A 56,000-nucleotide genomic window follows, 5' to 3' on the forward strand; every position below is an offset into this window, starting at 1 on the left:
TGCGGATGCCGGCGACGACGTCCTCGCCCTGGGCGTTCTGCAGGTAGTCGCCGTAGACGCCCTGCTGGCCGGTCGCGGGGTCGCGGGTGAAGGCGACGCCGGTGCCGGAGTCCGGGCCGAGGTTGCCGAAGACCATCGAGCAGACGTTCACGGCCGTGCCCAGGTCCTGAGGGATGCGCTCCTGACGGCGGTAGAGCTTGGCACGCTGGCCGTTCCACGAGTCGAAGACCGCCGTGACGGCGAGGTCCATCTGCTCGCGCGGGTCCTGCGGGAAGTCCCGCCCGGTCTCCTTCAGCACCAGGTGCTTGAACTTCTCGGCCAGGGTCTGCATGTCCGCCGTGTCCAGGTCGATGTCGCTGGTCACGCCCTTGAGGCTCTTGGCCTGCTCGACGGCCTCGGAGAAGACCTCGCCGTCCATGCCGAGGACGGTGTCGCCGAACATCTGGATGAGGCGGCGGTAGGAGTCCCAGGCGAAGCGTTCGTCGCCGGACTGCGCGGCGAGCCCCTGGACGGACTCGTCGGAGAGCCCGATGTTGAGGACGGTGTCCATCATCCCGGGCATGGAGAACTTCGCCCCCGACCGTACGGAGACCAGCAGCGGGTCGTCGGCCTGGCCGAGCCGCTTGCCCATCTTCCGCTCCAGCGCCTCGAGATGGGCGGTGACTTCGTCCCGGAGCTCGCCGGGCTCCTCACCGCTGTCGAGGTAGACCTTGCACGCCTCGGTGGTGATCGTGAACCCGGGCGGCACGGGAAGGCCGAGGTTGGTCATCTCCGCGAGATTGGCCCCCTTGCCACCGAGGAGGTCCTTGAGATCCTTGTTGCCCTCCGTGAAGTCGTAGACGAACTTCTGCGCTGCATCCTGATCCGGCACGGAACTCGACCCCTCGTGGACGGCTGGCCCTGATGGCGGGGAGCGTACCCAGATCGAAGGCACGGGCGTACGTTCAGCGGTACGCCAAAGGGCCGTAACCACCCGGACGGAGAGGATCGAAGGCGACGGCCGCCTCATACGGCCGTAAAGAGGGACTCCACAAGTCGAATTCACGACTCCGGTACGCGACGCCGTCTCAGCTTTCCCGTCACTCTGCGTCAGGAGAATCTTCGGGGAATGAATCTAGGCCGGGTAAAGTCGCGGTCCGCTCCTTGGAGGCCTGGACTGCGCAGTTGAGCGCTCATGTGAGCGCACCCCTGATCAAGGTGGCGAGAATCACGCCTGAGAGGGACTGCCGCATCTCACGATGCGGACGTGCCGATCGGGGTCGCGCTCGCTCCCGGCCTCGCTCAGGCGGCCGACAGCCGCGCCTCCTCCAGCAGCTCCTGGAGACGAAGCCCGCGCCGCGCGTCGAGGTCTCCGGAACGCCCGTCGCGTACGGCCTCGGCGAACTCGCGCCGCAGCACCGCCCAGCACTCGTCCATGTCCAACTCCGGGGTGTCGTAGACCAGTTCCTCCTCCTCGCAGTACAGCTCCACGCGGGTGCGCGCCCGTGGAAGCCGCACCGCGCCCACCGTCACCGGTGAGCACTTCGGGCTCGGCACGCGGGTGCGGCTGCTTTCGAGTTACGACCTGTGCGGGCCCGCCTTCGATCCGTACCTACTGGCGCGGACCGGCCTGGTTCAACGTCAACTGGCTGCTGGAACGGGGGCTGCGCGACTGCGGTGAGACGGAACTCGCCGACACGCTGCGTGCCGACGTGCTGGGTGCCGCCGCGGAGTCCCGCTTCGCCGAGTACCTCGACCCGTACACGGGCGCGGGCCGTGGAGCCCGCGACTTCGGCTGGACGGCGGCTCTCGCCCTCGACCTGCTGAAGGCACCGGATTCAGGCCAGGTGTCCGAACCGGGGGTTCAACCCGGCCGATTCACGTCAATGAGCCGGGCAGAGTCCGCAGCCGAGTCATCCGAGTCCGAGGAAGGACCCTGAGTCTGTGAATGCGACCGAGCCCCGTCTGCTCGTGCACGAAGGCACCTTCGCCGTGCTGGGCCCGTCCGGCGACATCGGCGGCCCGCCCGGCTGGGCACTGCCCAGCGCCCAGTCCGAAGGGACCGTTCCCGAGGGCCTGTTCGTACGCGACGCCCGCCACCTGAGCCGCTGGCAGCTCACCGTCGACGGCTCCTCCCCCTCGGGCTTCGCCCTGGGGAGACCCCGAGTCCTGGTGCCCGCGTCCGACAGCAACGGCACCGCCGTTCTCACGCCGCACGGCACCCGTGAGGAACCCCCCGCCTACACGGTCTTCCGGGAACAGGCCGTCGTCAGCGGCGAGTTCACGGAACGCATCCGGCTCACGAGCAATCTGGGCGAAGCCACGTCGGCGCGGCTGACCCTCACCGCCGACGCCGACTTCGCGGACCAGTTCGAGCTGCGCTCCGACCACCGCTGGTACGACAAGCCGCACACGGTACGCACCCACGAAGCGCACCCGGACGGCGTCGAGTTCGGATACCGGCGCGGCGAGTGGCACTCCCGTACCACCGTCACCGCCGACCCCTCACCCCTGACCGTCGAGGAAACCGGCAGCTCCGCACGGCAGTTGTGCTGGCAGCTGGAGCTGGCGCCGCACGGCACCGCGGAGTTGACGCTCAGCGTGACCGCCCACCCGCACGGCGCCACGGACCGCCGCGAAGCCGTCGGCACCCCGCACGGCGACCCGGCCGCCGTCGCCTCATGGCTCAAGGCACGTACGGACGAGTTCACTTCGACGGAACCCGTTCCCTCCCGGCTGACCGACTGGCCGGAGCTGGCCCGCGCCTGCGAGCAGGGTCTGGTCGACCTGGCCGGGCTGCGGGTGGCCGCGCGCGGCCCCGACGGCGAGGAACTGCTCATACCGGGCGCGGGAGTTCCCTGGTTCCTGACCCTCTTCGGCCGGGACTCGCTGCTCACCTCCCTCTTCGCGCTCCCCTACCGCCCGCAGCTCGCGGAGCCCACGCTGCTCGCGCTCGCCGCCACCCAGGCGCGCGAGGAGGAGCCCGAACGCCTCGCCCAGCCGGGGAAGATCGTGCACGAGGTGCGCCACGGCGAACTGGCCCACTTCGGTCAGGTCCCCTACGGGCGCTACTACGGCTCGGTCGACGCCACGCCGCTCTTCCTGATCCTCCTCGGCGCGTACAGCGAACTGACGCGGGAGGAGGACACAGGGAACGAGAAGGGGCAGCACGGGCGGCAGGACGCAGGGCAGGACACCGGCTCTCAACACCCGCCCCTCGCCCGCCGTTTGGAGACGCACGCGCGCGCCGCTGTGGACTGGATGTTCACCCACGGCGGCCTGGACGAGCACGGCTATCTCGCCTACCACGCGCACCAGGGCGGCCTCGCCAACCAGAACTGGAAGGACTCCCCGGGAGCCGTGTGCACCACGGACGGCACACGTCCCAGCGGGGCGGTCATGGTCGCCGAGGCCCAGGGCTACGCCTACGACGCGCTGCGCCGAACCGCGGAGCTGGCCCGTACGGTCTGGCAGGACGAGGCGTACGCGGAACGGCTGTCGAAGGCGGCCGCGGCTCTGCGGGAACGCTTCGGGTCGGACTTCTGGATGCCGGACGAGAACTTCCCGCTGCTCGCCCTCGACGACGAGGGCACACGCGCCGACGCCCTCGCCTCCAACGCGGGTCATCTGCTGTGGTCGGGAATCCTCGGCCAGGAGGCGGGCGAGCAGGTGGGCCGGCGGCTGATGGAGGAGGACTTCTTCTCCGGCTGGGGCGTGCGCACCCTGGCGGCCGGCCAGGCCCCGTACCATCCGCTCTCCTACCACCGGGGCAGCATCTGGCCGCAGGACAACGCCGTCATCGCTCTCGGGCTCGCCCGCTACGGCCTGCACGAGGAGGCCCGCACCCTCGCCGCCGGAATGGTCGAGGCCGCGGCCCGGCAGAACTACCGCCTGCCCGAGGTACTCGCCGGCTATGGCCGCACCGACCACCCTGATCCGGTCCCCTATCCGCATGCCTGTTCCCCGCAGGCGTGGGCGGCCGCCACACCGCTCGCGCTGCTCACAGCCGTGGGGGGCGCTCCGGGCACCTGACACCCCGGGCATCCCTCACCCACCGCCCCCGGGCCGCCGTCCCCCTGCGGCCGGGGGCGGTCCTCCGTCTGCGCACCGGCCCCCGCGTCGTCGGCGTATTCCGGACGGATCCGGGCACCGGAAAGGGACGAACAAGACAAACGAGCCAGCGGAGGTCCGTGTGAGCGAGCACACCTACCGGATGACCGAGATCGTCGGCACGTCCCACGAGGGCGTCGACACCGCGATCCGCAACGCGATCAGCCGCGCTTCGGAGACCCTGCGCCATCTGGACTGGTTCGAGGTCACACAGGTGCGCGGCCAGATCGAGAACGGGCAGATCGCGCATTACCAGGTCTGCATGAAGGTCGGCTTCCGGCTGGAGAGCGGCCAGTCCGCCGGAGACTGACCCACAGGCCCCGCGGTCCCGGTCCGGTCCCGGTTCCGGTCCGGTTCCCGTCCCGCGGCCCGCCGTCCCGGTCGACCTCACGCCGGTTGCGCGGGCACATCCACACGGACATCCCCGGCGAGGTGTACGTGCGCACCCTCGGAGCACTGCAGCGCGTGATCCACAACATGGGCGGCCACTTCAGGCGCCGCTGAACCCGGGACGCCGCCCACTGGAGGGCCCGGGCGGCGGCGTGCGGCGGGCACCGCCCGGTTCAGGACTTCGGCGACTCCGGCTTGATGACCGTCACGCCGGGGGTTGCGGGCACCGGGATGTCCATCTCGACCAGCGCGGCCGGGGCCTCGGAGAGGTCGATGGTGCGCCGCACCAGCAGCTCGGGATGGAGCACGTCCGATTCGACGAGTCCCAGCAGGGCCGGGTACTCGTGCGCCTGGAGGCCGTGGCTGCCGAGCAGCTCCAGCTCGTGGGCGACGATCCGGTCCATCGGGATCGCCGGGGAGCCGTCGTCGGGCGGCAACAGGCCGACCTGCACATGACGTCCCCGCCGCCGCAGACTCCGCACGGACGCGCGGCAGGTGCGCGGGTCGCCCAGGCAGTCGAGGGACAAGTGCGCGCCGCCCAGGGTGCGTTCGATGACGGCCGCTCCGGGATCGTCCACGTCGGAGACGTCCACGGTCGCCTCGGCGCCGAGGTCACGGGCGACCTTCAGCGCCGCCGCGGAGATGTCCACCGCCACGACCCGCGCGCCGTTCGCCACGGCGATCATCACCGCGGACAGCCCGACGCCACCACAGCCGTGCACGGCGACCCACTCGCCGGCGGTGACCCGGCCCTGCCGGACGACGGCCCGGTAGGCCGTGCCGAAGCGGCAGCCGAGGGCGGCCGCCGCGGGCGACTTGATCGAGTCGGGGATCGGCACGAGGTTGCCGTCGGCGTTGTCGATCGCGACGTACTGGGCGAAGGCTCCCCAGTGGCTGAACCCGGGCTGCGTCTGCTGCTCGCAGACCTGCTGGTTCCCCGTGACGCACTGCGCGCACGTGCCGCAGCCGCACACGAAGGGCACGGTCACGCGCCGTCCCACCCAGGGCAGCGCCGAACCGGAGCCCGCCGCGACGACCGTCCCCGCGAACTCGTGACCCCCCACGTGCGGCAGCTTCACATCGGGATCGTGGCCGCGCCACGCGTGCCAGTCGCTGCGGCACAGTCCCGTGGCGTCGACTTCGATCACCACACCGCCCGGGGCCGGCGCGGGGTCGGGTACCGAGCGGAGCGCCGGGTGCTGCCCGAACTCCTCGTAGACGATGGCCTTCACGAGCGGCAAGTCTCCCAGTCGTGCGGGCCGAACGGGACCCTGGTTAGCCGTTCCGGATAAAAGTCCGATTGGTCTTCACCAAGCCCTGTGACGAGGTGGTTCAGCCGCCCGACGTGTCCAATTCGGCGTCGGCGCCGACGCCTTCGGCGCAGTCGTACGGGTCGTCGAGCCAGCCGTCGGGCAGCACGACCTTGTTGCGCCCGTGGGTGCGGCCCCGCGGACCGTCGGCGTCGTGCGGCCACGGCTGGTCCGCGTCGAGGCCGTCGAGCAGCGCCGCCAGCTCCGCCGGCGAGGCGGCCACCGCCAGCCGCTGCCGGGCCTGCGAGCCGATCGAGAACCCCTTCGTGTACCAGGCCACGTGCTTGCGGAAATCGATCACGCCGCGCGCCTCGTCGCCCAGCCACTCCCCCAGCAGCGTCGCATGCCGCAGCATCACTCGCGCCACCTCGCCGAAGGACGGCCGCGCGTACGCCTCGGGGCCCTCGCCCGCGAACGCAGCGACGAGATCGCCGAACAGCCACGGCCGCCCCAGGCAGCCGCGTCCGACGACAACGCCGTCGCAGCCGGTCTCGCGCACCATCCGCGTCGCGTCGTCCGCGGACCAGATGTCTCCGTTGCCCAGCACGGGGATCTCGGGCACGGCCTCCTTGAGCCGGGCGATCGCGTCCCAGTCGGCGGTGCCGCCGTAGTGCTGGGCGGCGGTGCGGCCGTGCAGAGCGATCGCCGTCACCCCCTCGTCGACGGCGATACGCCCGGCGTCCAGGTACGTCAGGTGGTCGTCGTCGATGCCCTTGCGCATCTTCATCGTGACGGGGAGCGCGCCCGCGTTGCCGACGGCCTCGTGCAGGATCGCGCGCAGCAGCGGCCGCTTGTACGGAAGTGCCGAACCCCCGCCCTTCCGGGTCACCTTGGGCACCGGGCAGCCGAAGTTGAGGTCGATGTGGTCGGCGAGGTCCTCGTCCGCGATCATCCGGACCGCCTTGCCGACCGTCACCGGGTCCACCCCGTACAACTGGATCGAACGCGGCCTCTCGCTGTTGTCGAACCGCACGAGCTGCATGGTCTTCGCGTTGCGCTCGACGAGGGCCCGCGTCGTGATCATCTCACTGACGAAGAGCCCCCTGCTGCCGCTGCCGCGATCTCCCGGGGGACGGCCCTCGTGCTCCCGGCCGCCTTCGGCGAATTCCCGGCACAGCGTGCGGAACGGCGCGTTCGTGATCCCCGCCATCGGCGCCAGCACCACGGGCGGCTGGACGACGTGGGGACCGATGTGGAGCGGCGGCGTCATGACGTCGGCGTCCTCCGAGACGTACGTGCTTGCTGGGCCGGGGCGGCCGGGGGCCGGGTACCGCTCGCGTGTGCGGCGGCGAGGTGTCCGCGCGGGCGCGCGGCCTCCCATTCTCCCGCATCGCCGCACCGCCCGTACGCGGGGCGGCCGGGAGCCGGCCGGGAGCCGGCCGGGAGCCGGTCAGGGGCGGGCCGGGGACCTCCGGGTGCCATGAGCCGAAAAATGGACTGACAGATATTGAAATCTGTCAGTCCATTTGCCATTCTCGATACCGGCAGATCCGGCAGCACCCCAAGGAGCGCACCCATGCAGACCCGCACCCTCGGCACCAACGGCCCCCGTACCTCCGCCCTCGGCCTCGGCTGCATGGGCATGTCCGCCCTCTACGGCCACACCGACAGGGCCGAGTCCGTCGCGACCATCCACGCCGCTCTCGAAGCGGGCGTGACCCTGCTGGACACCGGCGACTTCTACGGAATGGGCCACAACGAACTGCTCATCGACGAAGCCCTCCGCACCGCGCCCAGCGCCCACCGCGAACAGGCCCTGACCAGCGTGAAGTTCGGCGCCCTGCGCACGGTGGAGGGCGGCTTCACCGGCTACGACGGGCGACCGGAAGCGGTCAAGAACTTCGCCGCCTATTCGCTCCAGCGCCTCGGCACGGACCACATCGACATCTACCGCATGGCACGCCTCGACCCCGCCGTCCCGGTCGAGGAGACCGTCGGCGCCGTCGCGGAGCTGGTGAAGGCGGGCCATGTGCGGCACATCGGGCTCTCCGAGGTCGGCGCCGACACCGTCCGCAGGGCCGCCTCGGTCGCCCCCATCAGCGACCTCCAGATCGAGTACTCGCTGATCTCGCGCGGCATCGAGGACGAGATCCTTCCCGTCTGCCGCGAGCTCGGCATCGGCGTCACCGCCTACGGTGTGCTCTCCCGGGGGCTCATCAGCGGCAACTGGTCACGCGAACGGGAGCTCGCCCCGGGGGACTTCCGCGGCATGAGCCCCCGCTTCTCCGGCGAGAACCTCGACCACAACCTCGCCCTCGTCGAGGCTCTGCGCCGCATCGCCGACGGCAAGGGGATCACCGTCGCCCAGACCGCGATCGCCTGGGTGCTCTCGCGCGGTGAGGACATCGTCCCGCTGATCGGCGCCCGCACCCGTGAACGCCTGGCGGAGTCGCTGGCGGCGGTCGAGGTTACTCTCGACCGGGACGATCTCGACGCCATCCAGCGGGCGGTGCCCGCCGGTGCCGCGGCCGGCGACCGGTACCCGGCGAACCAGATGGCGCACCTCGACAGCGAGAAACAGCGATGACCAGCGAGAAGCAGGGGGCAGCATGGCGTCGGAAGCGCTGACTCCGGAGCGCGTTCTCGAGGCCACCGAGGAGGTGCTGCGCCGTTACGGCCCCACCAAGGCCACGGTCGTCGACGTGGCCCGCGCCCTCGGAGTCAGCCACGGGAGCGTCTACCGGCACTTCCGCACCAAGGCCGCACTGCGGGAGGCCGTGACACAGCGCTGGCTGGATCGCACCAGTGAGCGGCTGGTCTCCCTCGTCACCGGGACCGGCCCGGCGGAGGAGCGCCTGGACCGCTGGCTGACCGGCCTCTTCGAGGCCAAGCGCCACAAGGCGGGCGACGACCCTGAGCTCTTCGCCACGTACTCGGTGCTCACCGGTGAGATGAGCACGGTCGTCGACCGGCACATCGACGACCTGGTCGGCCAGCTCACCCGCATCATCGAGGACGGCCGCGCGCAGGGCGTCTTCGCGGCGGAGCCGGCCGGGTCCGCCGCCGCGACCGCTCGCGCGGTCTTCCACGCGACGGGACGCTTCCACGACCCCGCGTACGCCCCGGAGTGGTCGCGCCCCGGCATCGACGAGGCCTTCGCGACGGTGCGCGCCCTGATCCTGCGCGGGCTGCGCGCCTGACCGCCCCCGTTGAGCACCGGCGGCCCGCACGGCACCCACACGATCGAGCTCGGCCCCGGCCGGGTCACCAAACGCTTCCGCCCCGGGGACCGCGAGGGAGGCCAACGGGAGTGGCGCGCGCTGCGGTTGCTGGCCGGACACGCACCCGGGCTCGCGCCCGCGCCCCTCGCGGCCGAACTCGGCACGGAGGAACCGGTGATCACAATGTCCCGCCTCCCGGGCGAGCCTGCGCGGTCGGCCGCACGGCGAGGCGGCGCTCGACGCCCTGGCGGAAGCCGTACGGACACTCCACTCCGCCCTGCCGCCCGCCGCCCTCACCGGCGTCCCTGCGAGGCCCGGCCTGGCGCGGGATCTGACCACGCACCTGCGCTCCTGGGCACCGCGGGTGCGAGCTCCGGCACGCGGCGAGGTGGACGCCGCGATGCGCCTCGGGCTGCGGTGGCTGGACCGGTCGCGCATTCCGGACGTCCCGCCCGACGTACAGGCGGTCTTCGGAGCGGGGGACGGCAACCTCGCCAACTACCTGTGGGACGGCACCCGCGTACGGATCGTCGACTTCGAGGACTCCGGTCGCAGCGACCGGGCTTTCGAACTCGCGGAGATCACCGAACACGTGGGCTCGTGGGTGGACGAACCCATGGACGTCAGCGCCTTCCTCGACCGGTTCGCACTGACGGCGCAGGAGTCCGCGCGGTTGCGGGACTGCCGCCGTCTCCTCGCCCTCGTATGGCTGTTCCTGCTCTCCTTCGACGCGGCGCGGGAGCGCCCCCGGAACCCTCCCGGCACGGCGGAGCGGCAGGCCCGGCGCCTGACGGCCTTTCTGGGCTGAGCGAACCGGCGCTGTCAGACGTGGCGAATACTCTCGGTGACGAATGGATCACTCGGCAGGAAAGGCGCATCATGACCGTCATGCTTGAGCGACCGACGTCATCGACGCCCATGGAGACCCCCGACGGCCCGCCCGGATTCGAGGCGATGTGCCGGACTCTGCTGAACATTGACGTGCCCGACGGCTACCGGGCAGAGATCATCGGGGGAAACATCGTCATGTCGCCGTGGTCGAAGGGCTGCTACTACCTGGTCATGGAATCGATCCGTGAGCAGTTCAAGCGGCATGTTCCCGAGGACGAGACCTGCGGAGACGCGCCATTTCTCTTCACCTTCGGGGGCAGGAGCGTGCGTTCGGGCCGGATCTCTACGTGGCGGCACGAGATGCCTTCAACACCACGAAGCGGTACATCGACGGTGAGGCGCTGACTCTGGTCGCCGAGCTCACGTCGCCGTCGACGCACGACGCCGACCGGGGCGACAAGGTTCGCGTCTACGGGCGGGCCGGTGTGCCCGTGTATCTGCTGCTGGACATGGAGGAGGAGTCGGCCACCGTCTTCTGGGCGCCCACGGAGAAGGGCTACACCTCGCACACGACGGTGCCGTTCGGGAAGTCGCTCCACATCCCCGCCCCGTTCGACTGCGAGTTGGACACCGCCGGTTTCGGCCCTCCCGCCGAGGAAGAGGCCGGGCAGCCGGAGGACGGCTGACAAACGACGAGGGCCGGTTCCGCACCCCGGCGGAACCGGCCCCCTGCACTGCGGTACGGCTCAGCATCCCAGCAGGCGGCCCGCCAGGTAGCTCTCGATCTGGTCCAGCGAGACGCGGTCCTGCTTCATGGTGTCGCGCTCGCGAACCGTGACGGCGTTGTCGTCGAGGGTGTCGAAGTCGACGGTGACGCAGAAGGGCGTGCCGATCTCGTCCTGGCGGCGGTAGCGGCGGCCGATGGCGCCCGCGTCGTCGAACTCGATGTTCCAGTTCTTGCGCAGCGCCTCGGCGAGGCCGCGCGCCTTCGGCGACAGCTTCTCGTTGCGCGAGAGCGGGAGCACGGCCACCTTGACGGGCGCGAGCCGCGGGTCGAGCCGCATCACGTTGCGCTTCTCCAGCTTGCCCTTGGCGTTGGGCGCCTCATCCTCGATGTAGGCGTCGAGCATGAACGCGAGCATCGCGCGGTTGACGCCGGCCGCAGGCTCGATGACGTACGGCACCCAGCGCTCGCCGGCCTCCTGGTCGAAGTAGGACAGGTCCTGCCCGGAAGCCTTGGAGTGCGCCGTGAGGTCGAAGTCGGTGCGGTTCGCGACGCCTTCGAGCTCGGAGAACTCGTTGCCGCCGAAGTTGAAGCGGTACTCGATGTCGGCGGTGCGCTTGGAGTAGTGGGAGAGCTTCTCCTTCGGGTGCTCGTACCAGCGCATGTTCTCTTCGCTCAGCCCGAGGCCCGTGTACCAGGACCAGCGCTGCTGCATCCAGTACTCGTGCCACTTCTCGTCCTCGCCCGGCTTGACGAAGAACTCCATCTCCATCTGCTCGAACTCGCGGGTGCGGAAGATGAAGTTGCCCGGCGTGATCTCGTTGCGGAACGACTTGCCGGTCTGCGCGATGCCGAACGGGGGCTTCTTGCGCGAAGTCTGCTGCACGGCCGCGAAGTTGGTGAAGATGCCCTGCGCAGTCTCGGGCCGCAGGTACGCGACGGAGCCGGCGTCCTGCGTCGGGCCGAGGTGCGTGGAGAGGAGCCCGGAGAACTGCTTGGGCTCGGTGAAGCCGCCCTTGTTGCCGCAGTGGGGGCAGTTGATGTCGGCGAGGCCCTGCGCCGGGAGCCGCCCGTGCTTCGCCTCGTACGCCTCCTCGAGGTGGTCCGCGCGGAAGCGCTTGTGGCAGGAGGTGCACTCGGTCAGCGGGTCGGTGAAGGTGGCGACGTGACCCGAGGCCTCCCACACCTGCGGCGCCAGGATCACGGACGAGTCGATGCCGACGATGTCGTCGCGCGAGGTGACCATGGCCCGCCACCACTGGCGCTTGATGTTCTCCTTCAGCTCCACACCGAGCGGACCGTAGTCCCAGGCGGCACGCTGGCCGCCGTAGATCTCACTGCACGGGTAGACGAAGCCACGGCGCTTGCTCAGGCTGACGATGGTGTCGATCTTGTCGGCGGCCACAGTGCTCTCTTCATCAACGGCGGACGGAATACTTCAGGTTACCGAGCCATGAGGGGGGCGGATCAAATCGGTCCGCGCTGTCGGCACGGCAATCGGTCCGCCGAGGGCCGTCCACCCGTCCCCTCATCGACCCATTTGACAACCGTTTCCAAGTAGGTTGAAAATGAGTGTCATGAACGCTTCTTGTCGGTTGATACGATCCCTCGCCGCCGCAACCGCCTTCAGCGTCGGCGGACTCGCCCTCACCTCCTGCACGGGTGACGCGGCCGACGGCGAGGCGAAGGGGAAGGTGGACGTCGTCACGTCCTTCTACCCCCTCCAGTTCGTCGCCCAGCAGATAGGCCGCGAACACGTCGAGGTCGAATCCCTCACCAAGGCCGGCACCGAACCGCACGACCTGGAACTCAGCCCCCAGCAGACCGGCCGCCTGAGCGACGCCGCTCTCGTCGTCTACCTCAAGGGTCTCCAGCCCGCCGTCGACGAGGGCGTGCAGCAGGCCGAGCCGGAGCACGTGGCCGACGCGTCCTCGTACGCGTCGATGGAGAAGCACAGCGCGGACGTGCACGGCGAGGACCAAGGCAAGCACGACGACCACGGTCACGACTCCGCGGGCGCCGGAAACGGCGGCGATCCGCACCTCTGGCTCGATCCCCTTCGCTTCGCGAAGATCGCCGAGGGCGTCGGCAAGGAACTCGCGGAGGCCGACCCGGACCACAAGAAGGACTACGCGAAGAACACCGAGACCCTTGTCGAGCGACTGCACTCGCTCGACGAGGAGTTCAAGAAGGGTCTGGCCGGCAAGAAGACCGACACCTTCATCACGACCCACGCCGCCTTCGGCTATCTCGCCGAGCGGTACGGGCTGCACCAGGCCGCCGTCTCCGGCATCGACCCCGAGTCCGAGCCCAGCGGCGCCCGCATGAAGCAGCTGCACAAGGTCGCCAAGGCCGACGACGTCGACACCGTCTTCTTCGAGTCGAGCGCCAGCGACAAGACGGCCAGGACACTCGCCCGCGATCTGAGACTCAAGACAGCGGTGCTCTCTCCCCTGGAGAGCGTGAAGAAGAACGAGGACTACTTCTCGGTCATGCACCGGAACCTCTCCTCGCTGCGGACCGCGCTCGGCGCCGACTGACGGGCACCGCCGCAGGCCCCGCGGACCCGCCTCGGATCCGTACCGCTCCCCCCGCACCCGACTCCCGGTCCCGGACCCGGCTCCGAGCACCCGGGCACCGAGCCCCAGCACCGAGCCCCAGCACCGACCACCCTCCCGACACCGAGGAAGGGCCCCCATGGCCGATCCCCTGGCCGGCCCCACGGCCGAGTCCCAGCCAGTGCTGTCCCTCCGGGCCGCGACCGCCTCCCTGGGGGCGCGGACCGTGCTGCGCGGCATCGACCTGACCGTTGGCCGCGGCGAGGTCGTCGCCCTGCTCGGCTCCAACGGTTCGGGCAAGTCGACGACGATCCGCACCGTCATCGGCCAGGTGCCGCTCTCCGGCGGCGAACTGGAGCTGTTCGGCACGCCCTTCGCCCGTTTCCGCGACTGGCGCCGCATCGGCTACGTGCCGCAGCGCTCCACGGCCGCCGCGGGCGTTCCCGCCACCGTGCGGGAGGTCGTCTCCTCCGGCCGCCTCGCCCGTACGAAGCTGCGCCCGCTGAGCCGCGCCGACAAGGCCGCCGTCGGCCGGGCCCTGGAGATCGTGGGGCTCACAGACCGCGCCAGGGACTCCGTCAACGCACTCTCCGGCGGGCAGCACCAGCGCGTGCTGATCGCGCGGGCCCTCGCCGCCGAACCCGACCTGCTGATCATGGACGAGCCGCTCGCGGGCGTGGACCTGCCCGGCCAGGACGTTCTGGCGGCGGCGCTGCGTGAACAGGTCCGCCGCGGCACGTCCGTGCTGCTCGTCCTGCACGAACTGGGGCCCTTCGCGCCGCTGATCGACCGCGCGGTGCTGCTGCGGGAGGGCCGCGTCGAACTCGTCGCGAACCCGGACCGCCTCCACGACATCGCCTGCCACCCGCACGACACCGCGGGCGCCTGGGCGGCGGCCACCGCCGTCCAGACCGGACTGTCCGTGAGCGAAACCGAACCGGGGGCACACGTATGACCGAGTTGCTGCACTACCCGTTCATGCAGCGCGCCCTGCTCGCCGCGCTGATGGTCGGCATCGCCGCCCCGGCCGTGGGCATCTACCTCGTGCAGCGGCGCCAGGCGATCATGGGCGACGGCATCGGGCACGTCGCGCTCACGGGCGTCGCCCTCGGCTTCCTGCTGGGCGCCAACCCCGTGTGGATGGCGGTTCTCGTCTCCTCACTCGGGGCGGTGACGATGGAGCTGATCCGCTGGTACGGCAAGGCGCGCGGCGACCTGGCCCTCGCGATGCTCTTCTACGGCGGCATCGCCGGCGGCGTCCTGATCATCAACCTGGCGCCCGACGGGTCCAACGCCAACCTCACCACGTACCTCTTCGGTTCGATCACCACGGTCTCCGACTCGGACGTGACGGCCATCGTGTGGCTGTCGGCCTTCGTCCTGGCCGGCTCGCTCGGGCTGCGCCGGCAGCTCTTCGCCGTCTGCCAGGACGAGGAGTTCGCACGCGTGACGGGGCTGCCGGTGCGGGTGCTGAACCTACTGCTGGCCGTGGCCGCGGCGGTGACGGTCACCGTCGCCATGCGGGTGGTGGGGCTGCTGCTGGTGAGCGCGCTGATGGTGATCCCGGTCGCCACCGCCCAGCAGCTGACCCGCGGCTTCGCGGGCACGCTCGGCCTGGCCGTGGTCATGGGGGTGGCGGTGACGCTCTCCGGGACGAGTGCCTCGTACTACGCGGACGTGCCGCCCGGCGCCAGCATCGTCGTCCTGGCGATCGTTCTCTTCGCGCTGGTCACCACCCTGGCGGCGCCGCTCGCCAGGCGCAGAGCGGTCCGCGGCGGCGGACACGGACGGGACGGCGCCGCCCCCGGGGACGGCCGCGGCGACGAGGCGGTGGCGGGCGCCGGAGCAGGGCCCGAGGGCGGCTCCGGACGCCCCGTGAGCGCTCGGCAGGGCAGCCGTGCCCCCTCCGCGGAGGGCCCGGCGGCCGAAGGCACAGCGCAGCCGCCCGGTTCCCGGGCGTGAGGACTCCGTGTCGCCGGTTCCTGGCACAATGACCGGGCAAGGACCCCGCGAGCGAGACCCGTGAGCGAGTCCTGTGAGCTAGTCCTGTGAGCCAGGCCCGTGAGCCACGCCCATGAGCCAGGCCCGTAGCGAGCGAGACGAGCGAAGGAGACAGCGTGACCACCGCAGGTCCCCCAGTCCGCGGCCGGTCGACGCGGCAGCGAGCCGCCGTCTCGGCGGCTCTGGCCGAAGTCGAGGAGTTCCGCAGCGCGCAGGAGCTTCACGACATGCTCAAGCACCGCGGGGACTCGGTCGGGCTGACGACGGTCTACCGCACGCTCCAGTCCCTCGCCGACGCCGGCGAGGTCGACGTCCTGCGCACCGACGAGGGCGAGTCGGTCTACCGCCGCTGCCACAGCGACGACCACCATCACCACCTCGTGTGCCGTCACTGCGGCAAGGCCGTCGAGGTCGAGGGCCCCGCGGTGGAGAAGTGGGCCGACTCCATCGCCGAGGAGCACGGCTTCGTCGATGTGGGCCACACCGTCGAGATCTTCGGTACGTGCGGGGACTGCGCCGCCGCCAAATGACCGGCGGCCCCGCGGACCCGCAATCACTGCCGTTCACCGGGTGACGACGGCCCCCAGCAGCTCGGCACCGAGCCGGGTGCGGCTGTGCCGGCTGCTGCGGCCCGCAGCGTTCCGTGTGCACGAGACCCACGTTGCGCAGCAGCGTCGCGTGCTCGCCGGCGGAGGCGGGCGACACCCGCCCGGCGGGCCGGGCAGCGGCCGTCAAGCAGCGGTCGCCAGGCAGCTCGAAGGGCCGGCGAAGCGGATGCGCGTCAGGTCGGTGAAGGTGAAGTGGATCCGCATCGCCATGTGCCGCTCTCCCCGAGGTGTACCGATCGCTCCGCAGCACGTCGCGTCCGGTCCGGCCAGGGTGCCGCAGGTGCGGACCCGTGCCCAGACCGCTGCCCGCCGTCGGACCCGATGTCAGTGGCCGGTACGGATCGTTCGGGCGTGGCCGAAACATCTTCCGTCCCCGCACGGGTCCACGGCACTGTTGACTCGGAGCGGCCGCCGCCTGGGGGAGGCGACGGGGCGGCGCCCCGTGCCCGCCCGAGCGCCCTGGGGGAGCGCGCCGCAAGGAGCGCCAGGCGTCGGGCCGGGCACGCGCCCGGGGAAATCCGGGCCACGGCACGGCGGATGAGGCCGCCTGTCAGGGCTGCTTCCCGCCGCCGTCCCCCCGCGCGCCGCCGAAGCGCCGGTCGCGCTTGGCGTATTCGAGGCAGGCCCGCCACAGGTCGCGGCGGTCGAAGTCCGGCCACAGCACGTCCTGGTAGACCATCTCGGCGTAAGCGCTCTGCCAGATCAGATAGTTGGACGTGCGCTGCTCGCCGGAGGGACGCAGGAAGAGATCCACGTCCGGCATGTCCGGGTAGTAGAGGTACTTGGCGACAGTCTTCTCGTTCACCTTCGCCGGGTCGAGCTTCCCCGCCCGCACGTCCTCGGCGATGGCCTGCGCCGCGTCCGCGATCTCCGCTCGGCCCCCGTAGTTGACGCAGAAGTACAGCGTCATCGCGTCGTTGTCGACGGTCTGCTCCTGCGCGACCTGCAACTCCTTCACCACGGACTTCCACAGCTTCGGCATCCGTCCGACCCAGCGGATGCGGATGCCCAGTTCGTCCATCTCGTCACGGCGGCGGCGGATGACGTCCCGGTTGAAGTTCATCAGGAAGCGGACCTCGTCGGGCGACCGCTTCCAGTTCTCCGTGGAGAAGGCGTACAGGGAGAGGTTCTTCACGCCCATCTCCAGGCAGCCCTTGAGGACGTCGAGCACGACGCCCTCGCCGACCTTGTGCCCCTCGGTGCGCGGCAGCCCCCGCTGCTTGGCCCACCGGCCGTTTCCGTCCATGACGCACGCCACATGGCCGGGGACGAGCTCCGGCGGGATCTGCGGCGGTCGTTCACCGGAGGGGTGCGGCTCGGGTGTGACGTACTCGCGACGCTGCCTGTGCAGCATTGCGCGGCGTGCCATGGTCGTTCAGCTCCAGGATGGGACGGGTCGGTGCGGGAGGCGCGAGGACGAGGCGAGCGTAGCCGACGCCTGTACGCCGCCGCCGGTCAGGAGGGCCTGGCCTCCGGCTCCGCCTGCACCCGCGCGTCCGGCGGGCCGGGAGCACCGCCCCGGCCGCCCTGGGTGCGGTCGACGTAGCGCAGCGAGCGCAGCCCGCGCTCCATGTGCCAGTGCAGATAGGCCGAGACGAGTCCGGTGCCCTCCCGGGCGTGCCTGGCCTCGCACGCGTCGGCCGTCTCCCAGTCGCCGGTCAGCAGCGCGCCGAGCAGCCGCAGCGTCTCCGGCGACGGTACGACGCTGCCGGGCACCCGGCAGTCGCCGCACACCACGCCGCCGGATGCGACGGAGAAGAAGCGGTTGGGGCCGTGCAGCCCGCACTTGGCGCAGTCGTCGAAGCTCGGCGCGTAGCCGCCCATGGCCAGCGACCGCAGCAGGAAGGCGTCCAGCACCAGCCCGGGCGTGTGGTCCCCGGCGGCCAGCGTGCGCAGCCCGCCCACCAGCAGCAGGTACTGCTGCACGTTGGGCTCGCCCTCGTGGTCGGTGAAGCGCTCGGCGGTCTCCAGCATGGCCGTGCCGGCGGTGTAGCGCGTGTAGTCGGAGACGATGGCCTGCCCGTAGGGGGCGATGGTCTCCGTCTGGGTGCACAACGGCAGCCCGCGGCCGATCAGTTCACTGCCGCGTGCGAAGAACTGAACATCGACGTGGCTGAAGGGCTCCAGCCGCGCCCCGAACTTGGATTTCGTGCGCCGCACCCCGCGGGCGACCGCCCGCACCCGGCCGTGCCCGCGCGTGAGCAGCGTGATGATCCGGTCCGCCTCGCCCAGCTTCTGGGTGCGCAGCACGATGCCGTCGTCGCGGAACAGACTCATGGCGCCAGTATCCCGTACCGCGCCGGCGGGGGCGGGGCCGGTCGGTGGGGCGCGGTGCCGGTTGCCGCACCGCCGCCCGTGGCCGGAAGGCGGTGCCGCCCCCGGCTACCGGGTGGTGCGGGCGGCGACTACCGGGTGGTGCGGGCGGCGAGGCGGATGCCGAGCAGTTCGGCCGCGGCCTCCAGCCAGCGCGCGACGTCCTCGTCCCCGTCGACGCCGCTCGCCACGTCCGCCGCGGACTCCAGCCAGGAGCGCACCATGGCCGACGCCTCCTCGCCCGGCACGGGCTCGGTGAGCCCGGCCGCGTACCGCGTTCCGCCGCTGCGGACGACCTTGGCCAGGAAGGCGACCGCCCGCGGCCGGATGCCGCGCCGGTCAAGGAGGACCGCGGCGCCCACCGCGCCGTCGCCGAAGAGGGCGGTGCGGTGCGGTCCGGCGAAGGAGAGCCCGTACCGCAGCATCGCCGGGATGTCCGACTGCGCGAGTTCGTCGTCGGTGCGGCCCGGAGGCGGCGTCGCCGGTGTGCTCATGGCTGCTTCACCGTCACGGTGTAGGTGTGGATGGTGGCGCGGTACTTCTTGTCGGGGGTGGGGCTGCCGCTGGGGACGGGGGACGGGGTGACGGCGCCGCCCTTGCTGCCCCCGCCGGCGCAGGCGCCGCGCGGGCACTGGATGAGGCGGATCTTCGTGGTGCCCCTGCCGACCGCCTTGAACGTGAAGCGGTCCGTTCCCTTGCTGCCGCCGACGACATCGTCGTCGTCCCCGTCCAGTTCCTCGTCCTTGCCGACGCTGTCGACGACCGCGGCGTCGGGCTTCGGGGAGGTCAGGTGCCACCACTCCCCCATCGCCGTGGCGACGGGGACGGACAGCTCGAACTCCTCCCCTTCGTCCACCTCGATGTTCTTCTCGTCGAGTTCGTAGGTGTCGGGCCCGGTGAGGCCGCAACCGGTCAACGCCGCCGCCAGCAGGACGGGCAGGGCGAGCCGGGTCAAGTGCCTGCGCATGATGCTCACTTCCCAGTCGGGCTCGGCCGGCTCAGTCGGCCGGCAGATGGACGGCGTAGGCGTCCGGCATGCGGGAGTCGGAAGCCTTGTCCATGTGGCCGTTCACGAAGTCGTCCTCGCTGACCCAGGTCGTCTGCCCCCAGGGGTTGTAGATCTGGAGCATGTCGCCCTCCTGGCCGATCACCATCATCGCGTGGCCGCTGCGGTCGCCGTCGGTGTACCCCTCGACGCCGATCGGGACGGGCTTGCCCTCGGCGACGGCCTTCTCGATGTCTGGCAGCACATCGCGTCTGGCATCCGCGCTGCCGGTCTCCTGGAACTCGTACTCGCTGCCGGTGTGCGGGCTGATCTCCTTGTTGACGATCTCGGTCTTCCCGTCGTTGTCCATGCCTGCCGGAGTGTCGGAGAACCAGTGCTCGTAGTTCCCGTCGCCCTCCTCGTGCATCCGCATCTGCTCGTCGCCGAGGCGCTCGCGGAAAGCGTCGGGATCGTCCTCCTGCCCGGACGGGCCGCCGGTCAGCTCCAGCGCGTACACGGGGTCGACCATGGCGCGGGCCGTCACCGTGGAGGAGGGAACGCAGGTGTTGCCGTCCTGCGACCACCTTTCGTCACCGAACTGCTGGTAGTCGGTGTTGGTGTTGGAGCCGTCCGCGTTCACGCCCTCGTCCTTCTGACTGTCCGCAGCCGTCGTCACGGGCGTGAGGTGCTGCTGGAGCCAGCCGGGGTCCTTGCCGTGGATCTTGTCGCGGAATTCGCCGACCTCGTCCACGCTGTAGCCGGAGGCCAGGGCCTTCACCAAGTAGGCGCGTTCCTGCGGGGACTTGGCGTCCGCGAGCATCCGCTCGTAGCGGGCCTGGTCCCGGTCGCTCATCTTCTCCATGAAGCGGCCGGAGCGTTCGAGGTCGTTGGCCGTGAGCAGTTCGTTCTGCTCCTGCTTGCCGCCGGGGACGGCGATGTCGGCGAGGACGAGGCGGTCGGCGGCGGAGATCTCGTCGGTCTTCATCTGCCCGGCGCGGGCCTCGGCGGCGTACTTGTTGAGTTCACGCGCGGCCGTCCTCGCGGCGTCGTCGGCCTGTTCGGCGGCGCTGAGCAGGCAGTTGCCGCCGGCGCCCGCGGTGTCCTGGGCCCGCTTGCGTTCCGCCTCCTCGGCGTCCTTCTCGACCATGTCGTCGAAGAAGCCGTCCTCGCCGCCGAGCATGCTGCGCGCCTTGCGGAGCTGCTCGCGTCCGTACTCGTCCGTCGAGCGGGCCGAGGTGATCGCGTCGGACAGGTCGTGGAGGGCCTTGGACGCCTTGCGGAACGCCTCGTCCATCTGCTCCGCCGAACGCCCCGCCGCCGAGACCACTTCGGATGCCTTGGCACCCGTGCTGCCCACCCATACGGAAGGCAGCCCGGACTTGGCGACCTTCTCCACTCGCCGCTGAACGTCCGCGGCATCGTCCGCCTGGTCCTTGTACCGCTTGGCGAGGCCGTCGATCGTGGACGGCGAGCCGACGGGCGGCGACACGGCGAGCAGCTTCTCGATGGCCTCGATGACCCCGTTCTTGCTGTCCGCCGCGGCGAGGGAGCGCACGTGTCCGGCGATCTTCTCCCTGCGGTCGGTGGTGGATTCCCCTGCGTCGGACATGACTTGGGCCCCCGTGGTTCGTCGTCCGGTGGTTCGGATGGAATCAGATGGAAGCGACGCCGTACGGCGCAGCCCGTCAGTCGAAGTCGGCGAGGCTCGGCGGGGGCGCGCCCGGCGTGGGCCGGGTGCCGACCGCCGGACCGCCGAGCGCGGCGGGGCGTGCACCCGGCGCGGGGCCGGTGGCCAGCCCGTCGCCCGCTCCCGCGGAGTTCAGACCGCGCACCGCGTAGCCGTCGGCGCCCTGGTAATTCGCCTTGGAGACACGGACCTTGTCCGCGAGTTCGTGCAACGCGGCTTCCAGCGTCTTCGCCTCGGCCTGCCATGCGGACGCGAAGTTGTCGAAGGCCGGGCCGGAGTCGGAACCGCCCAGCGCGTCCGCCGAGTAACACATCTGGCTGTCAACGGCCTTGGCTATGCCGCCGACGTCGTCACCCGCGTCGTCGAGCTTCTCGGCCTCACCGGCCATACCGCTCTTCTGGACCTCGTACCCGCCCGATCCACCACCGGCCACGGCTCCCCGCCTCCCCCGTCGATCACCAGAAGACCCAGCGGTCATCCAGTTGTTCGAAGAAGGATGATAGCCCAAGCCCTCAAATGCCGTGCTCAGGAGGGTTTTTCGGGGAGTACGACAGCGCGGACGGTCCGGGGGTCGGCTGCGGCGGAGGGCCCGGGCGCGGCGGAGGTCCCGGGCGCGGCCGAGGGCCCGGACACCGCCCTGCCGTCTTCCCCGCCGTCTTTCCGGGCGTCCAGGACCCGCGAGAGCTGCGCGCGCAGCACCTCGGCCTCTGCGGACGACAGACGCAGATCGAGATCGCAGTGGTGGACGCCGTCCCGCAGCAGCCACAGCGGGACGCTGACGCGCCCGTCCTCCGCGCGCCGCACCGGCTTCGCGGGGACGCGGTCGATCCGCCAGCCTCGGGCCGTCATCGCGGTTCCTCGACGCGCCATGCCGTACGGAGGACGGCGGCGAGAGCGCGGGCGGTCCGCACGTTGCAGTTGCCCAGCGCCACGAGCGGCAGGGACGGGCTGTTCGCGAATGCGGCGGGCTCGACACCGATGGAGGGCAGCGTGATGCCGTGCGCCTCCAGCGCGGTGCGCAGATCTCTCACGCAGTCGTGGACGTCGTCCGCGTCGTCGCCGTCGCCGTGACCGGGACTCCAGCCGAGGTCGTGGCCGTACATGCCGTGCGTGCCGTGCATGCCGTGCATGGTCGCACCTTCCTGTGCGGTGTGTGACGAACTCATCACAGAATGCTGCCGATTCGCGTAGCGTGCCAGTGGTCCGGGCTCCCCGCCGCGACGTGCGGAAGGGTCAGGCGGCGCCGTGGAAGCGGGGGAAAGCCGCCGGGCCCGGCAGGAACGAACGAGGACTTTGCACCTACGGCGGTGAACCATGCCCGGCCCCAAGGACATCGACGGCTCGGCGAGCCTTCCGACCTTCTACGGCAAGGAGTTGCGGTATAAGCGGGAACAGGCCGGGCTCACCCAGCAGAAGCTGGTCGACGGCAGCTTCTACGGCTCCAGCCACCTCAGCGAGATCGAACGCGGTGAGCGCCGCATGCCGCTCGACCTGGCGCAGCACGTGGACCAAGTCCTGGGCACGGACGGCTTCTTCGCGCGCCGCTGCGAGGACGTACGGAAGGCGAAGCGGGGCGGGCACGCGGGGTACTTCGAGAAGGTACTGGAGGCGGAGAAGCGAGCCGAGAGCATCGAGGAGTGGTGCCCGACGCTGATTCCGGGGCTGCTTCAGACGGAGTCGTACGCAAGGACCCTCTTGGAAAGCACCCAGGTGTTGGGGCTATGCGAAGAAGTCGACGTCACGGTCAACGCCCGGCTGGCACGGGCGAGCCTCTTCGAGGATGGCGAGACTCCGCTGTACTGGGTGGTCCTTCACGAATCCTTGCTACGACAACCGATCCTCCCGCCGCACGAAATGGCCGAACAGCTCGACCACATCGGACACTTGGCAAGACGCAACCGGATCGTTCCACAGATCCTTCCGTGGAATGCCGGGGCACATCCGCTAATTCTCGGCAGCGCCATGATCATGACTTTCGTCGATGCGCCACCCATGGTCTATGCGGAAGTCCCGTACAGCGGGGACACCATCGACGATCCAAGAACCGTGCGCTTCTACCGAAGGTCGTACGATCTACTCAGGGCCGTCGCATTGTCCCCGAAGGCGTCCCTGGCCACGATCGAGGCAGCGGCAGAAGGCTTCCGAAATGACAAGCGACCAGACTGACTTGAGCCGCGTGAAGTGGCGCAGCAGCAGCTACAGCGGGCCTGACGGAGGGAACTGCGTCGAGGTCGCCGACGGCATCGGTGGCATCGTCCCCGTACGCGATAGCAAGACCCCCGACGGGCCTGCCGTGATCTTCGGCGCGGCTGCGTGGTCGGCCTTCACCAGCCTTGTGAAGAACGGCGGTTGAGGACTCCCGCAACCCGACTCAGAGCGATTCGCCCGGCCTCAGATACCGGTAACCGGAGTCGGTCTCCTCGGCGAGCCATCCGTTGACGCTGCTGAGCCCGCGATCGTTGATCTGCGCGTCGTGTACGGCAAACGCCCGCGCGGGTTTGATCGCGTTGACGAAGTCGGTCGCCTACCCCGTCTTCATCCACGACCCGTGGGCCGGAACCATGAGCGACCCCGTGGAGTTAATCGCCGGTGGCTTCCGTGGTGGCAAGCGCGGCCAGGCCGCGCTTCCGACGGTGCGGGCACTGCTCGCCTGCCCGGTGGCCTGAACGGGCAGCCGGCTGCCGGGACTTACGCTTCCGCGCGCCGGCGCCCTCGCCGGATCCGGCCGCGCCCTCGCCCGCCGTCCGCCGTCCGCCGTCCGCCGGGGTACCCCCGTGCGGAGAAACGGTACAGAATACGGAGAAACGCGGCCGGGGGGGCCGAGGGGCGGGGGCTGCGGGGATGACGGATCGGACACGCGGAGCGCTGCGCGCCCCGGAGGCTCGGCTGCCCATCGGTCTCGGCTTGTTCCTCGTAGTGGTCTCTGCCGTGCTGTTCGCGATGGTGCCGGGCGCACTGGCGAACGCACGCGCGTACGCCACAGCGCCCACTTGCCCGGCCGGCACGCGCTCGGACTCGTGCATCACGCCGGTTCGGGCGACCGTCGAAGGGACGGAGAACCAGCCCGTCGGAAAGGGCCATCGGTACTGGCTCCTCGTCACGGAACGGGGCTCGGGCGACGTGCAGCGCGTGCGTATGGACGACACGGGCCCCGTGTACGACGCCGTGCGCGCGGGCGACCACGTGCGGCTCGACTACTGGCGCGGCAAGATCCGCGCCGTCGGCTTCGGTGACGTCACCCAGGAGACACGGGCATCGCCGGGCAGCGACTGGCGGCTTCCCACGGGCTTCGGACTCCTGACACTGCCGTTCGGCCTCGGCATGCTGGCGGCCGGCCTGTGGTACCGCTTCCGCTACCTGGCAAGGAGACGCGTCGCTCCCTGGCAGATCACTGTGCCGACCTTGACGGGCGTTCTCCTGGGCTGTCTCGGCCTGCTCGCGGGATGGGCCGGCGGCGGGGTGATGGAGGCGTTCACCGTCACCGCGGCCGGCATTCCGCCGGCCGTGGGCCTGGCCGCCCTCGTCGCGTGGTGGGCGACTCGGCGGGAGGTCCGGGCCGCGGACACCGGCGGCATCGTGCCGGTCCCCCCGAAGGGGAAGCAGTGCGTGCACGCGGCCGTGCACGGAGACGTCCCCTACAGCGTGGACGGCTTCGGGCTCCTGGTGGTGGGCGACGGACGTCCGGCCGCGACTCCCGACCCGGACGGGTCCTTCGCCCGCAGGAGCCTTCCGGAATCGCTGACAGTGCGGGAACTTCGCCCGCTGCGGCCCGAGGACCCCGTCGGCTGGGCCAACAGCTACAAATACGACGCCGTCGTGCTCGAGTGCCGGGACGGTGATCGGAGGGTCCGCGTCGTCACAAGACGGGTCGACGCGCCCGTTGTCCTCGGCGCGCTGACGGATCCGCTGACCGGCCCCACGACCGCTCCCGGCGACGGGGGGCACCGGCCCTCCCGCACGCCGCGCGCGGATGGCCCGTGAAGCCGCCGGCGAGCTCCCGAAGTCGCCTGCGGCGAGCCCCTGTTGGGCGGCGCAGATACGCCGCTGGCTCATGGGCGACGGCAACCGTGTGTTCGTGATGAACGTAACCGCTGTACGCCCTCCCGGTCGCCTGAACGGGCAGCCCGCGCCCGGGACTTAGGCCCCCGCGGCGTCCCGCCCGCTGCGCTGGCGCCTCAGTGCGGCGTGCGCGCCTGCGCCAGCAGCCGGTCGACGTCCTCGTCCTCAAGCCGCAGCGACCTGCCCACCGCCTCCAGCGCCTCGCGCTCCGCGGCGCAGTACGGGCCGTCGGCCAGCGCGATGCGCGCACCTTGCAGCAGCAGGGACTCGCGGCCCGCCGGGGCCAGGTGCGGGGCGAGCGGTGCCAGTGACTCGTGCAGTTCGATCTCGGCGCAGACGCTGGGCGAGGAGTCGCGGTCGGCGGCGAGGGCCGCCAGCAGCGTCAGCAGCTGCTCCTCCGTGCAGCCGGTGTAGCCCGCGCCGCGCACGCAGTCCACGGCTGCCTCGCGGGCGGCACGGCTTTCGCGGCCGCCCGCGGTGAGGACGGTGAGCGCGACGGCGTGGACGGCGTCGCGCAGGAGGAGAGCGAGGCGGTTGGTCGTGGGGTGGTCGAGGGCCTCGGTCCCGAAGTGGCCGTGGCAGGCGGCGCATTCGAGGACGGGGGCGACCGGGCCGCGGGAGAGCAGCGGCACCCCCAGCAGTACGAAACGGCGCCTGCCCGCACGGCGGCGGTAGCTGCGGTCGCCGCCGCAGGCGGGGCAGAAGAAGTCCCCGTCGCCCACGGTGTGCCAGCTTGTGCGTACACCTGCCAGGCGCAGGCCAGGGCGCTGTGCTCGCTGGTCACGGGAACGTGTTGCGTCGCCCACGCCGTACCTCCGTCACGATTCGGCCACGCTGCCGGTGAACGTGATGCTAACCACAGCGGAAGTGCGCCGTCAGCACCCTGTTCCGGACGATTCCCGGCGGACGCGGCCCCAGCGGGGCCGGGAGAGCGCCGCGGGCCTCACCCGCAAGGGGGGTGAGACCCGCGGAACGCTGCGATGACGCCGGCCCGGGGCCGGAGACGCGGCGAGGCCGGCGGCTCCGCCGCGTCTCCGCTCGGTGCGAACGCGATCAGCGGGAGGCGCGGTTGACCGCGGAGACCACGGCCTTGATCGACGCGCGGACGATGTTGGCGTCGATGCCGACGCCCCACAGCACCTTGCCGTCGATCGCGCACTCGATGTAGGCGGCGGCCTGGGCGCCGGCGCCCTCGCTCATGGTGTGCTCGACGTAGTCCAGGAGCCGCACGTCGACGTCGACGGCCTGGAGGGCGTCGAAGAAGGCGGCCAGCGGGCCGTTGCCGCTGCCGGCGAGGACGATGTCCTCACCGTCGACGGTTGCGTCCACCGTGACCGCGTCCTGCCCGTCCACCGTGGTGGTGGTCTGCCCGGTGCGCAGCGCGATGCGGCCCCACGCGTCGTCGGGGGTGGGCAGGTACTCGTGCTGGAAGATCTCCCAGATGTCGGCGGGCGTGACCTCGCCGCCCTCGCTGTCCGTGCGCTCCTGGATGATCTTCGAGAACTCGACCTGCATCCGGCGGGGCAGGTCCAGGCTGTGCTCGCCCTTCAGCACGTAGGCGATGCCGCCCTTGCCGGACTGGGAGTTGACGCGGATGACGGCCTCGTACGAACGTCCCACGTCCTTGGGGTCGATGGGCAGGTACGGGACTGCCCACTCCAGCTCGTCGACGCTCTTGCCCTCCCGCTCGGCGCGGACCTCCATCGCCTCGAAGCCCTTCTTGATGGCGTCCTGGTGGGAACCGGAGAAGGAGGTGTAGACGAGGTCGCCCACGTAGGGGTGCCGGGAGTGCACGTCCATCTGGTTGCAGTACTCGGCGGCGCGCTTGACCTCGTCGATCTCGGAGAAGTCGATCTGCGGGTCGACGCCCTGGCTGAAGAGGTTCATGCCCAGGGTGACCAGGTCGACGTTGCCGGTGCGCTCGCCCTGCCCGAACAGGCAGCCCTCGATGCGGTCCGCGCCCGCCATGATCGCCAGTTCGGCGGCGGCCACAGCCGTGCCCCGGTCGTTGTGCGGGTGTACGGACAGGCACACGTGCTCGCGACGCGAGAGGTTGCGGGACATCCACTCGAAGCGGTCGGCGTGCGTGGAGGGTGTCGAACGCTCCACCGTGGCAGGCAGGTTGAGGATGATCTCGCGGCCCTCGGCGGGCTGCCACACGTCCATGACGCTCTCGCAGACCTCGAGGGCGAAGTCCAGCTCGGTGTCGGTGAAGATCTCCGGGCTGTACTGGTAGCCGAAGACCGTGCGCTCGTCGAGCAGCTTCTCCGCGTACTCCATGACCAGGCGTGTGCCGTCGACGGCGATCTGCCGGACCTGCTCGCGCGTGCCGCGGAAGACGACCTCGCGGAAGACGGGCGCGGTCGCGTTGTAGAGGTGGACGGTCGCCCTGCGGGCGCCCTTCAGCGACTCCACGGTGCGCTCGATCAGTTCCTGGCGGGCCTGGGTGAGGACGGAGATCGTCACGTCCTCGGGGATCGCGTCCTCCTCGATGATGGAGCGCACGAAGTCGAAGTCGGTCTGGCCGGACGCGGGGAAGCCGACCTCGATCTCCTTGTAGCCCATGGACACCAGCAGGTCGAACATCCGCCGCTTGCGGGCGGGGGACATGGGGTCGATCAGCGCCTGGTTGCCGTCGCGCAGGTCGGTGGAGAGCCAGCGGGGGGCCTTGGTGATGCGGTTGTCCGGCCAGGTGCGGTCGGGAATGTCGACGGCCTCGTACGGGCGGTACTTGTGCGTCGGCATGCCGGAGGGCTTCTGCCGTACGGTCGCGGCCGTGATGGGCGTGGGTACGACGGAGGAAGCGGAAGACGAGGAGGACGAAGAGGGTGTCATGATGCGTGGGCTCCTGAACGCGGAGGAGGCTCCGCGGGATCGGGCTTCAAGGGCCGACTGGTGGCAGCACCGGTCTCCGCGGGGAGGGGGTCGGCCGTATGTCTACAGACCCTCGCCGCGGCAGCTAAGAAGAAGCAGCCCGAAACGCATGATTGCCAGAGTCTAACGGAGGGCGGGCAGAGCACCGAGCCCCGTATCACCATGCGGGACGGTGCATGGGTTCGCCCTGCCACTCCGGCAGAGCGCGGGGCCGTCCCTCCCCCGGTCCTTCCGTCCGTCCCCGCCGGTCGCGCCGCGCGCAGTGGCCGCGCGCCCGGGTCAGCCGGCGGCGTTCCCGGCCGCCCCGTCCGGACCGGTCGCCGCCGTACTCCACGGCCTGCCAGACGCCGTACCCGCGGCGAGCCGGTGCCGGACGTCCGGGTCCGCGGGCAGCCCGCCCTCGGCGAAGGCGTCCAGGACCGCGCCCGCCACCGGCGGCAGCCCGGCCCGGTGCTCGGCGGCGGGCTCGGGACGTCGCACGGCACCCTCCACGAGGCGATGCGGGCGGCCTACGCCGCCCGGTGCCCGCGACCGGCCCCGCCTCCGCTGCTCCGCGCCGGGCTGGGCTGGGCCCGGACGCCGGGCTGCTGGGGGCCGCGTTCGCCGCGTGGGGAGACGGCCCGGGCGGGGACGCGTGAACGACGCGGGACGAGCCGGCCGACTGTCGGATGCCGGGCCGGGCACGCGCCGGCCGGCCGGCGAACGGTCCCGGCCCGTCGAGGTCCGCCGGCCGGAACCGCCCGTCGCCCGGCCGGGCTCCGCCGGCGGACCTCAGAAGCCCAGCCTGCGCAGCTGCTTCGGGTCCCGCTGCCAGTCCTTCGCGATCTTCACATGCAGATCCAGGTAGACGGGCGTACCCAGCAGCGCCTCGATGTGCTTCCGCGAGGTGGTGCCGACGTCCTTGAGCCGCTTGCCCTTCGGGCCGATGACGATGCCCTTCTGGCTGGGCCGCTCCAGGTAGATGTTGGCGTGGATGTCGAGCAGCGGACGGTCGGCCGGCCGGTCCTGGCGGGGCAGCATCTCCTCCACCACGACCGCGATGGAGTGCGGCAGTTCATCCCGTACGCCTTCGAGCGCCGCCTCCCGGATGAGCTCGGCGACCATCACCTGCTCCGGTTCGTCCGTCAGATCCCCGTCCGGGTAGAGCGGCGGGCCCTCGGGGAGCATCGGGACCAGCAGGTCGGCCAGGAGGGCGACCTGCTGGTCCTCCACGGCGGAGACAGGGACGATCTCCGCCCACTCGATCCCGCACTCCTTGCCGAGCCGGTCCACGGCGATCAGCTGCTCGGTCATCGTCCTGGAGTCGGCCAGGTCGGACTTGGTGACCACCGCCACCTTCGGCGTGCGCTTCAGCCCGGCCAGCTCACTCGCGATGAAGCGGTCGCCGGGCCCGACCCGCTGATCGGCGGGCAGGCAGAAGCCGATGACGTCGACCTCCGCCCACGTCGTACGGACCACGTCGTTGAGCCGCTCCCCCAGCAGCGTGCGCGGCTTGTGCAGACCGGGGGTGTCGACGAGGACGAGCTGGGCCTCGGGCCGGTGCACGATGCCGCGGACCGTGTGCCTGGTCGTCTGCGGCCGCGTGGAGGTGATCGCAACCTTCGTGCCGACCAGCGCATTGGTCAGGGTCGACTTGCCCGCGTTGGGACGGCCCACGAAGCACGCGAAGCCGGAGCGGTGCGGTGCGTCCGCGGAACCGGTCGAGGGGGAAGGTGCGTTCATGGCGACCATTGTCCCCGATCGGGTGAGTACCCCTGACCGCTGGTGAAGGACGCCGCCCCGTCGGGACGGCGAGCGGCCACCACCGTGCCTCAGCCCGCCGCGACCGTCGCGCGAAGCTGCCCGTCGGGGCCCGCCAGCAGCACCGTGGTCGCCCGGCCGGAAAGGTCGTGGACGGCCGAGAGGTCCGCGGCCGGAATCAGCTCCGACTCCGTGACGACCGCCGCGGCCTCCAGCGACTCGGCGCCGGACGCGACGGCCATCGCCACCGCCGTCTGGAGGGCGCTGAGCCGCAGAGAGGGCAGGTCCACCGAACCGGCCACGTATGTGCGGCCCGTCTCGTCACGTACCGCCGCGCCCTCCGGGACGCCGTTGCGCGCACGGGCGCTGCGCGCCAGGGTGAGGAGCTTGCGGTCCTCGGGGTCCAGTGCCTGGTCACTCTGGTCGCTCATACGCCCGAGCATATGTCGCACCGTGCGGGGCGCTGCCGGGGGTGCCGCACACGGAACGCCCGCCCGCCCGGCGGGCGTTCAGGAACGGCCGAGCAGCAGCCGCTCGCGACCGGTCCGCCCGCCAACGGTCCGCGCGGCGCCGGGCGGACCTCACGCGTTGGCCGGCTCGTCCGTGGAGGACTCCTCGGCGTCCTCCGCCGAGCGGACCGGCTCGACCAGCACCGTGACGATCCTGTTCCGCCGTCCCGCCGGGGCCTCCGCCGTCAGACGCAGCGCCGTCAGCTCCGGGTCGGAGCGGTCCTCGGTGACGTCGACCGTCGCCGTGGCGCCCGCGATGGGCACACGGCCGAGCGACTTCGCGAGCAGACCTCCGACCGTCTCCACGTCCTCGTCGTCGAGACCGACCAGGTCGTACAGCTCGCCAAGGTCCCCGATGTCGAGGCGGGCGGTGACGCGGTAGCGGCCCTCACCCAGCTCCTCCACCGGCGGCAGCTCACGGTCGTACTCGTCGGTGATCTCGCCGACGATCTCCTCGAGGATGTCCTCGATGGTCACGATGCCGGCCGTGCCGCCGTACTCGTCGATGACGACGGCCACGTGAGTGCGGTCCTGCTGCATCTCGCGCAGCAGATCGCCCGCGTTCTTCGTGTCCGGCACGAACGCCGCCGGGCGCATCGCCGTGGAGACCAGCTCCGTCTCGGCCTCCCGGCTGATGTGCACCCTCCGCGCGAGGTCCTTCAGATAGACGACGCCCACGATGTCGTCCTCGCTCTCCCCCACCACGGGGATGCGGGAGAAACCGGAACGCAGAGCAAGCGTCAGCGCCTGCCTTATCGTCTTGAACCGCTCAATGGTGATCAAGTCCGTACGCGGCACCATCACTTCACGCACGATCGTGTCGCCGAGCTGGAAGACGGAGTGCACCATCTTCCGTTCCTCGTCCTCGATCAGGGACTCCTGCTCGGCCAGGTCGACCATCGCACGCAGCTCCGCCTCGGACGCGAACGGGCCCTTGCGGAACCCCTTTCCGGGCGTGAGCGCGTTGCCGACGAGGATCAGCAGCTGCGGCACGGGCCCCAGAATGCGCACCAGCGGGACCAGCACGTACGAGGCGGCCGTGGCCGTGTTCAGCGGATGCTGACGGCCGATGGTCCGCGGCGAGACCCCGATCGCGACATAACTGACCAGCACCATCACGCCCATGGCCACCGCCAGCGCCTGCCACGTCTCCTCGAAGACCCGAAGGCACGTGTACGTCACCACCACACCCGCCGAGACCTCGCACGCGACCCGCACCAGCAGCGCCAGATTGAGGTACCGCGTCGGGTCGTCGGCCACGACCGCCAGCCGCTCGGCACCGCGCCTGCCCTGACGGACCGCCTCCTCCGCGCGGTAGCTGGTCGTACGGGCGAGACCGGCCTCCGCACAGGCGGCCAGCCAGGCGACGACGAGCAACAGGACCGCCGCTGCGATCAACTGGGCCGTCACGATGTCGTCGTGGGGGCGGGAGAAGGCCCCGTCAGGCCGCGCTCGCCGCGCCAGCCGTCCAGGATCGCCGACTGCAGGCCGAACATCTCGGCCTTCTCGGCAGCCTCCTCGTGGTCGTAACCCAGCAGATGCAGCACACCGTGCACGGTCAGCAGCTGAAGCTCCTCATCCATCGAATGCCGCGTGGGGGCGTCGGCGCCCTGCCGCTCGGCGACCTCGGGACACAGCACGATGTCGCCGAGGAGACCCGGCGGCGGCTCCTCCTCTTCCCTCACGGGAGGCCGCAGTTCGTCCATCGGGAACGACATCACGTCGGTCGGTCCCGGCAGATCCATCCACTGCAGATGGAGCTGCTCCATGGCGTCGGCGTCGACGACGATCACCGAGAGCTCCGAGAGGGGATGGATCCGCATGCGGTTCAGGGCGTAGCGGGCGATGTCGAGCAGCGACTTCTCGTCGACGGCCCGCCCGGATTCGTTGTTGACGTCGATCGTCATGGGGCAGGCTCAGCGCTTTCCGTGGCCGTGGCCATGGCGGTCTCCGCCCTTGCCGCCGGTGCCGGGGGCACCCGCCGCACCGTGGGCCGCCGAGTCCGCACCGCTTCGCACGTCGTAGCGCTCGTAGGCGTCGACGATGCGGCTGACGAGCTTGTGCCGCACCACGTCGGAGCTGTCGAGCATGCTGAAGTGCACGTCGTCCACGCCGTCCAGGATGTCCCGGACCTGCCGCAGACCGCTCTTCGTGCCGCCCGGAAGGTCGACCTGGGTGACGTCACCGGTGATGACGATCTTCGAATCGAACCCGAGCCTGGTGAGGAACATCTTCATCTGCTCGGGATTCGTGTTCTGCGCCTCGTCCAGGATGATGAAGGCGTCATTGAGGGTGTTGTGCGTCAGCAGGTAGTCCTGGGTGACGTAGAGCGAGTCCTCCGCCGCGACCTGGATGCACACCGCTTCCTCGCGGCCCGCCGGCTCGATGCTGTCGATGAAACGCATCGGGCGGCCTCCACCGCCTGCTGCGTGGTACTTGTCCCGCTTCCGTGCCAGGCGGAACGGCTCGATGCCTTCGGGGAGCCTGATGTCCACGACGTGAGCGTCGTACCGGTAGGACACGTCCCTGCCGCCTGCCCGTCCAGGGGAGCGCCCCGCGGCCGCCCTGCTCCGGGTGTAAGCCACACCGCCGAGGGACTGCACCAGCGACACGACATCGTCGCGCAAAAGGATCGACGTCGTCGTGTACTGGACCCGGCACGTCCGGTCGGTCTGCACAACGGGGCCGCCGTCGGAATCGAGCAGGCCCTGGAGCAGTGCCAGGCGGACCTCCGCAGTGTTGTACAGGTAATCGTCCGGCACGAGCTTCGTGTTCGAGCGGCTGCCCGGCAGATCCAGCTCCCGCATCACACGCGTGACCGGGTTCTCCAGCGTGCCGACGTTTCCAGGCTTTTTGCCCCGGTTCAGCACGTAGTCGGGCCCGCTTTTGTGCCGCACCGCGACACCGGGAAGCGATGCCTCCAGAGCCTCGGCGAGTTCCGGGTCCGCGGTGGAGAACGACGGGGTGGTGGACCCGGTCAGACACCCGTCCCCGAGCAGCAGCCCCAGGGCATAGGGGTCCATGGGCACCTCCCGCTCGGGGAAGGACGCCGGGGCGGTCAGCATCGGCAGTTCGTACCGGCGGGCGTGCGCGGCACGGAGGTTGCCGATCATGTCCTTGGTCTCCAGAACCCGCCACGGCCGGTTCCGCCGGCGGTCCGAGGCCGTCCTGACCGTCCACAGGTGTTCACCGCAGCACAGTGTCCAGGCCCCGTCCTGGGCGGTGACGCGATAGATGTCCCTCTCACCTTGCGGATAGACACCGAGCACCGGTGTCGGCTTGCCATTCGATCCAATGACAAGGTCACCGACCTGGAGATCACCGATGGGCCGCCAGCCGTCAGGGGTCAGCACGTTGCTGAAGATCGGTTGGGAGCGCCCGCGCATATAAGCCAGCGGCGCCACCTCGATCGTCCCGGCAGCCATCAGGCGCGGGATGGAGTCGGGGTCGAGCATGTCGTGGAGGGCGTCGTAGAGCGGGCGCAGATAGGGGTCGATCTTCTCGTAGAGCGTGCCGGGCAGGAAGCCGAGCCGCTCGCCCGCCTCGACCGCCGGCCTGGTCAGGATGATCCGGTTGACCTGCTTGGACTGGAGGGCCTGAACGGCCTTGGCCATTGCGAGGTACGTCTTGCCGGTGCCGGCGGGGCCGATACCGAAGACGACGGTGTGCTTGTCGATCGCGTCCACGTAGCGCTTCTGGTTGAGCGTCTTCGGGCGGATCGTGCGGCCGCGGTTGGAGAGGATGTTCTGCGTCAGCACCTCGGCCGGGGTCTCGCTGGCGGCGCCCGAGCCGTCCTGCTGGTCGCGGAGCATCGAGATGGAGCGCTCGACCGCGTCCTCCGTCATGGGCTGGCCCGTGCGCAGGACCAGCATCATCTCGTCGAAGAGCCGCTGGATGAGATCGACCTCCGCGGCCTCGCCGGACGCGCTGATCTCGTTGCCGCGTACATGGATGTCGGCGGCGGGGAACGCCTGCTCGATCACGCGCAGCAGGGAGTCGCCGGAACCCAGCACCGTCACCATCGGATGCTTGGCCGGGACGGTGAAGCGGGCCGTGGCCTGAGGTGCCTTCGAGGATCCCGCCTGATTCGTCGTTGTCTGCGTCATGGGCGACCCGGGTCGGGCCTTCCTCATCCCTCTCTGTCTCTCCTGGCGATTGGCTTCCAAGAATACGACGCGGCACTGACAAGCCAGAACGCGATTTCGTTGCGGGGACCGGGCTCACGCCCCGCGTGCGGGTGCGGTGCGGCGGCGTCCGTGCGGGTCATCCGGCCGCGGTGGTGCGGCCGAAGCCGATCGTGGGGAGCGCGCGGCGGCGGGATGCGGAGCCGGGGCATCCCGTGAGGACCGCGTCCAGGAATCCGTACGTGCCCTCGCACGGGCCGGTGCCGGCGCGTGCTCCGGACTGCGGCCTGTCCGCGCCCGCCCGGCTCCACCAGGCGCCGACCTCGGCCCAGCCCGGCGCGGAGAGCGAGCCGCCGAACTCCTGGACGGAGAGCGCCGCCGTGAGCCCGGCGAAGGCGAGCCGGTCGGCGAGGGGCCAGCCGGCGAGGGAGCCCATGACGAAGCCCGCGACGAAGACGTCGCCCGCTCCGGTGGTGTCGAGGGCGTCCACGGGGATGCCGGGGACCTCCGCGCACTCGCCCGTGCGGCCGTCCACGGCGCACGAGCCCTGCGCCCCCAGCGTGACGACCGCGAGCGGCACTCTCTCGCTGAGCGCACGGGCCGCCGCGCGGGGGCAGTCGGTGCGCGTGTAGCGCATGGCCTCCTCGGCGTTGGGGAGGAAGGCCTCGCAGTGCTCCAGGTCCGGCAGGGCGCCGAGGTCCCAGCGGCCGGTGTCGTCCCAGCCGACGTCGGCGAAGACGCGGCTGCCGCGGCCTGCGGCGGTGGCGATCCATTCCTGGCTGTCGCCCGGGGCCAGGGACGTGACGCAGGCGCGAGCGGGTGGCGGGCAGCCCGGGGCTTCGGGGTCGATGGGTGCTCCGCCCAGGCCGAGTGCCGAGGGAGGGGCGGTGGGCTCGCGGGGCGGTGCCTCGTGTCCGTGGGAGATCATGGTGCGTTCGCCCTCGTACGCCATGGAGACGGTCACGGGAGAGTGCCAGCCGGGAACGGTGTGGGAGAGGGTGAGGTCGATGCCTTCGCCCTTGTCGAGGGCTTCGCGGCAGTAGTCGCCGTACATGTCGTCGCCGAAGGCCGCCGCGAGGGAGGTGCGCAGACCCAGCCGCGCGAGGGCGGTGGCCATGTTGGCGACGCCGCCGGGGCTGGAGCCCATGCCGCGGGCCCACGTCTCGGTGCCGCGTACGGGGGCGGAGTCGAGGCCGGTGAAGATGATGTCGAGGAAGACGGTGCCGGCCAGATAGACGTCGCAGGCCGGGTCGCCGGGTGCGCGGACGGCGGCGAGCGGGTCGAAGGGGTGCGTGTGCGTCGGCAGCGTGCCGTGTGTGCGGGTGCCGGCGCCGTCGGGCGGGACGGGGGTTCCGTTTCCGGCCTCCTCCGGCTCCCGCTCCTCCCCCTGGTTGTTGCGCGCGCCCGTGCTCACCTTGTACTCCTTCGGCACCTGTACGGCTTCGAGTGGTGACTCCGGTGTACCGCGCGGCTCGGACTTCGGGCCAGCCGGCGGCCGGTTCCGCGTGGTTCGCGTCGCCGGTTCCGCGTGGTTCGCGTCGCCGGTTCCGCGTGGTTCGCGTCGCCGGTTCCGCGTGGTTCGCGTCGCCGGTTCCGCGTGGTTCGCGTCGCGGATGCGGATGCGGATGCGGGCGCGGGCGCGGGCGTGGCCCGCGGGGCGGTGCGCCGCGGGCCGCGGTCTCCGTCGCCCCGGCCGGCGTGCGCCGGAGGTGAGCGTCACCAGCGGGGAACGGCCGGGGTCACCCATCCGGGATCGGCCCTGCGCATGGCGGCGGCGTCGTCGCGGTCGCGCATCGTTCCGTCGTCGTCGAGCCAGCGGCGGTGCAGGGCGGCGAGCTTCTCGCGGTCCACCTCGACGCCGAGGCCGGGTGCGTCGGAGACGTCGAGGCAGCCGTCGCGGAAGGTGAGCCGGCGGGCGAGGACGTCCTCCGCCTGCCAGGGGTAGTGGCTGTCGCATGCGTGGTCGAGGTCGGGGACGGTCGCGGCGACGTGGGTCATCGCGGCGAGCGAGATCCCCAGGTGGGTGTTGGAGTGCATGGACAGGCCGATGCCGAACGTGCGGCAGACGGCGGCCAGTTCGCGGGTTCGGTGCAGTCCGCCCCAGTAGTGGTGGTCGCTGAGCACGACCTGTACGGCTCCGGAGGCGAGGGCTTCGGGGATCTCGGGGAAGGTCGTCACGCACATGTTGGTCGCGAGCGGCACTCCCGTCGCGGCGGCGACCTGGGCCATGCCGGGTGTTCCGGTCGTCGGGTCCTCCAGGTACTCGAGGAGGTCGCGCAGCTCCCGGGCGACTTCGATCGAAGTCGGCACGGACCAGGCGCCGTTGGGGTCCAGGCGCAGCGGCGCGCCGGGCAGTGCGTCGGCCAGTGCGCGTATGGCGGCGATCTCTTCGGCGGGTTCGTACACGCCGCCCTTGAGCTTGAAGGAGCGGAAGCCGTGGTCGCGTGCGAAGCGGCGGGCCTGGGCCACGATGCCCGCGGGGTCGGTGGCGGCGCCCCAGTCGTCGGACTCGCCCTGGCCGCCGGGGTGCCGGGCCCAGCGGTAGAAGAGGTACGCGCTGTATTCCACGCGGTCGCGCACCTTGTGCCCCAGCAGCGCGTGCACGGGCAGCTCGCGGGCCTTGCCGAGGGCGTCGAGGCAGGCGACTTCGAAGGCCGAGACGACGGAGAGGCGGAGCTTGTCGGCGGTCTGCACGCCGCGCTGTCCGCCGGCGTCGGCGGTGCCCTCGATGCGTGCGGCGTCGATGTCGACGCTGTCGGCGAGGGTGAACAGCCCGTTCAGGTCGGTGACTTGGCGGCCCGGCAGTGCTTCCGCCAGCGGGCGGGCGACGTCCAGGTATTTGGTGTCGCCGTAGGTCTCGCCGAAGCCCGTGATGCCGCCGGCGGTGACGACCTCGACGATCAGCCGTGCCGCGTAGGGCTGGTGCACGCCCTGGGTGTTGAGGAGGGGCGGGTCGGAGACGAGGACGGGTGTGAGCCGTACGTCGGTGACGGTCAGGTCGGCGGTCAAGGAGCGGCTCCCGGCGCGTCCGTCGGCTCATGTCTCCGTACGCGGATGGCGTCCACGTACGGGAATGGAGGCTATGGATCTGAACATCGCCGGTCAATACCGCGCGCAGGGCCTCCGTTCCGGCATCGGCCCGGTACACGCCGCACACGCCGCCGCACACGCATCGGCGCTCCGGAGGCGGGGAGCGGCGACGTGGGGGCTGCGGGGCTGCGGGGCTGCGGGGCTGCGTTCAGGGTCTGCGGGCGCGGAGCGTCACCGTGAGGTCCTGGCCGGGTCGGACTCGTCGACGGCGTCGGTACGGGACTCCGGGCGCGCGTCGGCGGAGCTGCCCGCATCCGCGGGGCCCTCACTCTGCGAGCCGGTCTTCTCCTTGCCCGCGTCCTCCGCGGCCGTCTCCGTCGGGGCGCTCTCCGCCGGAAGCCTCTTCGCCGAGGCCGCCGAGGCCGCCGAGGCCGCCGTGCCCGTCGAGGCCCCGGCCGCCGAGGACTTGCGCCGCTTCAGCCGCCGGGCGGCCGGCTCGGCCCAGCGGGCGGTGAGCGGTCCGACGATGACGAGGATCAGGACGTAAGCGGTGGCCAGCGGGCCGATCCGCGGTTCCGACCCCACCGCGAGGCCCGCGATGACGATGGAGAACTCGCCTCGCGCGACGAGCGCGCCGCCGGCCCGCCAGCGCCCCGGGGACCTGATGCCCGCCCGGCGCGCGGCGTACCAGCCCGTGGCGATCTTCGTCAGGGCGGTGATGACGGCGAGGCTCAGCGCGGGCAGCAGCACGGGCGGGATCTCGGACGGCTCGGTGGACAGGCCGAAGAAGACGAAGAAGACCGCGGCGAACAGGTCGCGCAGCGGCGTGAGCAGATTGTGGGCGCCCTCGGCCACCTCGTCCGAGAGCGCGATGCCCACGAGGAACGCCCCGACGGCCGCGGAGACCTGGAGCTCCTGGGCGATTCCGGCGACGAGAAGCGTGAGGCCGAGCACGACGAGCAGCAGCATCTCCGCGCTGTCGGACTGCACCACGCGGCTGATCAGGCGGCCGTGCCGCAGGGCGAGATACAGCACGGCGCCGACGGTGCCGAGCGAGATCAGCAGCGTCACCGCGCCGCCCGCGAGGCTCACACCGGCGAGGATCGCGGTGAGGATCGGCAGATAGACGGCCATCGCCAGGTCCTCGATCACGAGAACGCCGAGGATGACGGGCGTCTCGCGGTTGCCCAGGCGGCCGAGGTCGCCGAGGACCTTGGCGATGACGCCCGACGAGGAGATCCACGTCACGCCGGCCAGCACCACGGCGGCGACCGGGCCCCAGCCCAGCAGCAGCGCGGCTGCGGCGCCGGGCAGCGCGTTGAGGACGAAGTCGACGACACCGGAGGGGTATTGGGTCTTGAGGTTGGTGACCAGTTCGGAGGCGCTGTACTCCAGGCCGAGCAGGAGCAGCAGCAGGATGACCCCGATCTCGGCGCCCGTCGCGACGAACTCCTCGCTCGCCTGCAGCGGAAGGAGGCCGCCGTGGCCGAAGGCGAGCCCCGCGAGCAGATAGAGGGGGATCGGGGAGAAGCCGATGCGGCCGGCGAATCTTCCCAGCAGGCCCAGGACCAGGATGATGGCCCCGAGCTCGATGAGCATGGCGGTGGTGTTGTGCACGGGCGTTGGACCTCCGGGGTCGGTTCAGCAGCGGCGTCCGGGTCGTCCTCGTACGCGAGGGCTGGGAGGCTGCGTCACGTGCGGGACGGGTGCCGGGTGGGGCGACGGGCCGGCGGCGGCCGGCGTGCGGGGGCGGGACGTTCCCCCTGTGCACGCGGGAGGCCGCAGCGGCCTGTGCCGTCGCTGCCGTGCACGCTGCCGCGCGCGGCGGCGTCCGCACGCGCACGTTTGGCGGCGCGGGGTGCGGGAACGGCGCGCTGGCGACGCCGACGTGGGCGGCTTCACGGACCGGCGGTGGGTCGGATGCATCTTGGCCCCCGTCACGTCGGCTTCAGGACCGGGCTACGGGCCGGTCCTTGAGATGGGTGATCACCGCACCAGGGTAATCGATCGGTAAAGGGCCGATACCGCCAGGGCAAAATCAGAGCATTCCCCCGGCCGTGCGGTGGCCGGCCATCGCCGCCCTCGCGTGGACGTCGAGCCGTCAACTGCGGCCGGTGCCGGCCTCCATGGCCGGTTCGGCATCCCCGTGTTCGCCGTACCAGCGGGCAAGCGTCCCGCGCCTGCCGATCGCGCGCGGCCTGCGTTCGGTCACGTCCCGGATCGCAGGCGTGACGATGAGGAGGAGTTCGTCGCCGGCCCGGAGCACGGTGTCCTGACGCGGAACCAGGCTGGAGCCCTCGCGCACGATCAGGGTGACCACGGCGGGCGGCGGCAGCCGGAATTCGGTGACGGCGACGCCCCGAAGCCTGAAGCCCCGGGAGCGCGGACACGGCGAGCAGGTCGGCGTCGAGCACGTCGAGCGGCGCCCTCTCCACCTCCACGTCCCGCAGCGCACCGTCCGACGGCCGGCTTCCTCTTCATCAGCGTCAAGACCGTCGAGCGGCACCGGGCGAACCTGCTGCGGAAGCTCGGCCTGAAGGACCGCCTGGAGCTGACGCGGCACGCCATCCGCGCCGGGCTCATCGAGCCGTGACGGGTCAGCTCACCGAGCCGTGACCGGCGGGACATGGCAGGCACGGCACGGCTCCCAGTGCGCGGCTGCCGGATGCCGGCCCGGGCGGTCCCGTGGCCGTCGCGGTCGTGTCCGCGACGGCGACGCGCAATGACATAAGCGGTATGCCCGCAGGGGCGTACGGGCGGGCGGCACCCTGTCCGTGCACACCGCACCCGCGGACGGACGGACGGCCCCGCTCCGGCTCCGGCTCCGGGGTCAGAAGACGACGACGGACCGCAGGACGTCCCCGGCGTGCATGCGGTCGAAGGCCGCCTCGACCTCGTCCAGGGCGATCCGCTCCGTCACGAACTTCTCCAGGGGCAGGCGCCCTTGCTTGTGCAGGTCGATGAGCATCGGGAAGTCGCGGGAGGGCAGACAGTCGCCGTACCAGGAGGACTTCAGCGAGCCGCCGCGCCCGAAGACGTCCAGCAGCGGGAGCTCCAGGCGCATCTCCGGCGTCGGCACCCCGACGAGCACGACGGTGCCGGCCAAGTCCCGGGCGTAGAAGGCCTGTTCGTACGTCTCGGGGCGGCCGACGGCCTCGATGACGACGTCCGCGCCGAAGCCGCCGGTCAGTTCCCTGATCGCCTCGACCACGTCGGTCCCGCGGGCGTCGACGGTGTGGGTGGCGCCCATGGACCCGGCCTGCCGCAGCTTGCGTTCGTCGACGTCGACGGCGATCACGCGGGAGGCCCCCGCGAGCCGGGCTCCGACGACTGCCGCGTCACCGACTCCGCCGCAGCCGATGACCGCGACGGAGTCACCACGCCCCACCTGGCCGGTGTTGACGGCGGCACCGATCCCGGCCATCACGCCGCAGCCGAGCAGGCCGGCGACGGCGGGGTCGACATCCGGGTCGACCTTGGTGCACTGGCCGGCCGCCACGAGGGTCTTCTCCGCGAACGCGCCGATGCCCAGGGCCGGGGAGAGCTCCGTGCCTCCGCCGGAGCCCCCGGCCAGCGTCATCGGCTGGGACGCGTTGTGCGTGTCGAAGCAGTACCAGGGGCGCCCCCGGCTGCACGCCCGGCACTGGCCGCACACCGCACGCCAGTTGAGGATCACGAAGTCGCCGGGCTCCACGCCGGTCGTGCCGGGGCCCACGGACTCGACGACGCCCGCGGCCTCGTGGCCGAGGAGGAAGGGGAAGTCGTCGTTGATGCCGCCCTGTTTGTAGTGCAGATCGGTGTGGCAGACGCCGCACGCCTGCACCTTCACCACGGCCTCCCCGGGGCCGGGGTCCGGCACCAGGATGGTCTCCACGCGTACCGGTTCGTCCTTGCCCGGCGCGACGACGCCGCGCACCTCCTGTGACATCCGGACCCTCCGTACTAGGCCCGCGGCCACCCCGTCGTGACCACGGATTGTCGGTTGCGCCCAACTGTGCCGCCCGGGAGACGAACCGTCGACCACGCGGAAGGGTGTCGCCCCTGCTGCCGATGCCGCGTGTCCGGCGAAGCCCGCGGCGGGCTTCACGGCAAAGTTCACGGCAAGGGCCATATCCGCGCGTAGCACCCGCCGCCGTACCTGGAGTGCGGTGGCGACTGCACGACCGTCGAGTACAAGTCCGGTACCCGCAAGCACTTCGAGTCGATGGGCTGCGGGATTCTCGCCGGCTTCGGCGACCAGTTCAGCGACCTCAAGGGCGGCCACGCCGAGCGTACGTACGAGCTGCCGAACCCGATGTGCTTCCTTCCGCAGTGCCGATGTGCCTCCCTGCCGCGGAAACACATTCGGCTTCGCGGGCGCAGCGGGCGAGGATGTAGCGGCGAGGGGGCACACACGTACGGGACGCAGGAGTCCACCGGCCCCCGGAGGAGGAGCGAAGCATCGATGAGCAGCAGTCCGACGGCTGAAGGCCCCACATCCCCGGGCAGCGGTCCCGTGACCCTCGAGGACGTCCGCGCCGCTGCCGGCCGGCTGAAGGGAGCGGCGCACCGCACGCCGGTGCTCCGCTCCCGCACCCTGGACCGGCTGGTGGGCGCGGAGGTCCACCTCAAGTGCGAGAACTTCCAGCGGATAGGAGCGTTCAAGTTCCGCGGCGCCTACAACGCACTCTCCCAGCTCCCGCCCGAGCAGCTGGCGAACGGCGTCGCCGCCTACTCCTCCGGCAACCACGCGCAGGCCGTCGCCCTCGCCGCCCGCGAGCTGGGCAGCAGGGCGGTCATCGTGATGCCCGAGGACACACCGCCTTCCAAGATGGACGCAACGGCTGACTACGGCGCCGAGATCGTCACCTACGACCGCTACACCGAGGTCCGGGAGGTCATCGGCAGGCGCGTGGCCGAGGAGCGGGGGCTGGCCCTCGTGCCCCCGTACGAGCATCCGCACGTCATCGCGGGCCAGGGCACCGCCACACTGGAACTGCTGGAGGAGACCGGGGAGTTGGACGCCCTCCTCGTCCCGGTGGGTGGAGGCGGACTCGCCGCCGGCTCAGCGACGGTGGCGACGGAACTGTATCCGCGGCTGCGCGTCCTCGGCATCGAGCCGGAGGCGGGCGACGACACGCGCCGCTCTCTGGCCGAGGGCAGCCGGATCGAGCTGGACGCGGTGCCGCGCACCATCGCGGACGGGCAGGCCGCCACGACACCGGGCGAGCTGACCTTCTCCATCAACCGGCGCCTGCTGGCGGGCGTGGAGCTGGTGAGCGACGAGGAGATCCGGGCGGCCATGCGGTTCGCCTTCGAGAGGCTGAAGATCGTGATCGAGCCGAGCGGGGCGACGGGGCTGGCGGCCCTGCTCGCGGGGCGGATCGACCCGGTTCCGGCACGGGTCGGGGTCATCATCTCCGGCGGCAACGTCGGCACGAAGCGCTTCCTGGAACTGATGGAAGAGAGCCCGGAGGGCTCCTGACCCACGAGGCCCGGAGGGCTCCTGACCCACGAGGCCCGGAGGGCTCCTGACCCACGAGGCCCGGAGGGCTCCTGACCCACGAGGCCCGGAGGGCTCCTGACCCACGAGGCCCGGAGGGCTCCTGACCCACGAGGCCCGGAGGGGCTCCCGGCACAGGGGCCCCTTCGTGGGGCGGGCCTGTTCACACCGCTCGCGGAAGGCGAACGGCCGGCACCTGGGCAGGAGGTGCCGGCCGTCCCTACTCGGCGAGCCGCCCTGTGCCGCCGAGGTCTTGGAGGAGCGCGATGCCGATCGGCCCGGGTCCGGTCGGCCGGTGGGCCGGCCGGGCTCAGCGGGTCACTGGCAGCCCGCCGCCTGGAGGCGCTGCTGGATGTTGTCGATGACGGCCTGCCGGTTGGCGATCCTCGCTTCCGACTGGGCGTCGGGGTTGGCCTGCTGCTGGGCGATGAAGTTCTCGTTGTTCGCAAGGGCCTGTTCGAGCCCCGCGCAGTTCTCCGTCGCCGCCTGGCTCGTGCTGACGGTCACCGCCGCGATTCCGACCGCGAGCACGGCGGCTCCGACACCCGCGGCGGCCTTGACCTTCAGACTGCTCTTCCGCTTCCGGGACATTGGATGCTCCAGTTCTGAGAGGAACGCCCCCACACCGGTCCCGAAGGTACGTACAAATTACGGGCGTTGCAGAGTTGTTATCAGGGATCAGCAAGGAACTTGACGCGGACTCAAGGGGCGTCCGCGACGCGGCGGCAGCACCGGCCGTGAGTCCGCCGACGTCACGGCCCTACGAGGACGCTGCCAGGGCCGGGGCCGCCGCCGGGGCGATGGTGACGGTGCTCGCGCCCGGCGCCGCCGTGCAAGTACGCGCTCAGGCACGCCTCTTCGGCACGGGAATGCGCGTCAGGTCCTCCGCCACCGTCAACTCCCCCTCGAACCCCGCCAGGCGGGCCTGCCGCGCGAAGAGTGATGCGTCCGTGTACCGCTGCGAGAAGTGAGTGAGGACGAGGCTGCGCACGCCTGCCTCCGCCGCCGCCCGGCCCGCCTGACCGGCCGTGAGGTGGCCGTACTCCTCGGCCAGCGCCGCGTCCTCGTCCAGGAACGTGGACTCGATGACGAGCAGGTCGCAGTCCTGTGCCAGGACGAGCACCCCGTCGCACATCCGGGTGTCCATGACGAACGCGAAGCGCTGCCCCGGACGGGGCTCGCTGACCTCCTCCAGCCGTACGCCGCGCAGTTCGCCGGTGCGTTTCAGCCGGGCGATGTCGGGGCCGCCGATGCCGCGTGCCTCCAGCCGCTCGGGGAGCATGCGGCGCGAGTCCGGCTCGGTGAGCCGGTAGCCGTACGCCTCGACGGGGTGCGAAAGGCGGTGCGCGAAGAGCGAGAAGGGCGGGGCCTCCTGGGCTTCCGGCGCAGCCGCGGTGCCGGTGCCGGTGCCGGTGCCGCCGGAGGAGCCGTCCGCCGGCGCCGCTGCCGTCAACTCGCCCGTGGCGGCGACGGGTTCCTGTCGGAGCCGTACGGTCTCGCGGTACGCCGTTGCGTGGCGCAGCCGCTCGAAGTACTGCTCGCCGCTCGCCGGATAGTGAGCCGTCACGGTGTGCGGCAGCCGGTCCAGGTTGATGCGCTGGATGACACCGGCCAGTCCCAGGGAGTGGTCACCGTGGAAGTGGGTTACACAGATCCTGTTCAGGGCGTGGACGGAGACGCCCGCGCGCAGCATCTGGCGCTGGGTGCCCTCCCCGGGGTCGAAGAGGATGCCGTGGCCGTCCCAGAGCAGCACGTAGCCGTTGTGGTTGCGTTGCCGGGTCGGGACCTGACTGGCGGTACCCAGCACGACCAGTTCACGTGAGGACATCTGTGTACGGGCGGCGGCTCAGCCGGGCGGCCAGTTGAAGCCGCGGCCGCCGAGCACGTGGGCGTGCGCGTGGAAGACGGTCTGCCCCGCGCCCGAACCGGTGTTGAAGACGACGCGGTATCCGGTGCCCGGTCCGGCCTCGCCGGCGACGATGTTCTCGGCGGCGGCGACCTCGCCCGCTTCGAGCAGCAGGTCCACGGCGAGCTGCGGCTCGGCCGCCGCGAGGGAGACGGCGTCGGGGTAGTGCGCCTTGGGGATCACGAGGACATGCGTGGGCGCCTGCGGGTTGATGTCGCGGAACGCGACGGTCGTCTGCGACTCCCGTACCACCGTCGCCGGGACCTCGCCGGCGACGATCTTGCAGAACAGGCAGTCGGCCTGCGGTTCTCCAGCCATGCGGGGGATGCTACCTGTGCTCGCCGCGACCGCACCCTCCCGAACCACCGCTCCCGGCAGGGCCCCCCGGGGGTCCGACGGCCGGTTGGGCGGGCCGGGAGCCCGGCGGCTCGCTTCAGTCCCAGCGTCCGGTGCGGCCCAGCAGCAGGGCCGTCGCCGCCGTGCCGGCCGTGGAGGTGCGCAGCACGCTCGGACCGAGCCGGCAGGTCCGCGCGCCGGCGTCCGCGAAGGCCGCCAACTCCTGTGCGGACACGCCGCCTTCGGGCCCGACGACCAGCACGATGCCGCCGTCCGGGGGCAGTTCGGCAGTGGCCAGCGGCAGGTTTCCCTCCTCGTGCAGGACGACGCCGAGAGCTGCTTCCCGCAGCAGATCCGCCACCTGCGCGGTCGTGGCCGGATCCGCAACCTGAGGGAAGCGCAGCCGCCGCGACTGCTTGCCCGCCTCGCGCGCCGTGGAGCGCCACTTCGCCAGGGACTTGAGGCCGCGCTCGCCCTTCCACTGCGTCACGCAACGGGACGCCGCCCACGGCACGATCGCATCGGCCCCCGTCTCCGTCATCGTCTCCACCGCGAGCTCCCCGCGGTCGCCCTTCGGGAGGGCCTGTACGACGGTGATGCGTGGGCGGGGCTCGGGCTCCGTGCGTACCGAGGTGACGGCCACTTCCAGGCGGTCCTTGCCGGAGACCGCCGTCACCGTGCCGTACGCGCCGGTGCCCGCGCCGTCCGTGAGCACGACGTCCTCACCGGGGCGCAGCCGCCGCACCGACACCGCGTGCCTGCCCTCGGGGCCCTCCAGCACGAGCGTGCCGCCCTCCCGCCCTGCCACGTCCGCGAGCCGTGCCGGGTCGGCCAGGAAGACGGCCGCGCTCATACGAGGCCACCCCCGGTGGCCGGCCCGCCCTGCTTCGCGAGCCTTTCGCGTGCCATCGCCAGCTCCGTGACCAGCACATCCATCAGCTGCGCCGCCGGCAGGTCACGGGAGAGCCGGTGCCCCTGGCCCGCCCACAGCGCCATGCCCTGCGGGTCCTTCGCGCGGGCCGCGGCCTTGCGCACTCCGGCGGTCAGGTGGTGCACCTGCGGATAGGCGGCCGGGGCGTACGGGCCGTGCTCGCGCAGGAAACGGTTGACGAGCGCGCGGCCGGGCCGCCCGGTGAACGCACGGGTCAACTCGGTACGTGCGAAAAGGGGATTGGTCATGGCCTGCTTGTGCACGACGTCGGCGCCCGACTCGGGGCAGACGAGGAACGCCGTGCCGAGTTGGGCGGCGCTCGCGCCCGCGGCGAGCACCGCCGCGATCTGCTTGCCGCGCATCAGCCCGCCCGCGGCGACGACCGGCAGCCGCACGGCCTCCTTGACCTGAACCAGCAGGGAGAGCAACCCGAGGCCGCTGCCTGTCCCGTCCGCCTGCGGATCGTCGCGGTGGGTGCTCTGGTGGCCTCCCGCCTCCACACCCTGCACGCACACGGCGTCCGCCCCCAGGAACTCCGCCGTCTGCGCCTCGTTGACGGAGGTGACGGTGACGACGGTGTACGTCCCGCGCTTGGTGAAGCGCTCCAGAACAGGCTGGGTCGGGCAGCCGAAGGTGAACGAGACGACGGGCACGGGGTCGTCGAAGAGTATGGCGAGCTTCGCCTCGTAGGCGTCGTCGGTCGTGTGGTCGGTCTCGCCGAGCTCGGTCTCGAACCACGCCGCCTCACCCGCGAGTTGAGCGCGGTAGCGCTCCAGGGCCCCCGAGTCGGCGTTGTCGGGCTGCGGCATGAACAGATTGACGCCGAAGAGGCGTTGGGTCTGCCCGCGCAGCTGCTTGATCTCCTCGTACATCGCCTCCGGCGTCTTGTAGCCGGCTGCGAGGAAGCCCAGTCCGCCCGCCTCGCTCACCTTCGCGGCCAGCTCCGGGGTCGAAGGCCCGCCCGCCATGGGGGCCTGCACAATCGGATGCTCCGTGAGATCGGAGAACGGCATCGATGCGGAGGGCATGTGCACATCCTGTCACGCGGCATGCCGCCGCCCCGTCCCGGTCCTGTCCTGGGACGGGACCGAGGGCGGCGAAGGGACCGGCAGAGGGCGTGCGACCCGCCGGACACCGCCCGCCTCGGCTCCGGCCCGGCAGCTTCCGGCCCGGCCGGACCGGAGCGAGGAGACCGGCGGCGTTCCCGCGCGCTCAGGGCCCGGCGAATTCCGCGGCCCCGCGCTCGAGTTCCAATCCGCGAGTTCCGTCGGTGCGGGGCACGAAAGCGGCCCGTACCGGACCCGCCGGAGCTGCCAGGACCCGCTGCGTCAGCGACCGTTGAAGGCGTCCTTGAGCCGCGAGAACAACCCCTGCTGCCCGGGCTGGAACTGACCCGTCGGCCGTTCCTCGCCGCGCATCTCCGCAAGCCGGCGCAGCAGCTCCTCCTGCTCCGGCTCCAGGTTGGCCGGCGTCGTCACCTCCACGTGGACGATGAGCTGACCGCGCCCGCCGCCTCGCAGATGCGTGACGCCGCGCTCGTGCAGGGGGATCGACTGCCCGGACTGTGTGCCCGGCCGGATGTCGACCTCCTCCAGGCCGTCCAGCGTCTCCAGGGGCACCTTCGTACCGAGGGCGGCGGCCGTCATCGGGATGGTGACCGTGCAGTGCAGGTCGTCGCCGCGGCGCTGGAAGACCGGGTGCGCGGTCTCGTGGATCTCCACGTACAGGTCGCCGGCGGGACCGCCGCCGGGACCCACCTCGCCCTCGCCGGCGAGCTGGATGCGGGTGCCGTTGTCGACACCGGCGGGGATCTTGACCGTCAGGCTGCGGCGCGAGCGGATGCGCCCATCGCCCGCGCACTCGGGGCAGGGGCTGGGCACGACCGTGCCGAAGCCCTGGCACTGCGGGCACGGACGCGACGTCATCACCTGGCCGAGGAAGGACCGGGTGACCTGGGAGACCTCTCCCCTGCCGCGGCACATGTCGCACGTCTGCGCCGAGGTGCCCGGCGCGGCTCCCTCGCCGTTGCAGGTGTTGCAGACGACGGCCGTGTCGACCTGGATCTCCTTCGTCGTACCGAAGGCCGACTCCTCCAGGTCGATGTCGAGCCGGATCATGGCGTCCTGGCCCCGGCGCGTACGCGACCTCGGCCCGCGCTGCGAGGCGGTGCCGAAGAAGGCGTCCATGATGTCCGAGAAGTTGCCGAAGCCGCCCGCCCCGCCGAAGCCGCCCGCTCCACCGGCGGCACCGGCCGCCGGGTCGCCGCCGAGGTCGTAGACCTGCTTCTTCTGCGGGTCGGAGAGGATCTCGTAGGCGGTGTTGATCTCCTTGAACCGCTCCTGCGTCTTCGGGTCCGGATTGACGTCAGGGTGCAGTTCCCGCGCGAGCCTGCGGAAGGCCTTCTTGATGTCGTCCTGCGAGGCGTCGCGCTGCACGCCGAGGACCGCGTAGTAGTCCGTCGCCACTTACGACTCCGCGAGGATCTGTCCGACGTACCGTGCCACTGCGCGTACAGCTCCCATCGTTCCGGGGTAGTCCATGCGGGTCGGGCCGACCACGCCGAGCTTGGCGACTGCTTCGTCGCCCGAACCGTAGCCGACCGAAACCACCGACGTGGAACTCAGTCCCTCGTGGGCGTTCTCATGCCCGATTCGTACGGTCATGCCCGGGTCCTTGGCCTCCCCGAGCAGCTTCAGCAGCACGACCTGCTCCTCCAGGGCCTCCAGCACGGGCCGGATGGTCAGCGGGAAGTCGTGGCCGAAGCGGGTGAGGTTGGAGGTGCCGCCGATGATCAGGCGTTCCTCGGTCTCCTCCACGAGCGTCTCCAGCAGGGTGGCCAGCACCGTGGAGACCGTGCCGCGGTCGTCGCCCTCGAACGCGTCCGGGAGATCCTGCACGAGGGAGGGCACCTCGGTGAAGCGCTGCCCCACCACACGGCTGTTGAGGCGGGCCCGCAGGTCCGCCAGCGCGGAGTCGCCGATGGGTGCCTGGCAGTCGACCAGCCGCTGCTCGACGCGGCCGGTGTCGGTGATCAGCACCAGCATCAGCCGGGCCGGCGCGAGGGAGAGCAACTCCACATGCCGCACCGTCGACCGCGTCAGCGACGGGTACTGCACGACGGCGACCTGACGCGTCAGCTGCGCCAGCAGCCGCACCGTGCGCCCCACCACGTCGTCGAGATCGACGGCGCCCTCCAGGAAGTTCTGGATGGCGCGGCGCTCGGGAGGTGAGAGCGGCTTCACACCGGCGAGCTTGTCCACGAAGAGGCGGTAGCCCTTGTCGGTCGGGATGCGCCCGGCGCTGGTGTGCGGCTGCGCGATGTAGCCCTCGTCCTCGAGGACCGCCATGTCGTTGCGCACCGTGGCCGGTGACACCTGGAGGTTGTGCCGCTCCGTGAGGGCCTTGGAGCCCACGGGCTCCTCGGTTCCGACATAGTCCTGGACGATCGCGCGCAGCACCTCGAGTCTGCGTTCACTCAGCATCGCGCACCTCCCGTCCGGCCTTTGCGTCTGCTTGCGGCCTGCTCTCAGGGCCGCCGGCGCCATCCGTCCCCCGGCGCCTCTCCGGCGTCCCTGGCACTCTCGTCTGCGGAGTGCCAGATCCACCGGCTAAGTGTACGGCCGGTTGCCGCGACATGGGCAAGAGCCGTCAGTAATGACGGTATCGCGGTGCCGCGCTGCCGGGTACGTCCCAGTAACGTCGTCACATGGCCTCGCACAGGGACGGAGACCGCGAAGATCGCCCCGGAGCGGGCCCCTGGGAAGAGCTGGCACCCGGCGTCGTGCGGTGCAGGCTGCCCGGCTGGGACGCGACTGTGGGCGCAGTGCGCGGAACGGCGGGGGTGCTCGTCGTCGACACCGGATCGGGTGTCGCGGAGGGCGCGGAGATCCGCGACGGGCTGCGCGGCCTCTTCGGACTGCCGGTGACGCACGCCGCGCTCACGCACTCCCACTTCGACCACGTCTTCGGCACGGCGTCGTTCGAGGGTGCCCACGTGTACGGGGCGCAGGGGCTCGGCGGGTATCTCGCGGACGCGCGCGAGGAGTTGCGTCAGGACGCGGTGCGGCACGGCATGGCCTCGGACGTGGCGGCGGAAGCGGCGGAGCGGCTGGTGCCGCCGGGGCACGGCGTCTCCGAGCAGCTCACGATGGTGCCGGGCGAGCGGGAGGTACGCCTGGTGAACATGGGCGCGGCGCACAGCGCGTTCGATCTGGCGGTGGTAGTGGGCGGCCTGGACGGCGGTCCCCGCGTCGTCTTCTGCGGCGACCTCGTCGAGGAGTCCGGCGAACCGCAGGCCGGGCCCGATGCCATCCCGTCGCGGTGGCCGGCGGCCCTCGACCGGCTGCTGGCGCTCGGCGGTGAGGACGCGCTGTACGTGCCGGGGCACGGCGCGGTCGTCCGTGCCGACTTCGTACGGGCCCAACGGGAGGCCCTGGCAGACCGTTTCGGGCTGTCCTGAAGTCACGGCCTCGTGAAGTCACGGCGGTCGTGAAGAATGCCTCCATGCGCAGCCGTTCCTACGATCCCGATCTGACGCCGCCGTGGAAGAAGCAGCGGCCCGTGCCCGAGGTGCCGGCCGACCCGGAACTGGTGGTGGAGGAGATCACCACCGGCTTCTGCGGTGCCGTGATCCGCACGGAGAAGACCGCCGAGGGCCCCACCGTCACGCTGGAGGACCGGTTCGGCAAGCACCGGGTCTTCCCGATGGCGCCCCGCGGGTTCCTGCTCGAGGGCCGCACCGTCACGCTCGTACGCCCCGCGCCCTCGCGCGGCTCCGCCTCGGCGGGCGGCCCGGACGCGGCTCCACGGCGGACGGCATCCGGCTCCCTGTCCGTGCCGGGCGCGCGGGCGCGGGTGGCGCGCGCGGGGCGGATCTATGTGGAGGGGCGGCACGACGCGGAGCTCGTCGAGAAGGTCTGGGGAGACGACCTGCGGATCGAGGGCGTGGTCGTCGAGTACCTGGAGGGCGTCGACGATCTGCCCGCCGTCGTACGGGACTTCGAGCCCGGCCCGGAGGCCAGGCTCGGGGTGCTCGTCGACCATCTTGTGCCGGGCTCGAAGGAGTCCCGCATCGCGGCCGAGGTCACGGACGAGCACGTGCTGGTGGTCGGCCACCCCTACATCGACATCTGGGAGGCGGTGAAGCCGTCCTCGCTCGGCATCGAGGCCTGGCCCCGGGTGCCGCACGGACAGGACTGGAAGAGCGGCGTGTGCGCCGCCCTCGGCTGGCCCGCGAACACCGGCGCCGCATGGCAGCGGATCCTGGGGCACGTGCACGACTACCGGGACCTGGAGCCGGCGCTGCTGGGACGCGTGGAGCAGCTCATCGACCATGTGACCGTCGGCTTCTCCTGACGTCCGGCTGCTCGTGAGGCCCGGCTGCTCCTGACGTCCGGCTGCTCCTGAGGCCCGGCTTCCCGTAGCGGGGCTCGCGGCGGGAGGCCCGCAGCCGGGGACCGCAGCCGGCCCCGGGAGTGGCGCCCCGTGCGGAGCAGCACCGGCCCTGCGCCGCCGCACCGTGACGGGCGCCCTGCGGCATCGCGGACAATGGGACGCATGCCCTCCGCACTGCCCGACGGCGATCCCGTACCCGAAAGCGGGTCGCTGCCGTCCGACGCCCTCGCGGGCCGCGACTCCCGCCCGCTCGGCTTCTACCTGCACGTGCCGTACTGCGCGACCCGCTGCGGCTACTGCGACTTCAACACCTACACGGCCGCCGAGCTGCGCGACTCGGGCGGCGTACTGGCCTCGCGTGAGAACTACGCGTCCACGCTCGCCGACGAGATCCGCCTCGCGCGCAAGGTGCTCGGCGACGACCCCCGCCGCGTCGGCACCGTCTTCGTCGGAGGCGGCACCCCCACACTGCTGCCGCCCGAGGACCTCGGCTCCGTACTCGCGGCCGTCCGCGACGAGTTCGGGCTGACCGAGGACGCGGAAGTGACCACCGAGGCGAACCCCGAGTCCGTCGGGCCCGCCTCCCTGGAGCGGCTGCGCGAGGCCGGCTTCAACCGGATCTCCTTCGGCATGCAGAGCGCACGCGCCCACGTGCTCGGAGTGCTCGACCGGAGTCACACACCCGGCAGGCCCGAGGAATGCGTCGCGGAGGCCCGCGCCGCCGGGTTCGCGCACATCAGTCTCGACCTGATCTACGGCACGCCCGGGGAGAGCGACGACGACTGGCGGGCCTCCCTGGACGCCGCCCTGTCCGCCGGGCCCGACCACGTCTCCGCGTACGCCCTGATCGTCGAGGACGGCACGCGGCTCGCGCGCCGCATCCGGCGCGGCGAGGTGCCCCCGACGGACGACGACGTGCACGCGGACCGGTACCTCATCGCGGAGGAGACGCTCTCCGCCGCGGGCATGCGCTGGTACGAGGTCTCCAACTGGGAGCTGGCGTCAAGCACTTCGGCCCGCTGCCGCCACAACGAGCTGTACTGGACGGGCGGCGACTGGTGGGGCGCCGGGCCCGGAGCGCACTCCCACGTGGGCGGGGTGCGCTGGTGGAACGTGAAGCACCCGGCCGCCTACGCCCGCGCCCTCGCCGAGGGCCGCTCCCCCGGCGCGGGACGCGAGGTGCTGACGCAGGAGGACAGGCGCGTCGAGCGCATCCTGCTGGAGCTGCGGCTGGCGGCGGGCTGCCCGCTCTCGCTGCTCGCGCCGGCAGGGGCGGAGGCCGCGCGCCGCGCCGTGGGCGACGGACTGCTGGAGCCGGGCCCGTACGAGCAGGGCCGTGCGGTGCTCACGCTGCGCGGGCGGCTCCTGGCCGACGCGGTGGTGCGCGACCTGGTGGACTGACGCGCCGGCCGGCACATGCGCGAGCGACCGGCCGGCAGGCCCGGGCGGACGCACCGGCGGGACGCGCCGGACCGGGCGGCCGGGCGCTCAGCCGTCGCGACGAGCCTGCAGCACCAGCATGGCGAGGTCGTCCGCCGCAGCACCGTCACCGAAGGCGTGCACCGCGCGGCGCACCTTCTCCGCGGTCTGCGCGGCGTCGAGGCCGCCGCACTCGCCGAGTACCGCGGCGAGTCCGCCGTCATCGTCGAACTGCCCGCGCCCGGAACGCCGTTCGGTGATGCCGTCCGTGACGCACAGCAGCGTCTCGCCCGGCGCCAGGACGACGCTCTGGCTCTCGTACGAGACCTCCTCCTCGACGCCGAGCAGGAGTTGGGGCTCGGCGGCCGGGCGTACCTTCCCGGAGACGTCGCGCACCAGCGGCAGCGGATGGCCCGCGCAGACCAGCGTGCACAGCGTGCCGCCTCCGTCGGCGGCCGGCCGGGGCGCCAACTCGCCGTAGACCAGGGACAGGAAGCGGGTCTGCTCGCCCACCTCGCGGTTGAGCCGGTTCATGACCTCGGGGACGCTGTGGCCCTCGCGGGCGAGCAACCGCAGCACGGGACGCGCGAGACCGGTGACGACGGCAGCCTCGGGGCCGTTGCCGCACACGTCCCCGAGCGCGAACCTCCAGCGCCCGTCGGTCCCTTCGAAGAAGTCGTAGAAGTCGCCGCCCGCCCAGGAGCCCTCGCCGGCCGGTTCGTAGACGACGGCGGTCTCCACGCCCGGCACCGTCACCTCGCCGGAGGGAAGCAGCCCCCGCTGGAGCACGCGGCTGATGGTGGCCTGACGCGTGTAGCGGCGGGCGGAGAGCACCGCCTGGGCCACACGGCGGGCGAAGTCCTCGACGATGCCCACGACTTCGCCCGGGATGCGGTGCAGACCGGCACGCCCGATGACGAGCGTCCCCACCGTCCGCCCCCCGACGGCGAGCAGGCAGCCGACCGCCGCGCCCCCGGGCCCGTACGCGGACTCCTTCCCCGGCCAGGGCCAGGGGACGGCCCGCCCGGAAGGCGCGCGGCCCCCGGGCGCGGGCGGTGTCTTCTTCAGCTCGCCGCGCAGCTCGTCCATCCGCTCCTCCTGCGTGTGCCACACGCGGGAGAGGCGGAGCGGGGCCGAGGCGTCGGCGTCGGTGAGCCAGACACCGCACCAGTCGGCGAAGCGCGGCACCAGCAACTGGCAGGCCAGGGACGCGACCCGGTCCTCGTCGGTCTGGCCCGCGAGGAGGTCGGAGGCCTCGGCGAGGAAGGAGAGGATGCCGTGATCGATCCAGTCGGGGTCGTGGCGGCGGACGGCCGTGGAACGCTGCGGGGTGGGCGCGAGGCTTCCCGTCAGGCTGCCCGGGGCCTGCTCACCGGCCTCGTGCGCCGCGGCACCGGAGGCCTGCGCCGGAACCGCCGGCCCCGGCGTCTCCACGGGCCCGCACGGCATCCGGAACCAGACCGTCTTGCCGTCCCGCCTGTAGGTGACGCCCCACTCGCCGGCGAGGGCCGCCAGCAGCCGCAGACCGTGGCCCTGGTGGCCCTCGCGTGCGCTGTCGGGGTCCTCGCCGGCGACGCGCGTCTCCACCGCGCGCGTGGGATGGCTGTCGGCGACCTCGACGGCGAGCGTGCCGCCCTCGTGCCGGCACTCCAGGCGCACCGACGTTCCCGCGTGCACGACCGCGTTCGTCACCAGCTCACTGACGAGCAGCGTCACGTCGTGCGCGGTGCCGTCCGGCACTTCCCAGCCGCGCAGCGCGTCACGCACATAGGCGCGCGCCGCCGCGGGTGCCCGGGCGTTGCCCGTCAACAACGCCCTCACGGGCGTGAATCCGTCCGCACCGGGCGGCGGGCCGGCATCATGCCGCACCTTCTCGCCCGTCCCGTCCGCTTCCCCCCACCGCGTCAACGACATCCCCACTGTGTCTGCCCCCACCACTTCTCCGGGTTCTCCGGTTACTCCCCACGGCATTATCGCAAGGGTGACAGACTGAGCCGGTCCATATGCGCCGGGTGACGAAACCGATGAGGCGGCACTGCCATGAGTGGTGAAATGTCCGGGCTGCCGGACGGCTCCTCGAACGCGAGTGCGGGACTGCACCCCGTGCTCTGCGCCCTGCGCGCCCTGCGCGACGGCGACTTCACCGCGAGGGTCCAGGTGGCCGCGGACGCCGCGCCCGGTTTCCACACCGAACTCGCCGACACCGTCAATCAGCTGGCGACGCGTGTTCAGCACCTCGTGGGCGAACTGACCCGGGTTCGCGCGGACGTGGTGCGCCGCGGACGCGTCGGCGAACGCCTGACCGCAAGTCCCGGCCAGGGCATGTGGACCGACGCCGTAAACGCGGTCAACACCGTGCTGGAGACGCTCCTCGGCTCGACGGCGGAGGCGACCCGCGTACTCGCGGCGGTCGCCGACGGCGATCTCTCGCACCGCGTCGATCTGCACGAGAACGGCAGGGCACTGCGCGGCGAACTGCGCCGCCTGGGACGCACGGTGAACCGCATGACCGACCAACTCGCCCTCTTCACGGGCGAGGTGACGCGCGCCGCACTCGACGAGGACGGCGAGGGCGCGGGCCGTGGGCCGGGCGGCAAGCACGGCGGGCCGGCCACCGCGCACACCACCGTCAGCGGGCTGTCCGGCAGTTGGCGGGACGCGGCCGAGGCGGTCAACAGGATGGTCTCCGACCTGCGTGAGACCACTCAGGCCAAGGAGTGGCTGGAGTCCAACCTCACCCGCCTCGCCTCCCTCATGCAGGGCCGCCGCGACATCCGGGAGATCGCCGGGCCGATCATGCGGGAACTGCCGCCGCTGGTGGGTGCCCAGTTCGGTGCGTTCTTCCTCGCCGAGCCCGCTGAGGACGGCGGTCCGCCGGTCGACGGGGAGCTGTCGTACGTCGCCGGGTACGGCACCGCCGCCTACGCGCCGGGGGCGCGCCCGCGCGGCGGCGTCCACGGGCACAGCCTGATCGCGCAGGTCGCCGCGGAGAAGCGGCGGCTGCTGCTGACCGATGTGCCGCAGGACTACCTGCCCATCGGCTCCGGGCTGGGCGAGTCGCGGCCGGCCTGCGTGGTGATCCTTCCCGTGCTGTACGAGGACAGGCTGCTGGGCGTGCTGGAACTCGCCTCGTTCAGCACGTTCAGCGACATCCACCTGGCCTTCTTCGACCAGTTCGTGCACACCATGGGCGTCGCTCTGCACACCATCAGGGCGAACACCGAACTCTCGGAGAAGGCTTCGCTGCTGGCGGCGTCCTCCCAGTACAAGACGCAGTTCCTCGCGAACATGTCGCACGAGCTGCGCACCCCGCTCAACTCGCTGCTGGTGTTGTCCCGGCTGCTCGCCGACAACGAGGGCGGGCGCCTGTCGGACGAGGAGGTCCGCTTCGCGCAGACCATCCACCGCTCGGGCACGGATCTGCTGTCGCTGATCAACGACGTGCTGGACCTGGCGAAGATCGAGTCCGGCCGGATGGAGTCCCGGCCGCGCAATCTGACGCTGAACAAGCTCCTCACGTACGTCGAGGACACCTTCCG

The 56,000-nt window shown here is 71.6% G+C and carries 52 protein-coding genes and 5 pseudogenes (2 of these 57 running past the window's edge); 23 read left to right on the forward strand and 34 right to left on the reverse strand.

What is annotated here, in order from left to right; translation table 11 throughout:
* Together ppdK and EV375_RS07520 are read right to left on the reverse strand one after the other, a co-directional pair.
* Positions 1–871, reverse strand: partial view of a pyruvate, phosphate dikinase gene (ppdK, locus tag EV375_RS07515; protein ID WP_486588346.1) — the beginning only. 1,835 nt of this gene lie to the left of the window's left edge; the window shows 871 of its 2,706 coding nt (coding positions 1–871); the start codon lies at positions 869–871; its stop codon lies beyond the left edge, outside the window.
* Positions 872–1,281: 410 nt separating this feature from the next.
* Positions 1,282–1,497 carry a hypothetical protein gene (locus EV375_RS07520; RefSeq protein WP_486588347.1) on the reverse strand — a complete coding sequence of 72 codons (216 nt, stop codon included), beginning with the start codon at positions 1,495–1,497 and terminating at the stop codon, positions 1,282–1,284.
* A gap of 7 nt (positions 1,498–1,504) precedes the next feature.
* Between EV375_RS07520 and EV375_RS07525 the strand changes: the two are divergent.
* From EV375_RS07525 to EV375_RS07535, 3 genes and pseudogenes are all read left to right on the forward strand, one after another.
* Positions 1,505–1,919, forward strand: a pseudogene (locus tag EV375_RS07525) (MGH1-like glycoside hydrolase domain-containing protein); the annotation flags it as partial.
* A 4-nt stretch (positions 1,920–1,923) separates the two neighbouring features.
* The gene (locus EV375_RS07530) at positions 1,924–4,011 is read left to right on the forward strand and encodes an amylo-alpha-1,6-glucosidase (protein ID WP_486588348.1); all 2,088 of its coding nucleotides are present in this window, start codon (positions 1,924–1,926) and stop codon (positions 4,009–4,011) included.
* 160 nt (positions 4,012–4,171) lie between these two features.
* Entirely contained in the window at positions 4,172–4,399 is a 228-nt protein-coding gene (locus EV375_RS07535) for a dodecin (protein ID WP_130298762.1), read from the forward strand.
* Between the two features lie 253 nt (positions 4,400–4,652).
* Here EV375_RS07535 and EV375_RS07540 read toward each other — a convergent pair whose 3' ends face one another.
* Both EV375_RS07540 and dusB read right to left on the reverse strand, forming a co-directional pair.
* Positions 4,653–5,711 (reverse strand): zinc-dependent alcohol dehydrogenase family protein, encoded by a 1,059-nt coding sequence (locus EV375_RS07540; RefSeq protein ID WP_130301687.1) that lies wholly within the window; start codon positions 5,709–5,711, stop codon positions 4,653–4,655.
* 100 nt (positions 5,712–5,811) lie between these two features.
* Positions 5,812–6,999 carry a tRNA dihydrouridine synthase DusB gene (gene dusB / locus EV375_RS07545; protein WP_130298763.1) on the reverse strand — a complete coding sequence of 396 codons (1,188 nt, stop codon included), beginning with the start codon at positions 6,997–6,999 and terminating at the stop codon, positions 5,812–5,814.
* Positions 7,000–7,305: 306 nt separating this feature from the next.
* Between dusB and EV375_RS07550 the strand changes: the two genes are divergently transcribed.
* The 5 genes from EV375_RS07550 to EV375_RS29605 all read left to right on the forward strand — a co-directional run bounded on the left by EV375_RS07550 (position 7,306) and on the right by EV375_RS29605 (position 10,467).
* Positions 7,306–8,316, forward strand: coding sequence for an aldo/keto reductase (locus EV375_RS07550; RefSeq protein ID WP_130298764.1), 1,011 nt, complete (start codon positions 7,306–7,308; stop codon positions 8,314–8,316).
* Between the two features lie 22 nt (positions 8,317–8,338).
* On the forward strand, positions 8,339–8,929 hold the full coding sequence (locus EV375_RS07555) for a TetR family transcriptional regulator (RefSeq protein WP_130298765.1): 591 nt from the start codon (positions 8,339–8,341) through the stop codon (positions 8,927–8,929).
* A gap of 298 nt (positions 8,930–9,227) precedes the next feature.
* The gene (locus tag EV375_RS29595) at positions 9,228–9,758 is read left to right on the forward strand and encodes a phosphotransferase (RefSeq protein WP_486588708.1); all 531 of its coding nucleotides are present in this window, start codon (positions 9,228–9,230) and stop codon (positions 9,756–9,758) included.
* Positions 9,759–9,838: 80 nt separating this feature from the next.
* Complete coding sequence (locus EV375_RS29600; protein ID WP_486588349.1) at positions 9,839–10,186, forward strand: hypothetical protein; 348 nt, start codon at positions 9,839–9,841, stop codon at positions 10,184–10,186.
* Entirely contained in the window at positions 10,129–10,467 is a 339-nt protein-coding gene (locus EV375_RS29605; protein ID WP_486588350.1) for a Uma2 family endonuclease, read from the forward strand. Before EV375_RS29600 ends, EV375_RS29605 begins: the two co-directional genes overlap by 58 nt.
* Positions 10,468–10,527: 60 nt before the next feature.
* Here EV375_RS29605 and EV375_RS07570 read toward each other — a convergent pair whose 3' ends face one another.
* Positions 10,528–11,910, reverse strand: a complete 1,383-nt coding sequence (locus EV375_RS07570; RefSeq protein ID WP_130298766.1) for a glycine--tRNA ligase — start codon at positions 11,908–11,910, stop codon at positions 10,528–10,530.
* A gap of 172 nt (positions 11,911–12,082) precedes the next feature.
* On the opposite strand from EV375_RS07570, the gene EV375_RS07575 reads away from it, so the two are divergent.
* The 4 genes from EV375_RS07575 (at position 12,083) to EV375_RS07590 (ending at position 15,594) form a co-directional block, all read left to right on the forward strand.
* Positions 12,083–13,045: a metal ABC transporter substrate-binding protein gene (locus tag EV375_RS07575; protein ID WP_130298767.1), complete on the forward strand. Its 963-nt coding sequence runs from the start codon at positions 12,083–12,085 to the stop codon at positions 13,043–13,045.
* Positions 13,046–13,202: 157 nt separating this feature from the next.
* Complete coding sequence (locus tag EV375_RS07580; RefSeq protein WP_130298768.1) at positions 13,203–14,018, forward strand: metal ABC transporter ATP-binding protein; 816 nt, start codon at positions 13,203–13,205, stop codon at positions 14,016–14,018.
* Entirely contained in the window at positions 14,015–15,025 is a 1,011-nt protein-coding gene (locus tag EV375_RS07585; protein ID WP_130298769.1) for a metal ABC transporter permease, read from the forward strand. The genes EV375_RS07580 and EV375_RS07585 overlap by 4 nt, the downstream gene beginning before the upstream one ends.
* A gap of 155 nt (positions 15,026–15,180) precedes the next feature.
* Positions 15,181–15,594, forward strand: coding sequence for a Fur family transcriptional regulator (locus EV375_RS07590; RefSeq protein WP_130298770.1), 414 nt, complete (start codon positions 15,181–15,183; stop codon positions 15,592–15,594).
* 628 nt (positions 15,595–16,222) lie between these two features.
* On the opposite strand, the gene EV375_RS07595 is transcribed toward EV375_RS07590, so the two are convergent.
* The 8 genes and pseudogenes from EV375_RS07595 to EV375_RS07630 all read right to left on the reverse strand — a co-directional run bounded on the left by EV375_RS07595 (position 16,223) and on the right by EV375_RS07630 (position 21,823).
* On the reverse strand, positions 16,223–17,041 hold the full coding sequence (locus tag EV375_RS07595; protein WP_130298771.1) for an isoprenyl transferase: 819 nt from the start codon (positions 17,039–17,041) through the stop codon (positions 16,223–16,225).
* A gap of 164 nt (positions 17,042–17,205) precedes the next feature.
* A pseudogene (gene recO / locus EV375_RS07600) lies at positions 17,206–17,949 on the reverse strand (DNA repair protein RecO); the annotation flags it as partial.
* Between the two features lie 128 nt (positions 17,950–18,077).
* A complete protein-coding gene (locus tag EV375_RS07605; RefSeq protein ID WP_130298772.1) occupies positions 18,078–18,479 on the reverse strand; it encodes a hypothetical protein in 402 nt (133 codons plus the stop codon).
* A complete protein-coding gene (locus tag EV375_RS07610) occupies positions 18,476–18,952 on the reverse strand; it encodes a protease inhibitor I42 family protein (protein ID WP_130298773.1) in 477 nt (158 codons plus the stop codon). The genes EV375_RS07605 and EV375_RS07610 overlap by 4 nt, the downstream gene beginning before the upstream one ends.
* A 31-nt stretch (positions 18,953–18,983) precedes the next feature.
* Positions 18,984–20,579 carry a cysteine peptidase family C39 domain-containing protein gene (locus EV375_RS07615; protein WP_130298774.1) on the reverse strand — a complete coding sequence of 532 codons (1,596 nt, stop codon included), beginning with the start codon at positions 20,577–20,579 and terminating at the stop codon, positions 18,984–18,986.
* Between the two features lie 76 nt (positions 20,580–20,655).
* Positions 20,656–21,090: a WXG100 family type VII secretion target gene (locus EV375_RS07620; RefSeq protein WP_165434695.1), complete on the reverse strand. Its 435-nt coding sequence runs from the start codon at positions 21,088–21,090 to the stop codon at positions 20,656–20,658.
* 92 nt (positions 21,091–21,182) lie between these two features.
* Positions 21,183–21,506, reverse strand: coding sequence for a hypothetical protein (locus EV375_RS07625; RefSeq protein ID WP_130298776.1), 324 nt, complete (start codon positions 21,504–21,506; stop codon positions 21,183–21,185).
* A complete protein-coding gene (locus EV375_RS07630; RefSeq protein WP_486588351.1) occupies positions 21,503–21,823 on the reverse strand; it encodes a hypothetical protein in 321 nt (106 codons plus the stop codon). Before EV375_RS07630 ends, EV375_RS07625 begins: the two co-directional genes overlap by 4 nt.
* A gap of 148 nt (positions 21,824–21,971) precedes the next feature.
* On the opposite strand from EV375_RS07630, the gene EV375_RS07635 reads away from it, so the two are divergent.
* From EV375_RS07635 to EV375_RS07650, 4 genes are all read left to right on the forward strand, one after another.
* Positions 21,972–22,823, forward strand: a complete 852-nt coding sequence (locus EV375_RS07635) for a Scr1 family TA system antitoxin-like transcriptional regulator (protein ID WP_130298777.1) — start codon at positions 21,972–21,974, stop codon at positions 22,821–22,823.
* Positions 22,804–23,010, forward strand: coding sequence for a DUF397 domain-containing protein (locus EV375_RS07640; protein ID WP_130298778.1), 207 nt, complete (start codon positions 22,804–22,806; stop codon positions 23,008–23,010). The genes EV375_RS07635 and EV375_RS07640 overlap by 20 nt, the downstream gene beginning before the upstream one ends.
* A gap of 154 nt (positions 23,011–23,164) precedes the next feature.
* Positions 23,165–23,323, forward strand: coding sequence for a hypothetical protein (locus tag EV375_RS29055; protein ID WP_165434649.1), 159 nt, complete (start codon positions 23,165–23,167; stop codon positions 23,321–23,323).
* A 175-nt stretch (positions 23,324–23,498) separates the two neighbouring features.
* Positions 23,499–24,638 carry a hypothetical protein gene (locus tag EV375_RS07650; RefSeq protein ID WP_207228008.1) on the forward strand — a complete coding sequence of 380 codons (1,140 nt, stop codon included), beginning with the start codon at positions 23,499–23,501 and terminating at the stop codon, positions 24,636–24,638.
* Positions 24,639–24,832: 194 nt separating this feature from the next.
* Here the strand turns inward: EV375_RS07650 and EV375_RS07655 are convergent, their stop codons facing one another.
* The 12 genes and pseudogenes from EV375_RS07655 to EV375_RS07710 form a co-directional block, all read right to left on the reverse strand.
* The gene (locus EV375_RS07655; RefSeq protein WP_130298779.1) at positions 24,833–25,522 is read right to left on the reverse strand and encodes a TerB family tellurite resistance protein; all 690 of its coding nucleotides are present in this window, start codon (positions 25,520–25,522) and stop codon (positions 24,833–24,835) included.
* A gap of 247 nt (positions 25,523–25,769) precedes the next feature.
* Complete coding sequence (gene leuA / locus EV375_RS07660; protein WP_130298780.1) at positions 25,770–27,551, reverse strand: 2-isopropylmalate synthase; 1,782 nt, start codon at positions 27,549–27,551, stop codon at positions 25,770–25,772.
* A 318-nt stretch (positions 27,552–27,869) separates the two neighbouring features.
* The gene (locus tag EV375_RS07665) at positions 27,870–28,070 is read right to left on the reverse strand and encodes a hypothetical protein (protein ID WP_130298781.1); all 201 of its coding nucleotides are present in this window, start codon (positions 28,068–28,070) and stop codon (positions 27,870–27,872) included.
* A 291-nt stretch (positions 28,071–28,361) separates the two neighbouring features.
* Positions 28,362–29,312, reverse strand: a complete 951-nt coding sequence (era, locus tag EV375_RS07670) for a GTPase Era (RefSeq protein WP_130298782.1) — start codon at positions 29,310–29,312, stop codon at positions 28,362–28,364.
* An 89-nt stretch (positions 29,313–29,401) separates the two neighbouring features.
* Positions 29,402–29,773 carry a cytidine/deoxycytidylate deaminase family protein gene (locus tag EV375_RS07675; protein WP_207228010.1) on the reverse strand — a complete coding sequence of 124 codons (372 nt, stop codon included), beginning with the start codon at positions 29,771–29,773 and terminating at the stop codon, positions 29,402–29,404.
* A 138-nt stretch (positions 29,774–29,911) separates the two neighbouring features.
* Positions 29,912–31,249 (reverse strand): hemolysin family protein, encoded by a 1,338-nt coding sequence (locus EV375_RS07680; RefSeq protein WP_130298784.1) that lies wholly within the window; start codon positions 31,247–31,249, stop codon positions 29,912–29,914.
* The gene (ybeY, locus tag EV375_RS07685) at positions 31,246–31,746 is read right to left on the reverse strand and encodes an rRNA maturation RNase YbeY (RefSeq protein WP_130298785.1); all 501 of its coding nucleotides are present in this window, start codon (positions 31,744–31,746) and stop codon (positions 31,246–31,248) included. Before ybeY ends, EV375_RS07680 begins: the two co-directional genes overlap by 4 nt.
* 9 nt (positions 31,747–31,755) lie before the next feature.
* Complete coding sequence (locus tag EV375_RS07690; RefSeq protein WP_207228012.1) at positions 31,756–33,945, reverse strand: PhoH family protein; 2,190 nt, start codon at positions 33,943–33,945, stop codon at positions 31,756–31,758.
* Positions 33,946–34,102: 157 nt separating this feature from the next.
* Entirely contained in the window at positions 34,103–35,269 is a 1,167-nt protein-coding gene (locus tag EV375_RS07695; protein ID WP_207228306.1) for a PfkB family carbohydrate kinase, read from the reverse strand.
* A 410-nt stretch (positions 35,270–35,679) separates the two neighbouring features.
* The gene (locus tag EV375_RS07700) at positions 35,680–36,972 is read right to left on the reverse strand and encodes a glucarate dehydratase family protein (RefSeq protein ID WP_130298787.1); all 1,293 of its coding nucleotides are present in this window, start codon (positions 36,970–36,972) and stop codon (positions 35,680–35,682) included.
* A 252-nt stretch (positions 36,973–37,224) separates the two neighbouring features.
* Positions 37,225–38,610, reverse strand: a complete 1,386-nt coding sequence (locus tag EV375_RS07705) for a cation:proton antiporter (protein ID WP_486588352.1) — start codon at positions 38,608–38,610, stop codon at positions 37,225–37,227.
* Positions 38,611–39,094: 484 nt separating this feature from the next.
* Positions 39,095–39,446, reverse strand: a pseudogene (locus EV375_RS07710) (TrkA C-terminal domain-containing protein); the annotation flags it as partial.
* A gap of 11 nt (positions 39,447–39,457) precedes the next feature.
* On the opposite strand from EV375_RS07710, the pseudogene EV375_RS07715 reads away from it, so the two are divergent.
* Positions 39,458–39,586: pseudogene (locus EV375_RS07715) on the forward strand (response regulator transcription factor); the annotation flags it as partial.
* A gap of 237 nt (positions 39,587–39,823) precedes the next feature.
* Here EV375_RS07715 and EV375_RS07720 read toward each other — a convergent pair.
* Complete coding sequence (locus tag EV375_RS07720; RefSeq protein WP_130298788.1) at positions 39,824–40,921, reverse strand: S-(hydroxymethyl)mycothiol dehydrogenase; 1,098 nt, start codon at positions 40,919–40,921, stop codon at positions 39,824–39,826.
* Positions 40,922–41,131: 210 nt separating this feature from the next.
* Between EV375_RS07720 and EV375_RS29610 the strand changes: the two are divergent.
* Positions 41,132–41,278: pseudogene (locus EV375_RS29610) on the forward strand (HAD family acid phosphatase); the annotation flags it as partial.
* 159 nt (positions 41,279–41,437) lie between these two features.
* Complete coding sequence (locus tag EV375_RS07725) at positions 41,438–42,457, forward strand: pyridoxal-phosphate dependent enzyme (RefSeq protein WP_130298789.1); 1,020 nt, start codon at positions 41,438–41,440, stop codon at positions 42,455–42,457.
* A 336-nt stretch (positions 42,458–42,793) separates the two neighbouring features.
* Here the strand turns inward: EV375_RS07725 and EV375_RS07730 are convergent, their stop codons facing one another.
* The 7 genes from EV375_RS07730 to hrcA form a co-directional block, all read right to left on the reverse strand.
* The gene (locus EV375_RS07730; RefSeq protein WP_130298790.1) at positions 42,794–43,066 is read right to left on the reverse strand and encodes a hypothetical protein; all 273 of its coding nucleotides are present in this window, start codon (positions 43,064–43,066) and stop codon (positions 42,794–42,796) included.
* Positions 43,067–43,319: 253 nt separating this feature from the next.
* Positions 43,320–44,303, reverse strand: a complete 984-nt coding sequence (locus tag EV375_RS07735) for a ribonuclease Z (RefSeq protein WP_130298791.1) — start codon at positions 44,301–44,303, stop codon at positions 43,320–43,322.
* A gap of 18 nt (positions 44,304–44,321) precedes the next feature.
* Positions 44,322–44,699: a histidine triad nucleotide-binding protein gene (locus EV375_RS07740; RefSeq protein ID WP_130298792.1), complete on the reverse strand. Its 378-nt coding sequence runs from the start codon at positions 44,697–44,699 to the stop codon at positions 44,322–44,324.
* A 115-nt stretch (positions 44,700–44,814) separates the two neighbouring features.
* On the reverse strand, positions 44,815–45,570 hold the full coding sequence (locus tag EV375_RS07745) for a 16S rRNA (uracil(1498)-N(3))-methyltransferase (protein WP_130298793.1): 756 nt from the start codon (positions 45,568–45,570) through the stop codon (positions 44,815–44,817).
* Positions 45,567–46,676 carry a nitronate monooxygenase gene (locus EV375_RS07750; protein ID WP_130298794.1) on the reverse strand — a complete coding sequence of 370 codons (1,110 nt, stop codon included), beginning with the start codon at positions 46,674–46,676 and terminating at the stop codon, positions 45,567–45,569. The genes EV375_RS07745 and EV375_RS07750 overlap by 4 nt, the downstream gene beginning before the upstream one ends.
* A gap of 300 nt (positions 46,677–46,976) precedes the next feature.
* Positions 46,977–48,113 carry a molecular chaperone DnaJ gene (gene dnaJ / locus EV375_RS07755; RefSeq protein WP_130298795.1) on the reverse strand — a complete coding sequence of 379 codons (1,137 nt, stop codon included), beginning with the start codon at positions 48,111–48,113 and terminating at the stop codon, positions 46,977–46,979.
* Entirely contained in the window at positions 48,114–49,130 is a 1,017-nt protein-coding gene (gene hrcA / locus EV375_RS07760) for a heat-inducible transcriptional repressor HrcA (RefSeq protein ID WP_130298796.1), read from the reverse strand.
* Positions 49,131–49,354: 224 nt separating this feature from the next.
* Here hrcA and EV375_RS07765 point away from each other — a divergent pair, with 224 nt between their 5' ends.
* The 3 genes from EV375_RS07765 to hemW all read left to right on the forward strand — a co-directional run bounded on the left by EV375_RS07765 (position 49,355) and on the right by hemW (position 52,443).
* Positions 49,355–50,107: an MBL fold metallo-hydrolase gene (locus EV375_RS07765; RefSeq protein ID WP_130298797.1), complete on the forward strand. Its 753-nt coding sequence runs from the start codon at positions 49,355–49,357 to the stop codon at positions 50,105–50,107.
* Between the two features lie 44 nt (positions 50,108–50,151).
* Entirely contained in the window at positions 50,152–51,003 is an 852-nt protein-coding gene (locus tag EV375_RS07770) for a DUF3097 domain-containing protein (RefSeq protein WP_130298798.1), read from the forward strand.
* A 201-nt stretch (positions 51,004–51,204) separates the two neighbouring features.
* Positions 51,205–52,443: a radical SAM family heme chaperone HemW gene (hemW, locus tag EV375_RS07775; protein ID WP_130298799.1), complete on the forward strand. Its 1,239-nt coding sequence runs from the start codon at positions 51,205–51,207 to the stop codon at positions 52,441–52,443.
* 87 nt (positions 52,444–52,530) lie between these two features.
* Here the strand turns inward: hemW and EV375_RS07780 are convergent, their stop codons facing one another.
* The gene (locus tag EV375_RS07780; RefSeq protein WP_486588353.1) at positions 52,531–54,396 is read right to left on the reverse strand and encodes a SpoIIE family protein phosphatase; all 1,866 of its coding nucleotides are present in this window, start codon (positions 54,394–54,396) and stop codon (positions 52,531–52,533) included.
* 105 nt (positions 54,397–54,501) lie between these two features.
* Here EV375_RS07780 and EV375_RS07785 point away from each other — a divergent pair, with 105 nt between their 5' ends.
* On the forward strand, positions 54,502–56,000 hold the 5' portion of the coding sequence (locus EV375_RS07785; protein WP_130298801.1) for an ATP-binding protein. The gene runs 1,078 nt beyond the window's last position; the window shows 1,499 of its 2,577 coding nt (coding positions 1–1,499); it begins with the start codon at positions 54,502–54,504; the stop codon falls past the right edge of the window.

Source organism: Streptomyces sp. CNZ301, from assembly GCF_004217425.1.

What these genes read in the sequence shown, in the direction of transcription:
- dusB (WP_130298763.1), bottom strand. Translation starts at nt 6,999, where the DNA reads ATGACGCCGCCGCTCCACATCGGTCCCCACGTCGTCCAGCCGCCCGTG.
- EV375_RS07550 (WP_130298764.1), top strand. Translation starts at nt 7,306, where the DNA reads ATGCAGACCCGCACCCTCGGCACCAACGGCCCCCGTACCTCCGCCCTC.
- EV375_RS07555 (WP_130298765.1), top strand. Translation starts at nt 8,339, where the DNA reads ATGGCGTCGGAAGCGCTGACTCCGGAGCGCGTTCTCGAGGCCACCGAG.
- EV375_RS29600 (WP_486588349.1), top strand. Translation starts at nt 9,839, where the DNA reads ATGCTTGAGCGACCGACGTCATCGACGCCCATGGAGACCCCCGACGGC.
- EV375_RS07575 (WP_130298767.1), top strand. Translation starts at nt 12,083, where the DNA reads ATGAACGCTTCTTGTCGGTTGATACGATCCCTCGCCGCCGCAACCGCC.
- EV375_RS07580 (WP_130298768.1), top strand. Translation starts at nt 13,203, where the DNA reads ATGGCCGATCCCCTGGCCGGCCCCACGGCCGAGTCCCAGCCAGTGCTG.
- EV375_RS07585 (WP_130298769.1), top strand. Translation starts at nt 14,015, where the DNA reads ATGACCGAGTTGCTGCACTACCCGTTCATGCAGCGCGCCCTGCTCGCC.
- EV375_RS07595 (WP_130298771.1), bottom strand. Translation starts at nt 17,041, where the DNA reads ATGGCACGCCGCGCAATGCTGCACAGGCAGCGTCGCGAGTACGTCACA.
- EV375_RS07605 (WP_130298772.1), bottom strand. Translation starts at nt 18,479, where the DNA reads ATGAGCACACCGGCGACGCCGCCTCCGGGCCGCACCGACGACGAACTC.
- EV375_RS07610 (WP_130298773.1), bottom strand. Translation starts at nt 18,952, where the DNA reads ATGCGCAGGCACTTGACCCGGCTCGCCCTGCCCGTCCTGCTGGCGGCG.
- EV375_RS07615 (WP_130298774.1), bottom strand. Translation starts at nt 20,579, where the DNA reads ATGTCCGACGCAGGGGAATCCACCACCGACCGCAGGGAGAAGATCGCC.
- EV375_RS07625 (WP_130298776.1), bottom strand. Translation starts at nt 21,506, where the DNA reads ATGACGGCCCGAGGCTGGCGGATCGACCGCGTCCCCGCGAAGCCGGTG.
- EV375_RS07630 (WP_486588351.1), bottom strand. Translation starts at nt 21,823, where the DNA reads ATGAGTTCGTCACACACCGCACAGGAAGGTGCGACCATGCACGGCATG.
- EV375_RS07635 (WP_130298777.1), top strand. Translation starts at nt 21,972, where the DNA reads ATGCCCGGCCCCAAGGACATCGACGGCTCGGCGAGCCTTCCGACCTTC.
- EV375_RS07640 (WP_130298778.1), top strand. Translation starts at nt 22,804, where the DNA reads ATGACAAGCGACCAGACTGACTTGAGCCGCGTGAAGTGGCGCAGCAGC.
- EV375_RS07650 (WP_207228008.1), top strand. Translation starts at nt 23,499, where the DNA reads ATGACGGATCGGACACGCGGAGCGCTGCGCGCCCCGGAGGCTCGGCTG.
- leuA (WP_130298780.1), bottom strand. Translation starts at nt 27,551, where the DNA reads ATGACACCCTCTTCGTCCTCCTCGTCTTCCGCTTCCTCCGTCGTACCC.
- era (WP_130298782.1), bottom strand. Translation starts at nt 29,312, where the DNA reads ATGAACGCACCTTCCCCCTCGACCGGTTCCGCGGACGCACCGCACCGC.
- EV375_RS07675 (WP_207228010.1), bottom strand. Translation starts at nt 29,773, where the DNA reads ATGCTCGGGCGTATGAGCGACCAGAGTGACCAGGCACTGGACCCCGAG.
- ybeY (WP_130298785.1), bottom strand. Translation starts at nt 31,746, where the DNA reads ATGACGATCGACGTCAACAACGAATCCGGGCGGGCCGTCGACGAGAAG.
- EV375_RS07690 (WP_207228012.1), bottom strand. Translation starts at nt 33,945, where the DNA reads ATGACGCAGACAACGACGAATCAGGCGGGATCCTCGAAGGCACCTCAG.
- EV375_RS07720 (WP_130298788.1), bottom strand. Translation starts at nt 40,921, where the DNA reads ATGTCACAGGAGGTGCGCGGCGTCGTCGCGCCGGGCAAGGACGAACCG.
- EV375_RS07725 (WP_130298789.1), top strand. Translation starts at nt 41,438, where the DNA reads ATGAGCAGCAGTCCGACGGCTGAAGGCCCCACATCCCCGGGCAGCGGT.
- EV375_RS07730 (WP_130298790.1), bottom strand. Translation starts at nt 43,066, where the DNA reads ATGTCCCGGAAGCGGAAGAGCAGTCTGAAGGTCAAGGCCGCCGCGGGT.
- EV375_RS07735 (WP_130298791.1), bottom strand. Translation starts at nt 44,303, where the DNA reads ATGTCCTCACGTGAACTGGTCGTGCTGGGTACCGCCAGTCAGGTCCCG.
- EV375_RS07740 (WP_130298792.1), bottom strand. Translation starts at nt 44,699, where the DNA reads ATGGCTGGAGAACCGCAGGCCGACTGCCTGTTCTGCAAGATCGTCGCC.
- EV375_RS07745 (WP_130298793.1), bottom strand. Translation starts at nt 45,570, where the DNA reads ATGAGCGCGGCCGTCTTCCTGGCCGACCCGGCACGGCTCGCGGACGTG.
- EV375_RS07750 (WP_130298794.1), bottom strand. Translation starts at nt 46,676, where the DNA reads ATGCCCTCCGCATCGATGCCGTTCTCCGATCTCACGGAGCATCCGATT.
- hrcA (WP_130298796.1), bottom strand. Translation starts at nt 49,130, where the DNA reads ATGCTGAGTGAACGCAGACTCGAGGTGCTGCGCGCGATCGTCCAGGAC.
- EV375_RS07765 (WP_130298797.1), top strand. Translation starts at nt 49,355, where the DNA reads ATGGCCTCGCACAGGGACGGAGACCGCGAAGATCGCCCCGGAGCGGGC.
- EV375_RS07770 (WP_130298798.1), top strand. Translation starts at nt 50,152, where the DNA reads ATGCGCAGCCGTTCCTACGATCCCGATCTGACGCCGCCGTGGAAGAAG.
- hemW (WP_130298799.1), top strand. Translation starts at nt 51,205, where the DNA reads ATGCCCTCCGCACTGCCCGACGGCGATCCCGTACCCGAAAGCGGGTCG.